This is a genomic window from Alterinioella sp. B-7, assembly GCF_056857775.1.
Map to the genome: position 1 here is coordinate 54,473 of NZ_JBSXNT010000022.1, position 52,149 is coordinate 106,621.

The 52,149-nt window shown below is 66.5% G+C and carries 65 protein-coding genes and 1 pseudogene (2 of these 66 only partly in view); 38 read left to right on the top strand and 28 right to left on the bottom strand.

The features are described from left to right. From pheT to mscL, 3 genes are all read left to right on the top strand, one after another. On the top strand, positions 1-101 hold the end of the coding sequence (pheT, locus tag AC13C7_RS03320) for a phenylalanine--tRNA ligase subunit beta (RefSeq protein ID WP_482866597.1). Its footprint begins 2,320 nt before the window's first position; only the last 101 of its 2,421 coding nucleotides appear in the window; the start codon falls outside the window, past its left edge; its stop codon occupies positions 99-101. Positions 102-206: 105 nt separating this feature from the next. Continuing rightward, positions 207-650 carry a YtoQ family protein gene (locus tag AC13C7_RS03325; RefSeq protein ID WP_482866598.1) on the top strand — a complete coding sequence of 148 codons (444 nt, stop codon included), beginning with the start codon at positions 207-209 and terminating at the stop codon, positions 648-650. Between the two features lie 123 nt (positions 651-773). After that, positions 774-1,220 (top strand): large conductance mechanosensitive channel protein MscL, encoded by a 447-nt coding sequence (gene mscL, locus AC13C7_RS03330; protein ID WP_172320247.1) that lies wholly within the window; start codon positions 774-776, stop codon positions 1,218-1,220. Here mscL and AC13C7_RS03335 read toward each other — a convergent pair. Beyond that, positions 1,217-1,549 (bottom strand): AzlD domain-containing protein, encoded by a 333-nt coding sequence (locus AC13C7_RS03335; RefSeq protein ID WP_172320246.1) that lies wholly within the window; start codon positions 1,547-1,549, stop codon positions 1,217-1,219. The genes mscL and AC13C7_RS03335 overlap by 4 nt on opposite strands. Next, the gene (locus AC13C7_RS03340) at positions 1,546-2,250 is read right to left on the bottom strand and encodes an AzlC family ABC transporter permease (protein WP_482866599.1); all 705 of its coding nucleotides are present in this window, start codon (positions 2,248-2,250) and stop codon (positions 1,546-1,548) included. Before AC13C7_RS03340 ends, AC13C7_RS03335 begins: the two co-directional genes overlap by 4 nt. A 53-nt stretch (positions 2,251-2,303) precedes the next feature. Between AC13C7_RS03340 and AC13C7_RS03345 the strand changes: the two genes are divergently transcribed. The 6 genes from AC13C7_RS03345 (at position 2,304) to AC13C7_RS03370 (ending at position 7,555) form a co-directional block, all read left to right on the top strand. After that, positions 2,304-3,197, top strand: coding sequence for a formate dehydrogenase accessory sulfurtransferase FdhD (locus AC13C7_RS03345; protein WP_482866600.1), 894 nt, complete (start codon positions 2,304-2,306; stop codon positions 3,195-3,197). Positions 3,198-3,270: 73 nt separating this feature from the next. Next, positions 3,271-3,882, top strand: coding sequence for a molybdenum cofactor guanylyltransferase MobA (gene mobA / locus AC13C7_RS03350; RefSeq protein ID WP_482866601.1), 612 nt, complete (start codon positions 3,271-3,273; stop codon positions 3,880-3,882). Continuing rightward, the gene (mobB, locus tag AC13C7_RS03355; RefSeq protein ID WP_482866602.1) at positions 3,879-4,370 is read left to right on the top strand and encodes a molybdopterin-guanine dinucleotide biosynthesis protein B; all 492 of its coding nucleotides are present in this window, start codon (positions 3,879-3,881) and stop codon (positions 4,368-4,370) included. The genes mobA and mobB overlap by 4 nt, the downstream gene beginning before the upstream one ends. Further along, entirely contained in the window at positions 4,367-6,469 is a 2,103-nt protein-coding gene (locus AC13C7_RS03360; protein WP_482866603.1) for a molybdopterin-binding protein, read from the top strand. Before mobB ends, AC13C7_RS03360 begins: the two co-directional genes overlap by 4 nt. A 64-nt stretch (positions 6,470-6,533) precedes the next feature. Next, complete coding sequence (locus tag AC13C7_RS03365; protein WP_482866604.1) at positions 6,534-7,010, top strand: hemerythrin domain-containing protein; 477 nt, start codon at positions 6,534-6,536, stop codon at positions 7,008-7,010. Between the two features lie 65 nt (positions 7,011-7,075). Beyond that, positions 7,076-7,555, top strand: coding sequence for a VOC family protein (locus AC13C7_RS03370; protein WP_482866605.1), 480 nt, complete (start codon positions 7,076-7,078; stop codon positions 7,553-7,555). 74 nt (positions 7,556-7,629) lie between these two features. Here the strand turns inward: AC13C7_RS03370 and AC13C7_RS03375 are convergent, their stop codons facing one another. From AC13C7_RS03375 to argH, 4 genes are all read right to left on the bottom strand, one after another. Then, complete coding sequence (locus AC13C7_RS03375; RefSeq protein ID WP_172320238.1) at positions 7,630-8,652, bottom strand: hypothetical protein; 1,023 nt, start codon at positions 8,650-8,652, stop codon at positions 7,630-7,632. Positions 8,653-8,688: 36 nt separating this feature from the next. Further along, positions 8,689-9,159 (bottom strand): transcription elongation factor GreA, encoded by a 471-nt coding sequence (gene greA / locus AC13C7_RS03380; protein WP_172320237.1) that lies wholly within the window; start codon positions 9,157-9,159, stop codon positions 8,689-8,691. A gap of 168 nt (positions 9,160-9,327) precedes the next feature. Next, positions 9,328-9,474, bottom strand: a complete 147-nt coding sequence (locus AC13C7_RS03385) for an argininosuccinate lyase (RefSeq protein ID WP_482866606.1) — start codon at positions 9,472-9,474, stop codon at positions 9,328-9,330. Further along, a complete protein-coding gene (gene argH / locus AC13C7_RS03390) occupies positions 9,471-10,862 on the bottom strand; it encodes an argininosuccinate lyase (protein ID WP_482866607.1) in 1,392 nt (463 codons plus the stop codon). The genes AC13C7_RS03385 and argH overlap by 4 nt, the downstream gene beginning before the upstream one ends. Before the next feature lie 30 nt (positions 10,863-10,892). On the opposite strand from argH, the gene AC13C7_RS03395 reads away from it, so the two are divergent. After that, positions 10,893-11,468 carry a TlpA disulfide reductase family protein gene (locus tag AC13C7_RS03395; RefSeq protein WP_482866608.1) on the top strand — a complete coding sequence of 192 codons (576 nt, stop codon included), beginning with the start codon at positions 10,893-10,895 and terminating at the stop codon, positions 11,466-11,468. Here AC13C7_RS03395 and AC13C7_RS03400 read toward each other — a convergent pair. Then, on the bottom strand, positions 11,465-12,040 hold the full coding sequence (locus AC13C7_RS03400; RefSeq protein WP_446119432.1) for a DNA-3-methyladenine glycosylase I: 576 nt from the start codon (positions 12,038-12,040) through the stop codon (positions 11,465-11,467). The genes AC13C7_RS03395 and AC13C7_RS03400 overlap by 4 nt on opposite strands. Before the next feature lie 125 nt (positions 12,041-12,165). Here AC13C7_RS03400 and AC13C7_RS03405 point away from each other — a divergent pair, with 125 nt between their 5' ends. The 3 genes from AC13C7_RS03405 to phbB all read left to right on the top strand — a co-directional run bounded on the left by AC13C7_RS03405 (position 12,166) and on the right by phbB (position 15,265). Beyond that, the gene (locus AC13C7_RS03405; RefSeq protein WP_172320232.1) at positions 12,166-13,005 is read left to right on the top strand and encodes an EAL domain-containing protein; all 840 of its coding nucleotides are present in this window, start codon (positions 12,166-12,168) and stop codon (positions 13,003-13,005) included. A gap of 208 nt (positions 13,006-13,213) precedes the next feature. Next, complete coding sequence (locus AC13C7_RS03410) at positions 13,214-14,389, top strand: acetyl-CoA C-acetyltransferase (protein ID WP_446119436.1); 1,176 nt, start codon at positions 13,214-13,216, stop codon at positions 14,387-14,389. 153 nt (positions 14,390-14,542) lie between these two features. After that, positions 14,543-15,265: an acetoacetyl-CoA reductase gene (phbB, locus tag AC13C7_RS03415; protein ID WP_172320230.1), complete on the top strand. Its 723-nt coding sequence runs from the start codon at positions 14,543-14,545 to the stop codon at positions 15,263-15,265. 99 nt (positions 15,266-15,364) lie between these two features. On the opposite strand, the gene AC13C7_RS03420 is transcribed toward phbB, so the two are convergent. From AC13C7_RS03420 to AC13C7_RS03430, 3 genes are all read right to left on the bottom strand, one after another. Next, on the bottom strand, positions 15,365-15,529 hold the full coding sequence (locus tag AC13C7_RS03420; protein ID WP_172320229.1) for a YdcH family protein: 165 nt from the start codon (positions 15,527-15,529) through the stop codon (positions 15,365-15,367). Positions 15,530-15,641: 112 nt separating this feature from the next. Further along, complete coding sequence (locus AC13C7_RS03425; RefSeq protein ID WP_482866609.1) at positions 15,642-16,406, bottom strand: tRNA1(Val) (adenine(37)-N6)-methyltransferase; 765 nt, start codon at positions 16,404-16,406, stop codon at positions 15,642-15,644. Next, the gene (locus tag AC13C7_RS03430) at positions 16,381-16,599 is read right to left on the bottom strand and encodes a putative signal transducing protein (protein WP_482866610.1); all 219 of its coding nucleotides are present in this window, start codon (positions 16,597-16,599) and stop codon (positions 16,381-16,383) included. Before AC13C7_RS03430 ends, AC13C7_RS03425 begins: the two co-directional genes overlap by 26 nt. 54 nt (positions 16,600-16,653) lie before the next feature. Between AC13C7_RS03430 and AC13C7_RS03435 the strand changes: the two genes are divergently transcribed. Then, the gene (locus tag AC13C7_RS03435) at positions 16,654-17,655 is read left to right on the top strand and encodes a polyprenyl synthetase family protein (RefSeq protein ID WP_172320226.1); all 1,002 of its coding nucleotides are present in this window, start codon (positions 16,654-16,656) and stop codon (positions 17,653-17,655) included. Here AC13C7_RS03435 and AC13C7_RS03440 read toward each other — a convergent pair. From AC13C7_RS03440 to AC13C7_RS03455, 4 genes and pseudogenes are all read right to left on the bottom strand, one after another. Next, the gene (locus AC13C7_RS03440; RefSeq protein ID WP_482866611.1) at positions 17,648-18,475 is read right to left on the bottom strand and encodes a 4-(cytidine 5'-diphospho)-2-C-methyl-D-erythritol kinase; all 828 of its coding nucleotides are present in this window, start codon (positions 18,473-18,475) and stop codon (positions 17,648-17,650) included. The genes AC13C7_RS03435 and AC13C7_RS03440 overlap by 8 nt on opposite strands. Then, complete coding sequence (locus AC13C7_RS03445; protein WP_482866648.1) at positions 18,472-18,999, bottom strand: tetratricopeptide repeat protein; 528 nt, start codon at positions 18,997-18,999, stop codon at positions 18,472-18,474. The genes AC13C7_RS03440 and AC13C7_RS03445 overlap by 4 nt, the downstream gene beginning before the upstream one ends. A 3-nt stretch (positions 19,000-19,002) precedes the next feature. Continuing rightward, positions 19,003-20,163: pseudogene (locus AC13C7_RS03450) on the bottom strand (tetratricopeptide repeat protein); the annotation flags it as partial. A 141-nt stretch (positions 20,164-20,304) separates the two neighbouring features. Continuing rightward, entirely contained in the window at positions 20,305-21,942 is a 1,638-nt protein-coding gene (locus AC13C7_RS03455; RefSeq protein ID WP_172320223.1) for an electron transfer flavoprotein-ubiquinone oxidoreductase, read from the bottom strand. Between the two features lie 176 nt (positions 21,943-22,118). On the opposite strand from AC13C7_RS03455, the gene AC13C7_RS03460 reads away from it, so the two are divergent. From AC13C7_RS03460 to AC13C7_RS03470, 3 genes are all read left to right on the top strand, one after another. Continuing rightward, positions 22,119-22,421 carry a DUF2834 domain-containing protein gene (locus AC13C7_RS03460; protein WP_172320222.1) on the top strand — a complete coding sequence of 101 codons (303 nt, stop codon included), beginning with the start codon at positions 22,119-22,121 and terminating at the stop codon, positions 22,419-22,421. A 131-nt stretch (positions 22,422-22,552) separates the two neighbouring features. After that, entirely contained in the window at positions 22,553-23,818 is a 1,266-nt protein-coding gene (lysA, locus tag AC13C7_RS03465; protein ID WP_482866612.1) for a diaminopimelate decarboxylase, read from the top strand. A gap of 40 nt (positions 23,819-23,858) precedes the next feature. Continuing rightward, positions 23,859-26,387, top strand: a complete 2,529-nt coding sequence (locus AC13C7_RS03470) for a DUF4175 domain-containing protein (protein ID WP_482866613.1) — start codon at positions 23,859-23,861, stop codon at positions 26,385-26,387. Between the two features lie 36 nt (positions 26,388-26,423). Here the strand turns inward: AC13C7_RS03470 and AC13C7_RS03475 are convergent, their stop codons facing one another. After that, positions 26,424-27,206, bottom strand: a complete 783-nt coding sequence (locus AC13C7_RS03475) for a zinc-ribbon domain-containing protein (protein ID WP_482866614.1) — start codon at positions 27,204-27,206, stop codon at positions 26,424-26,426. A 166-nt stretch (positions 27,207-27,372) separates the two neighbouring features. Here AC13C7_RS03475 and AC13C7_RS03480 point away from each other — a divergent pair, with 166 nt between their 5' ends. Genes AC13C7_RS03480 through AC13C7_RS03495 form a run of 4 tightly spaced genes read left to right on the top strand, consistent with a single transcriptional unit; the run spans position 27,373 to position 30,271 of the window. Beyond that, the gene (locus AC13C7_RS03480; RefSeq protein ID WP_172320218.1) at positions 27,373-28,050 is read left to right on the top strand and encodes a cell division ATP-binding protein FtsE; all 678 of its coding nucleotides are present in this window, start codon (positions 27,373-27,375) and stop codon (positions 28,048-28,050) included. After that, the gene (locus AC13C7_RS03485) at positions 28,047-28,949 is read left to right on the top strand and encodes a cell division protein FtsX (RefSeq protein ID WP_172320217.1); all 903 of its coding nucleotides are present in this window, start codon (positions 28,047-28,049) and stop codon (positions 28,947-28,949) included. The genes AC13C7_RS03480 and AC13C7_RS03485 overlap by 4 nt, the downstream gene beginning before the upstream one ends. Beyond that, entirely contained in the window at positions 28,949-29,671 is a 723-nt protein-coding gene (locus AC13C7_RS03490; RefSeq protein WP_172320216.1) for a lysophospholipid acyltransferase family protein, read from the top strand. Before AC13C7_RS03485 ends, AC13C7_RS03490 begins: the two co-directional genes overlap by 1 nt. Beyond that, the gene (locus tag AC13C7_RS03495; protein ID WP_482866615.1) at positions 29,672-30,271 is read left to right on the top strand and encodes a pyridoxamine 5'-phosphate oxidase family protein; all 600 of its coding nucleotides are present in this window, start codon (positions 29,672-29,674) and stop codon (positions 30,269-30,271) included. It begins immediately after the preceding gene. Positions 30,272-30,274: 3 nt separating this feature from the next. On the opposite strand, the gene AC13C7_RS03500 is transcribed toward AC13C7_RS03495, so the two are convergent. The 4 genes from AC13C7_RS03500 to AC13C7_RS03515 form a co-directional block, all read right to left on the bottom strand. Further along, positions 30,275-31,237, bottom strand: a complete 963-nt coding sequence (locus AC13C7_RS03500) for an acetyl-CoA carboxylase carboxyltransferase subunit alpha (RefSeq protein WP_172320214.1) — start codon at positions 31,235-31,237, stop codon at positions 30,275-30,277. Between the two features lie 137 nt (positions 31,238-31,374). Next, positions 31,375-32,535, bottom strand: a complete 1,161-nt coding sequence (locus tag AC13C7_RS03505) for a LytS/YhcK type 5TM receptor domain-containing protein (RefSeq protein WP_482866616.1) — start codon at positions 32,533-32,535, stop codon at positions 31,375-31,377. A gap of 79 nt (positions 32,536-32,614) precedes the next feature. After that, positions 32,615-33,580, bottom strand: a complete 966-nt coding sequence (locus tag AC13C7_RS03510) for an L-malyl-CoA/beta-methylmalyl-CoA lyase (RefSeq protein WP_172320212.1) — start codon at positions 33,578-33,580, stop codon at positions 32,615-32,617. 211 nt (positions 33,581-33,791) lie between these two features. Next, on the bottom strand, positions 33,792-34,964 hold the full coding sequence (locus AC13C7_RS03515) for a MalY/PatB family protein (RefSeq protein ID WP_172320211.1): 1,173 nt from the start codon (positions 34,962-34,964) through the stop codon (positions 33,792-33,794). Positions 34,965-35,069: 105 nt separating this feature from the next. Between AC13C7_RS03515 and def (AC13C7_RS03520) the strand changes: the two genes are divergently transcribed. From def (AC13C7_RS03520) to AC13C7_RS03535, 4 genes are read left to right on the top strand one after another with little or no spacing between them, the layout of a single operon-like run. Further along, positions 35,070-35,594, top strand: a complete 525-nt coding sequence (def, locus tag AC13C7_RS03520; protein ID WP_482866617.1) for a peptide deformylase — start codon at positions 35,070-35,072, stop codon at positions 35,592-35,594. Further along, positions 35,591-36,082, top strand: a complete 492-nt coding sequence (locus tag AC13C7_RS03525; RefSeq protein WP_482866618.1) for a peptide deformylase — start codon at positions 35,591-35,593, stop codon at positions 36,080-36,082. The genes def (AC13C7_RS03520) and AC13C7_RS03525 overlap by 4 nt, the downstream gene beginning before the upstream one ends. Then, positions 36,061-36,555 (top strand): peptide deformylase, encoded by a 495-nt coding sequence (gene def, locus AC13C7_RS03530; protein ID WP_172320208.1) that lies wholly within the window; start codon positions 36,061-36,063, stop codon positions 36,553-36,555. The genes AC13C7_RS03525 and def (AC13C7_RS03530) overlap by 22 nt, the downstream gene beginning before the upstream one ends. 46 nt (positions 36,556-36,601) lie before the next feature. Beyond that, on the top strand, positions 36,602-37,153 hold the full coding sequence (locus tag AC13C7_RS03535) for a GFA family protein (RefSeq protein ID WP_482866619.1): 552 nt from the start codon (positions 36,602-36,604) through the stop codon (positions 37,151-37,153). A gap of 3 nt (positions 37,154-37,156) precedes the next feature. Here AC13C7_RS03535 and AC13C7_RS03540 read toward each other — a convergent pair whose 3' ends face one another. Then, positions 37,157-37,627, bottom strand: a complete 471-nt coding sequence (locus AC13C7_RS03540) for an SRPBCC family protein (protein ID WP_482866620.1) — start codon at positions 37,625-37,627, stop codon at positions 37,157-37,159. Next, the gene (locus tag AC13C7_RS03545) at positions 37,605-37,964 is read right to left on the bottom strand and encodes an ArsR/SmtB family transcription factor (RefSeq protein WP_482866621.1); all 360 of its coding nucleotides are present in this window, start codon (positions 37,962-37,964) and stop codon (positions 37,605-37,607) included. Before AC13C7_RS03545 ends, AC13C7_RS03540 begins: the two co-directional genes overlap by 23 nt. Positions 37,965-38,183: 219 nt before the next feature. Between AC13C7_RS03545 and fmt the strand changes: the two genes are divergently transcribed. The 3 genes from fmt to AC13C7_RS03560 are packed head-to-tail and all read left to right on the top strand — an operon-like array spanning position 38,184 to position 39,605. After that, the gene (fmt, locus tag AC13C7_RS03550) at positions 38,184-39,125 is read left to right on the top strand and encodes a methionyl-tRNA formyltransferase (RefSeq protein ID WP_482866622.1); all 942 of its coding nucleotides are present in this window, start codon (positions 38,184-38,186) and stop codon (positions 39,123-39,125) included. After that, positions 39,095-39,361 (top strand): hypothetical protein, encoded by a 267-nt coding sequence (locus tag AC13C7_RS03555; protein WP_172320204.1) that lies wholly within the window; start codon positions 39,095-39,097, stop codon positions 39,359-39,361. The genes fmt and AC13C7_RS03555 overlap by 31 nt, the downstream gene beginning before the upstream one ends. 4 nt (positions 39,362-39,365) lie before the next feature. After that, on the top strand, positions 39,366-39,605 hold the full coding sequence (locus tag AC13C7_RS03560) for a GlsB/YeaQ/YmgE family stress response membrane protein (protein ID WP_172320203.1): 240 nt from the start codon (positions 39,366-39,368) through the stop codon (positions 39,603-39,605). On the opposite strand, the gene AC13C7_RS03565 is transcribed toward AC13C7_RS03560, so the two are convergent. The 6 genes from AC13C7_RS03565 to ispH all read right to left on the bottom strand — a co-directional run bounded on the left by AC13C7_RS03565 (position 39,606) and on the right by ispH (position 43,291). Next, positions 39,606-40,226, bottom strand: a complete 621-nt coding sequence (locus tag AC13C7_RS03565; RefSeq protein ID WP_172320202.1) for a trimeric intracellular cation channel family protein — start codon at positions 40,224-40,226, stop codon at positions 39,606-39,608. It abuts the gene before it with no gap. An 84-nt stretch (positions 40,227-40,310) separates the two neighbouring features. Next, the gene (gene rnhA, locus AC13C7_RS03570) at positions 40,311-40,766 is read right to left on the bottom strand and encodes a ribonuclease HI (RefSeq protein WP_482866623.1); all 456 of its coding nucleotides are present in this window, start codon (positions 40,764-40,766) and stop codon (positions 40,311-40,313) included. Beyond that, positions 40,766-41,209 (bottom strand): DUF3429 domain-containing protein, encoded by a 444-nt coding sequence (locus AC13C7_RS03575; protein WP_474889075.1) that lies wholly within the window; start codon positions 41,207-41,209, stop codon positions 40,766-40,768. The genes rnhA and AC13C7_RS03575 overlap by 1 nt, the downstream gene beginning before the upstream one ends. A 63-nt stretch (positions 41,210-41,272) precedes the next feature. Further along, positions 41,273-41,863, bottom strand: a complete 591-nt coding sequence (locus AC13C7_RS03580) for a class I SAM-dependent DNA methyltransferase (protein WP_482866624.1) — start codon at positions 41,861-41,863, stop codon at positions 41,273-41,275. 1 nt (position 41,864) lies between these two features. Next, positions 41,865-42,038, bottom strand: coding sequence for a hypothetical protein (locus tag AC13C7_RS03585; RefSeq protein ID WP_482866625.1), 174 nt, complete (start codon positions 42,036-42,038; stop codon positions 41,865-41,867). Between the two features lie 305 nt (positions 42,039-42,343). After that, positions 42,344-43,291, bottom strand: coding sequence for a 4-hydroxy-3-methylbut-2-enyl diphosphate reductase (gene ispH / locus AC13C7_RS03590; protein ID WP_482866626.1), 948 nt, complete (start codon positions 43,289-43,291; stop codon positions 42,344-42,346). Between the two features lie 259 nt (positions 43,292-43,550). On the opposite strand from ispH, the gene AC13C7_RS03595 reads away from it, so the two are divergent. Then, positions 43,551-44,198, top strand: a complete 648-nt coding sequence (locus tag AC13C7_RS03595; protein ID WP_482866627.1) for a class I SAM-dependent methyltransferase — start codon at positions 43,551-43,553, stop codon at positions 44,196-44,198. Between the two features lie 7 nt (positions 44,199-44,205). Here the strand turns inward: AC13C7_RS03595 and AC13C7_RS03600 are convergent, their stop codons facing one another. Beyond that, complete coding sequence (locus tag AC13C7_RS03600; protein WP_172320195.1) at positions 44,206-44,781, bottom strand: LabA-like NYN domain-containing protein; 576 nt, start codon at positions 44,779-44,781, stop codon at positions 44,206-44,208. 391 nt (positions 44,782-45,172) lie between these two features. Here AC13C7_RS03600 and rpoZ point away from each other — a divergent pair, with 391 nt between their 5' ends. The 9 genes in view from rpoZ to rnc are tightly spaced (at most 60 nt apart) and all read left to right on the top strand, a layout consistent with a single transcriptional unit that may run on beyond the window. Continuing rightward, complete coding sequence (rpoZ, locus tag AC13C7_RS03605) at positions 45,173-45,526, top strand: DNA-directed RNA polymerase subunit omega (protein WP_482866628.1); 354 nt, start codon at positions 45,173-45,175, stop codon at positions 45,524-45,526. 26 nt (positions 45,527-45,552) lie between these two features. Then, on the top strand, positions 45,553-47,673 hold the full coding sequence (locus AC13C7_RS03610; RefSeq protein WP_482866629.1) for a RelA/SpoT family protein: 2,121 nt from the start codon (positions 45,553-45,555) through the stop codon (positions 47,671-47,673). A gap of 36 nt (positions 47,674-47,709) precedes the next feature. Then, a complete protein-coding gene (locus AC13C7_RS03615) occupies positions 47,710-48,384 on the top strand; it encodes a DUF2062 domain-containing protein (protein WP_482866630.1) in 675 nt (224 codons plus the stop codon). 16 nt (positions 48,385-48,400) lie between these two features. Beyond that, positions 48,401-49,144 carry a pyridoxine 5'-phosphate synthase gene (locus AC13C7_RS03620; protein ID WP_482866631.1) on the top strand — a complete coding sequence of 248 codons (744 nt, stop codon included), beginning with the start codon at positions 48,401-48,403 and terminating at the stop codon, positions 49,142-49,144. Then, the gene (locus tag AC13C7_RS03625) at positions 49,141-49,641 is read left to right on the top strand and encodes a hypothetical protein (protein WP_482866632.1); all 501 of its coding nucleotides are present in this window, start codon (positions 49,141-49,143) and stop codon (positions 49,639-49,641) included. The genes AC13C7_RS03620 and AC13C7_RS03625 overlap by 4 nt, the downstream gene beginning before the upstream one ends. A 38-nt stretch (positions 49,642-49,679) precedes the next feature. Further along, on the top strand, positions 49,680-50,171 hold the full coding sequence (locus tag AC13C7_RS03630) for a hypothetical protein (protein ID WP_482866633.1): 492 nt from the start codon (positions 49,680-49,682) through the stop codon (positions 50,169-50,171). Next, on the top strand, positions 50,168-50,617 hold the full coding sequence (acpS, locus tag AC13C7_RS03635) for a holo-ACP synthase (protein ID WP_172320188.1): 450 nt from the start codon (positions 50,168-50,170) through the stop codon (positions 50,615-50,617). The genes AC13C7_RS03630 and acpS overlap by 4 nt, the downstream gene beginning before the upstream one ends. A 60-nt stretch (positions 50,618-50,677) precedes the next feature. Continuing rightward, a complete protein-coding gene (gene lepB / locus AC13C7_RS03640) occupies positions 50,678-51,466 on the top strand; it encodes a signal peptidase I (RefSeq protein ID WP_172320187.1) in 789 nt (262 codons plus the stop codon). Next, positions 51,463-52,149, top strand: the 5' portion of a protein-coding gene (gene rnc, locus AC13C7_RS03645) for a ribonuclease III (protein WP_172320186.1). It continues 6 nt past the right edge of the window; 687 of the gene's 693 nt are visible here — the first part of the coding sequence; it begins with the start codon at positions 51,463-51,465; its stop codon lies off the right edge, out of view. Before lepB ends, rnc begins: the two co-directional genes overlap by 4 nt.

The following is a 52,149-nucleotide window of genomic DNA, read 5'->3' on the forward strand; positions in this document are numbered from 1 at the left end:
AGCCGCGTGACAAGACTCTGACCGAGGAGGAGATCGAGGCGGTCGGTGCGAAGATCGTCGAGAAGGTGCAGAAAGCGACGGGCGGCGTGCTGCGCGGCTGAGGGTTTCGCCGCCTGACGGCGACGACTCGCCGGGGCTCTGCCCCGGACCCCGAGGTATTTTCGGCAAAATGAAAGAGCGGCGCCAAGGTTTAAAAGGAGAGCGAGATGAAGGTTTACCTGTCGGGCGAGATTCACACCGATTGGCGGGAACAGATCATAGCCGGGGCCGAGGGGCTGGATGTGGAGTTCTCCGCGCCGGTGACCGATCACGATGCCAGCGACGATTGCGGCGTGGCGATCCTGGGGGCCGAGGACAGCAAGTTCTGGCACGACCACAAGGGCGCCAAGCTGAACGCGATCCGCACCCGCAACGAGATCGAAAGCGCCGACCTGGTCGTGGTGCGCTTTGGCGACAAGTACAAGCAATGGAACGCGGCCTTCGATGCGGGCTATGCGGCGGCGCTCGGCACGCCCCTGGTCGTCATGCATGGGCCCGAGCATCAGCACCCGCTGAAAGAGGTCGATGCCGCGGCGCTGGCCGTCACCGAGACGCCGGAGCAGGTGGTGCAGATCCTGCGCTACGTGCTGACCGGGGATTTGCCGGGCTGAAACACCGGTTTTTCGGGTGTGGAGCGCGGGAATGTGCTGACATCGCGCCCGTCTCCGTGTCTAGTTTCCGTTAACCCTCTTTCTGCGGAAATGGGGGCGAACAGGATAACGGAAGCGGAACCCATGCTCAAAGAATTCAAGGATTTCATCGCGCGCGGCAATGTCATGGACATGGCCGTCGGCATCATCATCGGGGCGGCCTTCACCGCCATCGTCAGCAGCCTTGTGGCGGACCTGATCAACCCTTTCATCGGCCTCTTCACCGGCGGGCTGGATTTCACCAACCAATATGTCGTGCTGTCGGGCGAGGTCGCGGCCGGGGCCAGCCTGGAGGCCGCGCGGGAGGCTGGTGCGGCGGTCTTCGCTTATGGTGCCTTCCTGATGGCGGTGCTCAATTTCCTGATCATCGCCTTCGTGGTCTTCATGCTGGTCCGGTCCGTGAACAAGCTCAAGGATGCCGCCGCGCGGGAGCAGGTCGAGGCGGCACAGGCGCCCGCAGAGGATCCGGCGCCGACCGAGCTGGAGATCCTGGTCGAGATCCGCGACAGCCTCAAGGCGCGCCAGGCCTAGAAGCCCGCGAACTGCACCAGGTAGAGCGTGGCCATCCCTCCGACGATGGCCACGATCGCATTGCGGGTCACGTAGCCGCCGATCAGGGCAACGGCGGCGGCGGCCAGGCGGGCGGGGTCGGTCTGGCCTCCGGTGGCCTCGGGCCAGAGCACCGCGGGCGTGATCAGCGCGGGCAGGATGGTGACCGCGGTATAGCGCAGGTGGCGCAGCGCCCATTCCGGGATCGCGCGGCCCCCCAGAAGGCCCAGGAAGGACAGGCGCAGCGTGTAGGTGCCAAGCCCGAGCGCGGCCATGATGCCCCAGATCGCGGGGTCGGACCAGGCGGTCATTGCGCGGTGCCTCTGCGTTCGACCTCGGCCCCGACGATCATGCCGCCGATGCCTGCCGCGAGGATCCAAAGGTTATGCGGGATCCAGCCAAGCGCCAGCGCCAGCATGACCGAAGTGGCCGCCGCCGCGACATGGGCCAGCGTGCGCAGGCCCGGGGCGACCAGCGCGATGAAGGTGATGGGCACCGCGAAATCGAGCGCAAACTCCGGCGGGATGGCGGCGCCCGCGACGGCCCCCACATAGGTGGCCACGACCCACATCGGCAGGATCGGCGTGGCGCAACCGAAGAAGAAGGCGACGCGTGCGGGAAGGGGCATCTGGGGCTCCGCCTCGAATTGCTGATGCGACATGGCATAGGTCTGATCGACATTGAGATAGGCGATGATCGCCCGCTGCCAGAACGGGGCCGGTCCGAGATAGGGGGCCAGTGCCGCCGCATACATCGCCATGCGCAGGTTGACCGCGAGGGCCGAGACGATGACGACGATGGTGGGGGCCTCATCCACCATCAGCTGCACGGCGGTGAACTGCGCCGCGCCCGCGATGACGAGGGTCGAGAACCCCATCACCTGCGCCAGGTTCAACCCGGCCTCGGTTCCGACCACGCCGAAGAGCATCCCGAAGGGAACGACCACCAGCAAAAACGGAAGCGCGCCGGTCGCGCCCTTCAGATAGGCGCTTTTGGGTGTGGAGATTGCCATGCCGGACCCCTAGTTTGGGACATGACCCCTCGCTTATGCGCTTGCGGCAGGAGATGCAAATGGCTGTTCGTGATGACTTTCTGGCGCGCTACCTGATCGCCCCCGACCCCAAGGCGGCGGCCCTGTCGCGGGCGGTCGAGGGGCATGACGAGAGCGGCGCGCAGGTGACGCTGAACGTGGTCGAGGAGCGGCCCCTGACGATCTACCTGAACGCGCGCGAGATCGTGACGGCGATGACCATCGGCGACCACCCCGAATACCTGGCGCTCGGGTTCCTGCGCAACCAGGGGATGTTGTCAAAGGCGGATCGCGTGACAGGTGTGGACCATGACGCGGAGCTCGGGGTCGTCGTCGTGCGCACCGAGGCCGAGACCGATCACGAGACCAAGCTGGCGCGCAAGACCCGGACCAGCGGCTGCGCGGTCGGCACCGTCTTCGGCGACATGATGGAGGGGCTGGAGGGGCTGACCCTGCCGCGCGCCGAGTTGCGGGCATCTTGGCTTTATGCGTTGAGCCACCAGATCAACCGCACGCCGAGCCTCTACCTGGAGGCCGGTGCCATTCACGGCACGGTGCTGTGTCAGGGCGACCGCCCGCTGGTCTATATGGAGGATGTCGGGCGGCATAACGCGGTCGATAAGGTGGCGGGGTGGATGTATGACACCGGGGCGGAGGCGGCGGACAAGATCCTCTACACCACAGGGCGGCTGACCTCGGAGATGGTGATCAAGACGGCGCTGATGGGCATTCCGGTGCTGGTCTCGCGCTCGGGCTTCACCGCCTGGGGGGTGGAGATCGCGCGCCAGGTCGGGTTGACCCTGATCGGGCGGCTGAAGGGGCGGCGCTTTGTCTGTCTGGCGGGGGAGGCGCGGTTGGTGCGCGAGGTCGATCCGGCGGGCGTGGGCGAGGAACCGCGCAAACACGGGCGCAAGGGGGCGCGCGGATGAGGGGCATTTTGTTTCGAAACAAGATCCGGGAATTTTCGAAAATTCCCGAACGCGCGGGCGGGGAGGGTTGGTCATGAAACAGCCTCTCGGCGTGATCCTTGCAGGTGGCCTCGCCAGCCGCATGGGCGGCGGTGACAAGGGCCGGTTGATGCTCGGCGGGCAATCGTTGATTTCCCGCGTGATCGACCGGCTGGAGCCGCAGGTCGCGGGCCTTGCGCTCAACGCCAATGGCGATCCGGCCCGGTTCGCCGATCTGGGGCTGACGGTGCTGCCCGACAGCGTGGGGCGGCATCCGGGGCCTCTGGCCGGGGTGCTGGCGGGGATGGATTGGGCCGCCGGTGATGGCGCGAGCCACATCGTCACCGCCGCCGCCGATACGCCGTTCTTCCCCGCCGACCTGGTGCCGCAATTGTTGCTGGCGGCAGAGGCGCAGGGGAAACCCATTGCGCTGGCCGCAACGCATGACCCGGAGAAAGGCGCGCTCAGGCAACCCACATTCGGCCTCTGGCCCGTCGATCTGCGCGACGATCTGCGGGGCGCGCTGGACGAGGGCATCCGCAAGGTCGTGGCCTGGACCGACCGGCACGGCACGGCCTTGGCGGTCTTTCCCGGCACGCCCTTCGATCCGTTCTTCAACGTCAACACGCCCGAGGATCTGACCCTGGCCGAGGGGCTGCTGGCATGAGGCTTTTCGGTGTCGTGGGCTGGAAGAACTCCGGCAAGACCGGGCTGGTGGAACGGCTGGTGACTGAGTTTGCGGGCCGGGGTCTCACGGTTTCCACCATCAAGCACGCCCATCACGCCGTCGATGTCGATCAGTCCGGCACCGACAGTTTTCGTCACCGCGTGGCAGGGGCGAGCCAGGTGTTGCTGGCCTCGAGCACCAGATGGGCGCTGATGACCGAACTGCGCGGCGCGGAGGAGCCGGGGCTTGAGGCGCTGCTGGCACAGCTCTCCCCCGTCGATCTGGTGCTGGTCGAGGGGTTCAAGCGCGCGGGGCACCCGAAGATCGAGGCGCATCGGGGCGTGACCGGGCAGGGGTTGCTGGCCGATAGCGACCCGACGATCCGGGCCGTTGCTTCGGACAGCGTGCCCGCTACGGATCGGCCCGTTCTGCATCTGGATGACACCCAGGCCATCGCCGATTTCATCGCAACGGAGATCGGGCCATGAGCCGCTTCGACACCATCGTCATGGTCGATTGGTCCGGCGGCAACGATCGCGGCGCGGTGCCCAAGCCGGACGCGATCTGGGCCGGGGTCGTGCGGAATGGCGTCGAGGAGGAGCCGGTCTACCTGCGCAACCGGCAGGTGGCCGAGGCGTGGCTTGCGGGTCTTTTTCGTGAGGAGATCGCCGCCGGACGCCGGGTGCTGGCCGGGTTCGATTTTCCCTTCGGCTATCCGCAAGGCGTGGCGCGCGCGGTGACGGGCAAGGCCGATCCGTTTGCGCTTTGGGACTGGCTGGAGGCGCGGATCGAGGATGGGCCGCAGCGCAACAACCGCTGGCAGGTGGCAGCAGGGATCAACGCGCTTTTCCCCGGTGTCGGGCCGTTCTGGGGCAACGGGACCAGGCGCGACCTGGAGCATCTGCCGCGCAAGGGGCGGGACCGGCGGGGCCATGGCTGCGCGGAGTTGCGGCAGGTGGAGACGCTGGCGAAAGGCACGTTTTCCGTCTGGCAACTGGCGGGCGCCGGCGCGGTCGGGTCGCAGGTTCTGATGGGCCTGCCGGTTCTGGCGCGCCTGCGGCGGCGGTTTGACACGGCGGTCACGGTCTGGCCGTTCGAGGCGGCATCAGGCCAGGTCGTGCTGGCCGAGATCTGGCCCTCGCTGATCCGGGACGCGGTGAAGGCCGAGGGCGACGACATCCGCGACCGGGCGCAGGTGCGGCTGCTTGCGCGGGCCATCGCCGGACTGCCCGAGGCGGAACTGAACGCGATGCTGGCCATCCGCTCGGAGGAGGAGGGCTGGATTTTGGGTCTCGGCCATGAGGATGCCCTGAATGCGGCGCTTGCCCCGACGCTGCACCCGCCCGCGTTGAAGGACGACTGTTTCGCCCTGCCGCCGGGGGTGGACTGGACGCCGGTGCCCGAGGCGCTGGCGCGGTTGCGCGACATCCTGCACCCGGTGGTCGGCACCGAGACCGTGCCGCTCCACGCCGCCTCGGGCCGTGTTCTGGCCGAGGATACCCGCGCCCTGCGCGCCAACCCGCCCAACCCCAACGCGGCAGTGGATGGCTACGGGTTCGCCCATGCCGCAACCGGGGACGGCCCGCAGGTTCTGCCGCTGGTCCGGGGCCGCGCGGCGGCGGGGTTGCGCTACGATGGCACCGTGCCCCCGGGCCACGCGATCCGGATCCTGACGGGGGCCGCGCTGCCCGAGGGTGTGGATACGGTGGTGCTGGAGGAGGATTGCCGCAGCGATGCGCGCCACGTTGCCTTTAACGGCCCGGTCAAGCCCGGCGCGAACACCCGCAAGGCGGGCGAGGATGTGGCCGAAGGCGACGTGATGCTGCCCGCCGGGCACCGTTTGCGCGCGCCCGATCTGGCGCTTCTGGCCGCCACCGGGCATGGCGCGGTGCCGGTCCATCGGCGGCTGAAGGTTGCGGTGATCTCGACCGGGGATGAGTTGCGTGAGGCAGGCGACAGCGCCGATGCAGGCCAGATCTATGACGCCAACCGCCCGATGCTGACCGCGATCCTGCGCGGGTGGGGCCATGAGGTGATCGACCTTGGCCGCCAGACCGATGATGCGGAGGCGATCCGCGAGGCTTTGAACAAGGGGGCGAAGGCCGATGCGATCCTGACCTCGGGCGGCGCGTCGGCGGGGGATGAGGATCACATCTCGCGGCTATTGCGCGAGGAGGGGCGGCTGTCCAACTGGCGCATCGCGCTGAAACCGGGGCGGCCCTTGGCGCTGGCGCAATGGCGGGGCGTGCCGGTCTTCGGCCTGCCGGGCAATCCGGTCGCGGCGCTGGTCTGCACCCTGATCTTCGCGCGCCCCGCCCTCAGCCTGCTGTCGGGCGCAGGCTGGCAGGAGCCGTTGAGGATGCAGGTGCCCGCGGGCTTCGCAAAATCCAAGAAACACGGCCGCGCCGAATACCCGCGCGCCCGGATCGGGGCGGATGGCCGGGTGGAGCTGTTCAAATCCGAAGGCTCGGTCCGGATATCGGGCCTGTCCTGGGCCGGGGGGCTGCTGGAACTGCCCTTTGAGGCGCAGGAGATCGCACCGGGCGACCCCGTGACATTCCTGCCCTATGCGGGGTTCGGCCTCTGACCCGGGAACACTCGCCGCGCCCCGGCGTTGAGGTGTTTTCCCGAACAAGAACCGGAGACCCGACATGCCGACGATCTATGACGCCATCAAGAAGGACCACGACCAGCACCGCGCGTGGCTGGCGACGCTGGCCGACGACGCCAGCGACAAGAGCGCCAGGAAACAGGCGTGGGACAGCTTCTATCGTGACGTGAAGGCCCATGCCGCCGCCGAGGAGGAGACGTTCTATTCCAAGCTCATCTCGAAGACATGGGGCCAGGATGCCGCGCGCCATTCGGTGCATGAACATCAGCAGCTCGATGACCTTCTGGAGGAGCTGAACGGGATGGAGATCGGGGCCGATGGCTGGTCGGACAGGTTCGACAAGCTCAAGCATGATTACGAGCATCACATCGACGAGGAGGAAGACGAGGTCTTTGCCCGCGCGAAGGAAGAGATCGACGCCTCGGAGATCGACGGCTACGGCGACCGGTTCCTCAAGCGCAAGGCGCAGGAGGGCGAGTTGATCGACGACAAGCGCGAGGACAGCCTGGAGGATTGAGGCGGCGCGCGCCGGGTGTGGTAGACTGGGACTGAGTCCAGTTATGCACGAGGAGGGCCCCGATCATGAGCATTCCGAAAAACCGCATCTGCCTCTGGTTCGACAAAGACGCCGAGGCCGCGGCCCGGTTCTACGCCGAAACCTTTCCAGATAGTGCCGTCACCGCCGTCAGCCGCGCCCCGAGCGATTTTCCGGGCGGCAAGGTGGGGGAGGTGCTGACGGTCGAATTTACCGTTCTGGGGCTGCCCTGCCTGGGCCTGAACGGTGGTCCGCACTTTCCGCAAACGCAGGCGTTTTCCTTCCAGGTCGCGACCGCGGATCAGGCCGAGACCGACCGCTACTGGGAGGCGATCATTGGCAATGGCGGGCAGGCCAGCCAATGCGGCTGGTGCAAGGACCGGTGGGGCGTCAACTGGCAGATCACGCCGCGCGTGCTGAGCGAGGGCATGGCGGCGGGCGGCGACGAGGCAGAGCGCGTTTTCGCCGCGATGATGGAGATGGGCAAGATCGACGTGGCCCGGATCGAGGCGGCGCGGCGGGGGTGACCCTCATGGGGTGGGTGATGCGCTCGGTCGACCGAGCGCAGTTGCGGCCCGCCGACGGGCCGCAGCCGTCGCGCTCAGTCAAAGGTTCCCGTCACCCGGCCAAGCAGCATGAAGGCGCGCGAGGTGCGGGTTTCGGCCATCTGGATAATTTCCTCATCCGTGGCGTTCTGCTCGAAATCCACCAGCGTCTTGTCGAACTGGCGCAGGAAGTGGTGCACCGCGTCGCGGAATACGGGATCCTGCTTCATCCGCCCCGAGGACAGCGCCAGCGAAGACCGGTCGCGGATACCGCCAAGCCCCGCGATGGCCTTGCCACGCTCACCCTTGGCGAATTTCCGCCACAGCTCGGGCTTGGCGCGGTCGGGGCGCAGGTCGTCCATGTAGATGCCGTCCTGGCTGAGCAGGGTCAGCACGTCCTGGCTGGCGCGGATCAGGCGCTTGGTAAAGGGATCGCCCAGGGCGCGGCGCAGGGTGCGGAAACCTTCCTTGTCGTTCTCGTTCTCCGGGAAGTTCAGCGCCTTGATGAAATCGGCGACCGAGATCGGCTCCTGCAATGCCTCCGCCGGGGTGCCCAGGCCCAGGGTCGGCTGCGGGGTCTCTGCCGTTGGGGGGGCATGGGCGACGGCGGCGCGGGCATCGGCGCTTTCTGCGGCCTTGCGGATCGAGGTGAAGGTGGCCAGCGCGTTTTCCGCCTGGCGCTGCGCCTCGGCGATCTCTTCCAGTTTCAGCGCCACATCGGATTTCGAGCCCAATCCGCCAGCCTGCTGTTGCACGACATAGGCCGCGCGCATCGCGTCGATGGCGCTTTGCAGGCGGGCCGATTCCTCACGCAATATGCGCGCCGTCTTGGCCGCCGAGGCCGCGACCCAGATCAGCGCCACCGGCACGAAGATGCCGAGCATGATCATCACCGCCTCAAGCGTCGAGGCTTCGCCCAGGCCGGACATGTCGGTGCCATAGAAGAAGTAGATCACGCCGATGAGCCAGACCACCGTCAGCCCGAGCGCCACGACCTCGATCATGGTGATGCGCGAGGTCGCGGGATCAGACGCGAAGGCGCCCAGTTCTATCGTCGAAAAGTGCTTCTCGTCTGCCATGCCCACCAGGTTCCGCGTTGCGGCATGAGTATGATACTAGATATAGGAGACCTTGACGATCTCGTAATCCTTGCTGCCGCCGGGGGTCTTCACCTCGACACTGTCACCTTCCTCCTTGCCGATCAAGGCACGCGCGAGGGGCGAGTTGATGTTGAGCAGACCGGCCTCGATCTTGGCCTCGGCCTCGCCCACGATCTGGTAGGTCTTTTCTTCCTCGGTCTCTTCATCGACCAGTTCGACCGTGGCCCCGAACTTGATCGGGCCGGACAGCTTCTTGGGGTCGATCACCTGCGCCAGGCCGATCAGCCCCTCGATCTCCTTGATGCGGCCCTCGATGAAGGACTGCTTTTCGCGGGCGGAATGGTATTCGGCGTTTTCCGACAGGTCGCCATGCTCACGCGCCTCGGCGATGGCCTTGATGATGGCCGGACGCTCGACCGATTTCAGGGTCTTCAGCTCTGCGTCCAGGGCGTTGTAGCCCGTCGGGGTCATGGGGATCTTGTCCATAGGGGTCACCGTCTCACTGGTTGGGCCATATTGCCGCTCGAAACATGGACGATAGGGGGCCTGAAAGGCTAGTTCAACGCCCTTTTCCGGGTTGCCACGGGAACCGGCGAAAATAGCCGGAACCACAGGCAATCCGCCGCGATCGGGGTGGATCCGCCGCAGTCGGGGTCAGCTTCCGCCGACAATCCCCATCTCGGCGGTGCCGGTGACGCTGATGCCGGTTGTCGGGCGCGGCTCGGGCGGGGTGGGGCGGCCATCGACACCGCAGGCGGAAAGCCCCATCAGCAGCGCCACGATCAGGGTTGCACGGATCATTCCAACCTCTCCTTCCAGCGCGCGACCTGCGCGCGCACCAGCGCAGGCGCGGTCCCGCCATAGGACATGCGCGAGGCGACCGAGTTATGAACGCCGAGCACGTCGAACACGTCCGCGGTGATCGCGCCATGCACGCCCTGCATCTGATCGAGTGTCAGATCGGGCAGGTCGCAGCCCGCATCCTCGGCCAGCTTGACCAGCGCGCCGGTGACATGATGCGCCTCGCGGAACGGCATGTCCAGCGTGCGCACCAGCCAGTCGGCCAGATCGGTGGCGGTGGAAAACCCGCTGGCCGCCGCCGCCTCCAGGCTCTCGCGGTTGGCGGTCATGTCCGACACCATCCCCGTCATCGCGGCGAGCGCCAGCATCAGGTTGTCGGCGGCGTCAAAGACCTGCTCCTTGTCCTCCTGCATGTCCTTGGAATAGGCCAAGGGCAGGCCCTTCATCACCGTCAGCAGCGCCACATTCGCCCCCAGGATGCGCCCGATCTTGGCGCGGATCAGCTCGGCCGCGTCGGGGTTCTTCTTCTGCGGCATGATCGAGGAGCCGGTGGAGAAGCGATCCGACAGCGTGACGAAACGGAACTGCGCCGAGGACCAGATCACAAGCTCTTCCGCGAACCGGCTGAGATGCATGGCGCAGATCGTGGCCGACGACAGGAACTCCAGCGCGAAATCGCGGTCGCTGACGGCATCGAGCGAATTGGCCATGGGCCGGTCAAAGCCGAGCGCGCGGGCCGTCGCCTCGCGGTCGATGGGGAAGGACGTGCCGGCCAGCGCGGCGGCCCCGAGGGGACATTCGTTCATCCGCGCCCGCGCATCGTGCATCCTGGCGCGGTCGCGGGCGAACATCTCGACATAGGCCAGCATGTGATGGCCCCAGGTCACCGGCTGCGCGGTTTGCAGATGGGTGAAACCGGGCATGACCCAGGTCGCCCCCGCCTCGGCCTGCGCCACAAGCGCGCGCATCAGGGCGCTCAAGCCCTCCATGGCCGCATCCGCCTGGTCCCGCACCCAGAGCCTGAAATCCGTCGCCACCTGGTCATTGCGCGAGCGCCCGGTATGAAGCCGCCCTGCCGGGTCGCCGATCACCTCTTTCAGCCGTGCCTCCACGTTCATGTGGATGTCCTCCAGCGCGGTGGAGAACGCGAATGTCCCGCCCTCGATTTCTGACAAGACCGTGAGCAGCCCTTCCTTGATCGCCGCCGCATCGCTATCGGTAATGATACCCGCCTGCGCCAGCATCGCCGCATGGGCCAGCGAGCCGTCGATATCCTGCCGCGCCAGGCGCTTGTCGAAGCCGATCGAGGCGTTGATGGCTTCCATGATCGCATCTGGCCCGGCGGCGAAGCGACCGCCCCACATGGCGTTGGAACTGGAATTGGACATGAGCGTTCTCGACCTCGGAAAGGATAGTGGATGACCCACGGATTGCGTCTTGCCGTGCTCTACCTTGCCTTGGGGATGGGTGCAAATGCCGCCGCCGCCGAGGGGCACGAGGATCTGTTGCAGGGTGACATGCGCGCGATGCTGCTGCACGAGGAGGCGGTCGACCCCGGCGCGGTCCGTTTCACCGATGCGGAGGGCAACGAGATGGGGCTGGACGCCTTCGCGGGCCAATATGTCGTGCTGAATTTCTGGGCCACCTGGTGCGCGCCCTGCCGGGTGGAAATGCCATCGCTGAACAGGTTGCAGCAGACGCTTGGCGGCGAGGGGTTCCGCGTCGTCACAATCGCCACAGGCCGCAATCCGATCCCCGCGATCAACCGGTTTTTCGAGGCGGGGGGGATTACCGATCTGCCGATCTATCTCGATCCGCGCCAGACCATGTCGCGCCAGATGGGGGTGCTGAGCTTGCCTGTCACGGTGTTGCTGGACCCCGAGGGGCAGGAGGTCGGGCGCCTGCGCGGCGATGCCGATTGGGCGAGCGACGAGACGCTGGCCTTCCTGCGCGCCTGGTCAGGGCAGTCAGGGCAGTCAGGGCAGGACGATTAGGCCAGCGCCGCGCATTCCGCATGGCGCGGGCAGGTGGTGATATGGTCGTTCACCATGCCCACGGCCTGCATGAAGGCATAGACGATGGTGGGGCCGCAAAACCTGAATCCGGCCTTCTTCAGATCCTTCGAGATTCGCGTCGAGAGCGGCGTGAAGGCGGGCACATCGGCCATGGTGGCCCAGGCATTCTGGATCGGCGTGCCGCCGACATAATCCCACAGGAAGCGGTCAAAGCCCTGATCTGCCTCGATCTTCTGCCAGGCGCGGGCATTGCCGATCGTGGCCTCGATCTTGCCGCGATGGCGGATGATGCCGGGGTTCTGCAAAAGCTGCGTTACCTCGGCCTCGCCCCAGGTGGCGATGATATCGGGGTCGAACCCGGCAAAGGCCGCGCGGAAATTCTCGCGCTTGCGCAGGATGGTGATCCAGCTGAGGCCCGCCTGGAACCCGTCGAGAATCAGCTTCTCAAAGAGGGCGCGGCTGTCGCGCTCGGGAACGCCCCATTCCTCGTCGTGATAGGCGCGGTAGAACGGGTCATCGCCCGGCCATGTGCAGCCTGCATCGCTCACCATATTGATTTCCTTCCACAATCCCGATTCCCGACCAGTTGAGGCAAAATAGAACAAAATGCGCACATTCACCATGCCTTAACGCGCGGCGGGGCAGGGTGGCCTGCGATGCGATCAAGGAGGCAGGCATGCGGGGGCGCAAACACGAGGAACTGGTCGATGCGGGTGTGGAAAGCCCCTTGGCCGTGGCCGTGGACCACCGCGACCGGGGCACGCTGGCCATGGTGCGCGCAGCATTGGAACGCGGCGACACGGCGCTGGCCTATCAACCGGTGGTGCAGGCGGGAAACGGCAAATCCGTCGCCTTCTATGAGGGGCTGATCCGTATTCTGGATGAAACCGGGCGGGTGATCCCGGCGCGCGACTTCATGGGCGCGGTGGAAAACCAGGATCTCGGGCGGCTGATCGATTGCGCCGCGCTGCGGGCGGGGCTGCGCGCCCTGAAGCAGGTGCCGGGGCTGCGGCTGTCGATCAACATGTCGGCCCGTTCCATCGGCTATCCGCAATGGAAACAGATCCTGACCCGCACCATTGCCCACGATCCGCAAGTGGCCGAACGGCTGATCCTGGAGATCACCGAAAGCTCGGCCATGCAGATGCCGGAGCTTGTGACCGCCTTCATGGGCGAATTGCAGGACAAGGGGATCACCTTCGCGCTGGACGATTTCGGGGCCGGGCACACCGCCTTCCGCTATCTCAAGGATTTCTATTTCGACATCGTCAAGATCGACGGGCAGTTCATTCGCGCCGTGCAGGAAGACCCGAACAACCAGGTTCTGATGCAGGCGCTGATCTCGATCGCCGGGCATTTCGACATGTTCACGGTCGCCGAATCGGTTGAACGGCCCGAGGAAGCCGCCTGGCTTGCCGCCAATGGCATCGACTGCCTGCAAGGATACCTCTTCGGCGCACCGAGCCTGTCGCCGCCCTGGCTGGCCCCCAAACACCTGAAATCCGCCCGGCGATAGCCCCCCGCATCCCGCTCGGACAGGCCGGTATCCGCCGCCCGTCAGTGACCCCATCCCCATTATCGGTTGAGACCGCCCCGCTTCTGAGACACCGTGTCAGTTGAGAAGCCTTCCCCGACGTCCTATGACGGTCGGGACAACTTGTTTACGCTGATCCGACAGGCCCCGCGCCGCATGGACAGCACCGACCAACCGAAAAGGATCTGACATGACGAATGTCGTTATCGCCTCTGCCGCCCGCACCGCCGTGGGGAGCTTCCTTGGCTCCTTCGCCAACACCCCCGCCCATGATCTGGGCACCACCGTCCTCAACGCGCTGGTGGAGCGTGCGGGCGTCGATAAGTCCGAGGTCTCCGAGACCATCCTGGGCCAGGTCCTGACCGCCGCGCAGGGCCAGAACCCCGCCCGCCAGGCCCATATCAACGCCGGTTTCCCCAAGGAATCCGCCGCTTGGGGCATCAACCAGGTCTGCGGGTCCGGCCTGCGGGCCGTGGCGCTTGGTGCGCAGCACATCATGTTGGGCGATGCCTCGATCATCGCCGCGGGCGGGCAGGAGAACATGTCGATGTCGCCCCATGCGGCCCCGCTGCGCCAGGGTCAGAAGATGGGCGACATGAAATATATCGACACCATGATCAAGGACGGCCTGTGGGACGCGTTCAACGGCTATCACATGGGTCAAACCGCCGAGAACGTCGCCGAGAAGTGGCAGATTTCCCGCGACCAGCAGGACGAATTCGCCGTCGCCTCCCAGAACAAGGCCGAAGCCGCGCAGAAGGCAGGCAGGTTCCAGGATGAGATCGTCCCCTTCACCATCAAGGGCCGCAAGGGCGATGTCACCGTCGATAGCGACGAATACATCCGCCACGGTGCCACGATGGAGGCGATGCAGAAACTGCGCCCCGCCTTCACCAAGGACGGCTCGGTCACCGCCGCCAACGCCTCGGGCCTGAACGACGGCGCCGCTGGCGTCCTGTTGATGAGCGCCGATGAGGCCGAGAAGCGGGGGATCAACCCGCTGGCGCGCATCGCCTCCTATGCCACCGCCGGTCTGGACCCGTCGATCATGGGTGTCGGCCCGATCTATGCCAGCCGCAAGGCGCTGGAAAAGGCCGGTTGGTCGGTCGACGATCTGGACCTCGTCGAGGCCAACGAGGCCTTCGCCGCGCAGGCCTGCGCCGTGAACAAGGACATGGGATGGGATCCGTCCATCGTGAACGTCAATGGCGGCGCGATTGCCATCGGGCACCCGATCGGGGCATCGGGCGCGCGCGTCCTCAACACGCTGCTTTTCGAAATGCAGCGCCGCGACGCAAAGAAGGGCCTCGCCACGCTGTGCATCGGCGGCGGCATGGGTGTCGCGCTCTGTGTCGAACGCCCGTAACATATCGGCAAGTTCCGCGCCGGGGTGCAGATACGCCCCCCGGCACCGGGCTTCACCGAGATTTTGGCATTGCGGCGCGGTAACTTTGTTGCGCTCGGATTGCCCGTCGCGTAACAGAGTTACTGGACCAACAGGGATGAATGGAGAAATTTCATGGCAAGAGTAGCACTCGTCACAGGCGGCAGCCGCGGTATCGGCGAAGCCATTTCCAAGAAACTTCAGGCCGAGGGCTATACCGTCGCCGCGACCTATGCCGGCAATGACGAGGCCGCCAGGAAGTTCACCGATGAAACCGGTATCAAGACCTACAAGTGGAATGTCGCCGATTACGACAGTTCAAAGGCGGGCATCGAACAGGTCGAGGCCGATCTCGGCCCGATCGAGATCGTCGTCGCCAATGCGGGCATCACCCGCGATGCGCCGTTTCACAAGATGTCGCCGGAGCAGTGGAAAGAGGTGATCGACACCAACCTGACCGGTGTCTTCAACACCATCCATCCGGTCTGGCCCGGAATGCGCGAACGCAAGTTCGGGCGCGTGGTCGTGATCTCCTCGGTCAACGGCCAGAAGGGGCAGTTCGCGCAGGTCAACTATGCCGCGACCAAGGCCGGCGATATCGGCATCGTGCGCAGTCTGGCGCAGGAAGGCGCGCGCGCGGGCATCACGGCCAACGTGGTGGCCCCCGGCTATATCGCGACCGAAATGGTGATGGCGGTGCCGGAAAAGGTGCGCGAATCCATCATCGGCCAGATCCCGGCGGGTCGGCTTGGCGAACCTGAAGAGATCGCGCGCTGCGTGGCCTTCCTGGTCTCGGACGAGGCCGGGTTCGTCAATGGCTCGACCATCTCGGCCAACGGGGCGCAGTTCTTCAGCTGAGCGGCCATAGGCGATCAAGAAAATTCGGCCGGGCGATCACATCGCTCGGCCGTTTTTGCGTTTCAGTGTCTATGGTTATCGGCCATTCAAGGCATGTCCTCAGCTGTCGAGGCGCGTGATTTCTTCCTTCAGCCGGAGCTTCTGTTTCTTGAGGTTCTGGATCTTGATGTCGTCCGTTCCCGGACTGCGTTGCGCTTCCTCGACCTGTTTCGAGAGGGTCTCATGTTTCTTCTTCAGTTCCTGAAGATGAGCACCTACGGACATTCAATTCTCCTCTCTGTTTGTGAAACCTGGGCCCCACCAGCGAAGCACAGCTTGGCGCTTCTGTCACGCATTAGCTTCATAGAACTGTCACAAACCGGCAATCCTGTGCCGGTCAGGACCAGGTCAGGGGGGCGGCGTCGCGCAGGATCGCGCGGGCGATGGCGCTGTGATCGTCCCCGTCCGAGACATGCACCGCGCCCTCATGCAGGACCAGCGGGGCCAGCAGCGTGGCGGGGGTGCGGGCGTCCTTGCGGGCCCGGATCAGGACGCGGTTCGCGGGCCGGTTCCGGCGCGGCGCAAGGGGGCGGATGGCGATGGCCCCGAAGCCGTGAGCAAGTGCCGCCAGGGTCTCCGGCAGCCGGTCCGCCGCATGGATCAGCGTCAGCCAGCCCCTGGGCCGCAACCTGCGCCGCGCAACCGCGATCCAGTCGGCCAGCGCGGTCTCCTCGCGCAGCGCGGCCTCGCGCCCCGGATCGCGTGCCCCGGTGCCGCCACCGGATGCGTAATAGGGCGGGTTGGCGATGACGTGGTCGAATGTCAGCTGGCGCAGATCGGCGGGCAGGTCGGTCAGGTCGGCGGTCACCACCTGCATCGCATCGCCCGCATTGCGCCGGGCCAGGTCGGCATAGTCTGCCTGCCGCTCCACCCCCGTCAGCCTCAGCCCCGGCACCCGCGCGGCAAGGCAGAGCGAGGCGACCCCGACGCCACAGCCAAGCTCCAGCACGCTGTCCCCGGCCCGCGCCTCGATGCTGGCCGCCAGCAGCACCGGGTCCATCGCGGCGCGATACCCGTGCCTGGGTTGCCACGCCAAGACCCGCCCGCCCAGGAAGGCGTCCCGCGTCAGGTCGGCTTCAGCCACGGCCAAGGGGGATGTCATTGTCCAGAAGCACGCGCTCGGCGGCGGCGTGATCCTCGGCCCGCACCATCATCCGGCGCGGCAAAATGCCGATGGAGCCTTCCAGCACGCTCATATGGACGTCCAACACGAAGACCTCTATATCCTCGCCCGACAGGAGCGCCGTGGCAAAGGCAATCAAGGTCGGGTCCGTGCTGCGCATAAGCTCTTTCATGGAAAGGCAGATAGGCGGAACGGCCCCGCTTGTCGAGAGAAGGATGAACGGGACATGAGCTTGGCGGATGCTGCAACCCGGCCCCATGACCGGCTGAGGGACTACCTGGCCGAGGATATGGAGGCGGTGAATGCGCTGATCCGCACGCGCATGGCCTCGGAGCACGCGCCGCGCATTCCCGAAGTGACCGCCCATCTGGTCGAGGCGGGCGGCAAGCGCATCCGCCCGATGATGACGCTGGCCGCCGCGCGCATCTGCGGCTACACAGGCGAGGATCACCGCAAGCTGGCCGCGACGGTCGAGTTCATCCACACGGCAACGCTTCTGCATGACGACGTGGTCGATGAAAGCGGCCAGCGGCGCGGGCGGCCGACGGCGAACCTGCTATGGGACAACAAGTCCAGCGTGCTGGTCGGCGACTACCTGTTTGCGCGCTCGTTCCAGTTGATGGTCGAAACCGGGTCGCTGCGGGTGCTGGATATCCTCGCCAATGCCTCGGCCACGATTGCCGAGGGCGAGGTGCTGCAATTGACGGCGGCGCAGAACCTCGGCACCACCGAGGCGGTCTATGCCCAGGTGATCCGGGGCAAGACGGCGGCGCTGTTCGAGGCGGCAACGCAAGTGGGCGGCGTCATCGCGGGCGCGCCCGAGGCGCAGGTCACGGCGCTGGCGCGCTATGGCGATGCGCTTGGCATGAGCTTTCAGATTGTCGATGACCTGCTGGATTACGGTGGCGCATCGGGGGCTATGGGCAAGAATACCGGCGACGATTTCCGCGAACGCAAGCTGACCCTGCCGGTGATCAAGGCGGTGGCGAAGGCGGGCGCGGAGGAACGTGCCTTCTGGTCCCGCGTGATCGAGAAGGGCGACCAGCGCGCGGGCGATCTGGAACAGGCCCTGCGGTTGATGCAGTCCCATGGCACGTTGGAAGAAACCCGCGATGAGGCGCTGCGCCATGCCAATGATGCCAAGGCCGCGCTGGCGCAGGTGCCGGAACATCCCTTGTGCGACATGCTGTCGGAACTGGCGGATTTCGTGGTGGCGCGGGTCAGCTGAGGATCGGCGCGGAGCGAACCCACCAACCAGGGTTTTGCGCCGCGATACGACCGGCGGTGGCATCGGCCTGTGCCTGTGTTTCGCACAGCCCGAAACAGGTGGCGCCCGAGCCGCTCATCCGCGCCAGGGGCACGTCTTCGCCTGTCAGCGCGTCCAGCGCCTGACCGATCGCGGGCGCAAATGCGCGGGCGGGCGACTCCAGATCGTTGCGTTGCCGGGCCAGCCACGTGACAAACCCGGTGAAACCCTGCCAATCCGGTGCTTCCAATGGCGCGTTCTCCTTGCGCGCCAATCCGGCAAAGACCGGCCCCGTGGGCACCGCAACGCGCGGGTTGACCAGGACCGCGTGACATGCGGGCAGGGCGGGGGCGGGGGTCAGGCGTTCACCGATGCCGGACATGATCTGCGGCGCCGGGGACAGGCAGACCGGCACATCGGCGCCGAGAGAGAGGAGCGCCTCCGGCGCAGGCAATGGCAGGCCCCAGAGTCGCGACAGGCCGCGCAGGGCCGCCGCGGCGTCCGCCGACCCGCCGCCCATCCCCGCCGCATGGGGCAGGTGTTTCTCCAGGGTGATCCGCGCGCCCTTGTCCGTTCCGAACAAGGCCGCCGCCCGCAAGATCAGGTTCGCCGCCCCCGTCGGCACGCCCTTGGCCATCGGGCCGGTCACCTCCAGCGTCAGCCTCTGCGCCGGTTCAAACCGCAACACATCCCCGCAATCGGCAAACACCACCAGCGATGAGAGCAGGTGATACCCGTCCGTCCGCAGGCCGGTCACATGCAGCGCCAGGTTGATCTTGGCGGGCGCCCTTTCGACGATCACTGGCCGCCGCTCTCCTCTTCCTCGGCCAGCACGGCGTCGAGCCCCACATCCAGCTTGCGGCGGATGCGGGCGGCCTCGGCGGGTTCCGGACCGAACGAGAGGGCGCGGCTCCACTGGAACCGTGCTTCGCGCTCGCGCCCGACCATCCAGTAGACATCGCCGAGATGGTCGTTGACGATGGAATCGTTGGGCAGAAGCTCCACCGCGCGTTCCATCGGGTCCACGGCCTCCTCGTAACGGCCAAGCCGGTAGAATACCCAGCCGAGCGAATCGACGATATAGCCGCTGGTCGGCCGGGCCGTTACGGCGCGTTCGATCATGTCCAGCGCCTCGTCAAGGTTGCGGCGCTGTTCCACAAGGGAATAGCCGAGGTAATTCAGCACGTTGGGTTGACCGGGCGACAGCTCAAGCGCGGCGCGGAAATCGGCCTCGGCCTCTTCCCATTGCTCCAGGTTGTCATAGCTGATGCCGCGCGCGTAGTAGAGGAACCAGGTCCGTTCGCGGCTGCGATCGACAAGGTCCAGCGCGTCGGAATAGGCGGTGACGGCCCCTGCGTAGCGTTCGAGACGCCGCAGCACATCGCCAAGCGCGGTGTGGACCGAGGCAATCGCGGGGTAGTCGCGCACCAGCGCGCTCAAGACCTCGACGGCGGCATCGGTGCGGTCCATCTGGAACAGCGCCTCGGAGCGGCCCAGTTCGGCATCGACGAAAAGCGGGTTCTCGCGCGGGACCTGGGCGTAGGTCTCCTCGGCCAGCACGTATTGCCCGGTCTCGGCCAGGATATCGGCGGCCAGCAGCAGGGAATGGACATGCTCGGGGTCGATGACATGGGCCGCGCGGGCGTAGATCAGGGGCAGGGTCGTGCCCGCCTCGGTGCCGAGCGCGCGGGAGAGGTTGAACAGAACCTCGGCCATCCCCTCCTGCGGGGTGGTGATGAAATCATAGGGCCGGGTCGGGTTCTCGGCGATGGATGCGCGCAGCACGACAAGGCTCTGGTCGCCATTGCGTTCAAGCGCGGTGTCCAGAAGCTCCAGCGCGTCCTCGTGCCGGTCCAGTTGCACCAGAACCTGCGCATGGGCGCGCAGGCCCCGGCTGCTGACCTGAAGCGGCCCGTATTCCTCGCCCGAGAAGATCCGATCCGCGCCCTCGAAATCGCCGACCGAGGCGCGCGCCAGGGCCAGTTGGTAGGGCACGAGGCCCGCAATCGGGCTGTTGCTTTCGATGATGCTTACGAAGGTTTCGGTGGCGCGGCTCATGTCGCCCTCGCCCAGGAACAGCCACCCGGCCAGCATCGGATCGACCAGCGGACCGGCGCCGCGCTGTTCGGCGATGGCCTCGGAGGCCCCGGCCAGGTCGCCATCGCGGATGCGGGCGATCTGCAAGATCAGGTCGGCAAACTCGCGCCCCTCCATCTCGGCGGGCAGTTCTGCCGCCAAAGCGCTGGCGCGGTCCCAGTCGCCCACGGCGGCCAGCGCCAGCATCGCATCGCCGCGCAGCACGTGATTCTCGGGATCGCCTGACAGCACCTCGAGGAAATATTCCGCCGCGACGCGGTGATCGCCCTGCAGGGCGGCATGGCGCGCGGCCAGGTAGGGACCGGCGAAGTCCAGTTGCACGGTCACCTGACCGATGGCCGGGGTGCTCAGGCCGATACCGGCGATCAAGGCCAGACGGGTGAAGATGCGCATCAAACTCTCCTGCTCAGACACAGCCGCGAGTCTAGGGGGCCGCGCGGGGCGAGGCAATGCGGGCGACGCCCCGGCAGGCCCGATTTCCGCGCTGCTGATGGGGAAGTGATGACAGGCGCCCCCGACCGGGCCGCGCGCGGGTCACATATTGGGATAGTTCGGCCCGTCGCCCCCCTGCGGCGTGACCCAGTTGATGTTCTGGCTCGGATCCTTGATGTCGCAGGTCTTGCAATGCACGCAGTTCTGGAAGTTGATGACGAAATTGCCGTCCACGACCTCATAGACCCCCGCCGGGCAGTAACGCTGCGCCGGTTCGGCGTATTTCGGCAGGTTGACCTCGATCGGCACCGACGGATCCTTGAGGGTCAGGTGGCAGGGCTGGCTCTCCTCGTGATTGGTCATCGAGAACGAGACATTGGTCAGCCGGTCAAAGCTGATCTTGCCATCGGGGCGCGGGTAGTCGATGGGCTGGTGCTTGTCGGCCAGTTCGGTGGCCTCGGCATCCGTCTTGCCGTGTTTCATGGTGCCGAAGATCGACAGGCCAAGCAGGTTGTTGGTCCACATGTCGAAGCCGCCAAGGATCAGCGACGGCGTCAGCCCCCATTTCGACCACATCGGCTTGACGTTGCGCACCTTTTTCAGGTCCTTGCCGATGGCGCCCTGGCGCACCTCGGTCTCGTAGCTGGTCAGCTCATCCGACGACCGGCCCGCGCTGATCGCCTCAAAGGCCGCTTCCGCCGCCGCCTTGCCCGACAGCATCGCGTTGTGGTTGCCCTTGATGCGCGGCACGTTGACCATGCCGACGGAACAGCCAAGCAGCGCGCCGCCCGGGAACACCATTTTCGGCATTGACTGATAGCCGCCCTCGGTGATCGCCCGCGCGCCGTAAGCCACGCGTTTGCCGCCCTCCAGCAGCTCCGCCACCATCGGGTGATGCTTGAAGCGCTGGAATTCCATGTAGGGGTAGAGATGCGGGTTCCGGTAGTTCAGGTGAACGACGAATCCGACATAGACCTGGTTGTTGTCGAGATGGTAGATGAACGACCCGCCGCCCGCGTTCTTGCCAAGCGGCCAGCCCATCGTGTGGGTGACGCGCCCCTCGCGGTGCTTGTCGGGGTCGATCTCCCAGATTTCCTTCATGCCGAGGCCGAATTTCTGCGGCTCATGGCCCGAGGACAGGTCGTATCTGGCGATCAGCTCCTTGGCCAGCGATCCGCGCACGCCCTCGGAGATGAAGACGTATTTGCCATGCAGTTCCATCCCCGGCTCATAGGCGTCCGACGGTGTGCCATCGGGGTTCTTGCCGAACTCGCCCGCGACAACGCCCTTCACTTCGCCATTGTCCCCATAGATCAGCTCGGAACAGGCCATGCCGGGGAAGACCTCGACGCCCAGTTCCTCGGCCTGTTCGGCCATCCAGCGGCAAACATTGCCCATCGAGACGATGTAATTGCCGTGGTTCGACATCAGCGGCGGCATCGGCCAGTTCGGCACCCGGATCCTGCCCGCCTCGCCCAGGACATAGAACTGATCCTCGCGCACCGGCACGGTGATCGGGGCGCCACGCTCGCGCCAGTCGGGGATCAGCGCGTCCAATCCGCAAGGGTCCAGCACCGCGCCCGACAGGATATGTGCGCCGACCTCCGAGCCCTTTTCCAGCACCACGACCTGCAAATCGGCATCGAGCTGCTTCAACCGGATCGCGGCAGACAGGCCCGCAGGCCCCGCGCCGACGATCACAACGTCATATTCCATCGATTCGCGTGTCGTCTCGGACATCCTGCGTTCCCCCTGGCTCGACGTGGCCCTGCCCGCCGGTATCGCTGAAAAAAGGTTCGGGAAGGCGTAGCGCGCCGTGCGGGACAGGTCAATCACGGGCGCAGCGTCACATTGCCGGATCGGCGGTCCGGGCTAGGTTGTTTCGCAACGTCATGTCCCCTGCGGAGGTCTGCCCGATGCGCCTGATCTACCTGGCCCTTGCCCTTATCGGCACGATCTGGCCGATGTATTACTTCGTCAGTTGGTTTCGCGAAAACGGCTGGTCACTGTCCGGCATGGTCGAGGCCTGGCACGCCAATGCCGCCACCAGCGGGCTGGTCTGGGATCTGACCATCGCCGCCGCGGCGCTGACGATCTGGGTGCTGGTCGAGGCCCTGCGGCAGCGCCACTACTGGTCGCTTGTCGCCATTCCCGCCACCTTCTTCATCGGGGTCAGTTGCGGCTTGCCGCTCTACCTGGCCATTCGGCGCCCGGGGTGATCGGGGCGGGGTTTGCGCGGCGTCGACGCCGCGCGTGCGCGACCGGTCGACCGGCTGCATCCCCCTCTCTATGATTCCGCCTCGCCAGATGCTACCTGCGCGACGCGCATCCCCGAAAGAGCCCAAGCCCCATGGACCATTTCCTCTACCGCAACGGCCACCTGCACGCCGAAGACGTCGCCATCGCCGAGATCGCCGAGGCCGTCGGCACGCCCTTCTACGTCTATTCCACCGCCACGCTGGAACGGCATTACCGCCTCTTCAAGGACGCGCTGGAGGGGATCGACAACACCGTCTGCTACGCGATGAAGGCCAATTCCAACCAGGCCGTGCTCACGCTGCTGGCCGGGCTTGGCGCGGGCATGGATGTGGTTTCGGGCGGCGAATATGCCCGCGCGATCGCCGCCGGATGCCCGCCGGAAAAGATCGTCTTTTCGGGGGTCGGCAAGACCCGCGCGGAAATGGAAATGGCGCTGAGGGGCGGTGTGCGGCAGTTCAATATCGAGAGCGAGCCGGAGATGCGGGCCCTTTCACAGGTGGCCAGCGACTTGGGGCTGACCGCGCCCATCACCATCCGCGTGAATCCCGATGTGGACGCCCGCACGCATGAAAAGATCGCCACCGGCAAATCCGAGAACAAGTTTGGCATCCCCATCGCCCGCGCGGTCGAGGTCTATGCCGAGGCCGCCCGCCTGCCGGGGCTGGAGGTGGTCGGCATCGACGTGCATATCGGCAGCCAGTTGGTAGAGCTGGAGCCGTTCGAGCAGGCTTACCGCAAGGTCGCGGACCTCACCCGCACGCTGCGTGCCGAAGGCCATGATATTCGCCGTCTTGACCTTGGCGGCGGGCTTGGCATTCCCTATGCGCGGTCGAACTCGGCCCCGCCCCTGCCCACCGAATACGGCGCGCTGATCAAGGCTTGCGTCGGTGATCTTGACGTTGAGGTCGAGATCGAGCCGGGACGCCTTATCGCGGGCAATGCGGGGCTCCTGGTGACGCAGGTGATCTATGTGAAGGAGGGCGAGGGGCGCGATTTCCTGATCCTGGACGCGGCGATGAACGACCTCATCCGCCCCGCCATGTATGGCGCCTATCACGATATCGACCCTGTGGTCGAACCTAGCCCCGGCACCGATCAGCGGCCCTATGACATCGTCGGCCCGGTCTGCGAAAGCGGCGACACTTTCGCCAGGGCGAGGGATATGCCGCCCCTTGCGGCGGGCGACCTCGTGGCCTTCCGCTCGGCGGGGGCTTACGGCGCCGTGATGGCCTCGGAATACAACACGAGGCCGCTGATCCCCGAGATTTTGGTCAAAGACGATCAATTCGCCGTCATTCGGGCCCGCCCGACATTTGACGAGATGATAAACCGCGATATTCTGCCAGAGTGGCTATGAACCCACCCCGCCTCTCGCAGGGCGCAACCCGAAAGGTCGCATGACCGACACACATCCCACCAAGCGCGCCGCGTTGGATCGGCTGGTCTGGCCGCTGCGCCTGACCCGCACCGGCATGATCGCCGAGCGATTCGTGCGCGCCTATTGGCCGATCTGGACGATCCTGATCGCCGGTTTGGCGGGGGTTGCCTTCGGTCTGGCCGAGGCTCTCGCGCAGCAGGTTCTGTGGGCTCTGCTGGCGGTCATCGTCCTGGCGCTCCTCTGGGCCTGTGTCTCGGGCTACCGCCGCTTTCGGATGCCGACGCGGGCCGAAGCGCTGGAAAGGCTGGACGCGACCCTGCCGGGACGGCCCATTTCGGCGCTGATCGACCATCCCGCGATCGGCGCGGGCGACCCCCAGGCGATGACCGTGTGGGAGGTTCATATCGCCCGCATGGCCGCACGCACGAGTTCGGCCCGCGCGCCGCTGCCGGACCTGCGTGTCAATGACCGTGACCCCTACGGCCTGCGCTTCCTTGCCATTACCGCCTTCGCCATGGCGCTCTTGTTCGGCACGATCTGGAAGGTGGCCGAAGTGGGCGAGGCCATCGCGGGTGTCGAGACCCAGCCGACAGACGGCCCCAGCTGGGAAGGTTGGGTCGAACCGCCGCTTTATACCGGGCTGCCGTCGCTCTACCTCAACAATATCGAAGCTGCCGCGTTCGAGGCCCCCGCAGGCTCGCGCATCACGTTGCGGCTCTATGGCGATCCCGGCCAGATCGACGTGTCGCAATCCCTGCATCCCGGCGTGGTGCCCCCCGGCGAGGACGTGCTGTCGCGCCAGTTCACCCTGCAACAAAGCGGTGATCTCAGCATCGCGGGCGTCAATCCGCGCAGTTGGCAGATCACCATGATCGAGGACCAGCCGCCAAGCGTCACCATGGCCGAGCCGCTGTCGGGCGTGCCGCCGGGATCGGTGCAGATGACCTATGACGCGCGGGACGATTACGGCATCGCGGGTGGCCATGTCCTGATCGCGCTGGCCCCGGACCGCGCCGACCGGCGCTATGGGCTCAGCGTCGATCCCGAACCGCGCGAACCGCTGTCGCTGGAGCTGCCGCTGCCGTTTTCCGGCGACCGCGCCGAGTTTACCGAAATCCTGGTCGAGGACCTGTCGGAACATCCCTTCGCCAACCTGCCCGTGCGCCTGACCCTGACCGTCGAGGATGACGCAGGCCAGTTGGGCCAGGAGGAGATCACCGTCGACCGCCTTCCGGGCCGCCGTTTCTTTGATCCGCTGGCCAATGCGCTGGTGGAAATGCGCCGCGATCTGCTTTGGTCGCGCGAAAACGCGCCGCGCGTGGCGCAGCTTTTGCGCGCGATCACGTATCGGGGCGAAGATTTGTTCGATGACGAGAACGCCTATCGCATGGTGCGCGTGGCGATCCGGCGGCTTGAGGCGGGCGATTCCGTCTCGCTGGAGACCCGCGACCAGGTGGCCGAGATGCTCTGGGAAGTGGCGCTGGTGATCGAGGAGGGCGACCTGGCCGATGCGCTGGAACGCCTGCGCCGCGCCCAGGACCGGCTGGAGGAGGCGATGCGGCAAGGGGCGAGCGACGAGGAAATCGCCCAACTCATGCAGGAACTGCGTGAGGCGATGGACGACTACATGCAGGAACTGGCCGACAACATGGAGCCCGGAGACGGCACCGATGAGCCGGATCGCGAAGGCGAAAGCATGGAGATCAGCCGCGCCGACCTCGAAGAGATGATGGAACGCATCGAGGAGTTGATGCAGCAAGGCCGCATGGCCGAGGCGCAGGAGCTTCTGGATGCGCTGCGCGAGATGATGGAAAACATGCAGATGTCGCAAAACGGCAGCGATCCGAACGGGCCGCAATCGCCGGGGCAGGAGGCGATGGAAGGTTTGCAGAACTCGCTCCGCGATCAGCAGGGGCTGGCCGACGAGACCTTCCGCGATCTGCAGGAACGCTTCAACCCGAACGCCCCCGCACCCGATGGTCAGACGCCAGAAGGCGGCCAGCAGGGCAATGCCGAGGGCGGCGAGGCCGATCAGGGCACGTTGGCCGAACGTCAGCGCCAGTTGCGTGAGCAACTGCGCGAGCAGGCGCAGAACCTACCCGGACGCGGCACACCGGGCGGCGAAGAGGCTTTGCGCCGTCTGGAGGAAGCCAACCGCGCCATGCGCGACGCCATCGAGGAACTGGAGCGCGGCGACCTCGCCGAGGCGCTGGACAGCCAGTCCGAGGCGATGGAGGGCCTGCGCGAGGGCATGGAAGAACTGGGCCGGGCGCTGGCCGAGATCGAGGAAGGCGAAGACCCCGGACAGGGCCAGGCCGAGGGCAACATGCAGGGCGAACGCCCGCTGGAGGATCCGCTCGGGCGGCAGGCGGGCAACAATGGCTCGATGGGCACCGATCAGAGCTACGAGGAACGCGAGGAAGCCTTCCGCCGGGCGCGCGACCTGCTGGATGAAATCCGCCGCCGCTCGGCCGATCAGACCCGGCCCGATGTGGAGCTGGAATATCTGCGCCGCCTGCTGGACCGCTTCGCCACCGGCCCGCGATAAGCGAGGAGAGCGCGTCAGCGGTCGAGGAGCAGCCGGTCAGCCTTCCCCGGCGGTGCTGCTCAGCCGCTCGGCCAGCCCCTGCATCACGTCATCCAGCCATAAGCGCGCCGCGTCCACCTGCGCGACATAGGCCGTCATCATCGGTTCGGCCTGCGGCACGGCCTCTGCGATATCGGGCGCATAGGCATAGGCGGCAACCGCCGCCGCCCCGATCAGCAGCATCAACAGCAGACCGATCCGGAACCCCCGCCTGCGGCGCGGCAATTCCTCCATCGTCTCGATATCCGAGGCGTCCTGATCCTGGGCGTTGCGATCCGTGGTCGCACGCAGGGTCGAGTTGATTTCCTCGATATCGGGCAGCAGATCGCGCCCGGACGGGGCCGCGCTGGCCGTTCCGACCGCCGTTGCCGCCCTGAGGGCTGCCAGCGTTTCGGTGTCCTCGTCCTCGTCCTCGGGGGCTGCGGGTTCCGAGGCGGGCTCGGGCGCGTCCGGGTCTTCCAGCGCCATCTCCTCTTGCGATTCCATCGCCGACGCGCCCCGGCGCAGCTGTTCCTCGCGCTCGCGCTCCTCGTTCAGGACGTCACGGATCGCGGGGTCCAACTCGCGGCGCGTCGGGCCGTCACGCACCGGGCGGGCAGGCTCGGACGCGACAATCTCCGTCTCGCCGCTGTCCGCCTCAACCTCCTCCATCCGGGACCGGTTGCCGGGCTGGAACCACGTCGTGGCGCAGTTGGAGCATTGCACGTCGCGCCCTTCGGGCGGGACCAGGCTGTCGTCGACCTCGTAGCGGGCGCTGCAATTGGGACATGTCAGGCGCATCAAAAAAACCCCGTCTTGACCGCCACATGCACGGTCGCTCTACCTCTGGTTGGCGCGAACAGTAGCAACCGGTCCCGCCTATTCCAAGTCATTGCTTGGCAGGGCGATTGCAAGACCGTCCCGACTGAGGCATGACGGTCCCAGAAATGCGGATCGGGGGCGACGCGTGATTGACTTGGCCGAAGTTGCCTATGGCTATGGCAACACAACCTTACTGAGCGAACTGACCTTGCGGCTGGCGCCGGGGTCGTTCCACTTTCTGACCGGCCCGTCGGGGTCGGGCAAGACCACGCTTCTGAAGCTGTGCTATGCCGACCTGACCGCAAGCGCGGGCAAGGTCAGCCTCTTTGGCCAGGACACCGCGACAATGACCCGCGACCAGATCGCGCGCGCCCGCCAGCGTATGGGTGTCGTGCATCAGGATTGCGAGTTTCTGGACCATCTGCCGCTCTACGAAAACGTCGCCCTGCCGCTGACCGTCGCGGGCCGCAGCGGTGATGACGAGGCCGGCAACCTTGAGGAATTGATGGGATGGGTCGGTCTCGCCGCCCGCCGCGAGGCGCTGCCGCCGGAATTGTCGGGGGGCGAACGGCAACGCGCCGCCCTGGCCCGCGCCGTCATCACCGACCCCGAGGTTGTTCTGGCCGATGAACCCACAGGCAATGTCGATTGGGAGATGTCGCTGCGCCTGCTGCAACTGCTGGTGGAGTTGAACCGCATGGGCAAGACCATCCTCGTCGCCACGCATGACCTGGCCCTGATCCGCGCCGCCAAGACCCATGTTTCCGCGCGTGTGCTGCGCATCGCCAAGGGGCGGCTGCAACTGGCGGGGTCCGATCTATGACCCGGCTGCGGCAGATCCTGGCCCTGATCCAGGGCGACGCGCAGGCCGACCGGGTGGTGCCGCGGCGCGGCCATTCGGTGCGGCTGACCCTGTTCACCTCTGGGGCGATGGCGTTCCTCGCGGTCTTCGCGCTGGCCCTGTCGCTGGCCGCGGGCCGCTTGGCCGACCGCTGGTCCGAGGCGCTGGCGCGTTCCTCGACCATCCGCATATCGGCCCCCATGGCGGAACTCGAGCCGCAGACATGGGCGGTGCTGGAGGTGCTGGAGCAGACCCCCGGCGTCGAATCCGCCCGTGCCCTGACCGACGAGGAACAGCGCGCCCTGCTGGAGCCCTGGTTCGGCCCCGACCTGCCGCTGGAGGATCTGCCGATCCCGCGCCTCGTCGAGGTGATCGAAACGCCCGAGGGCTATGACAGCGAGGGCTTGCGCCAGCGTCTGGCCGCCGAGGCCCCCGGGGCGGTGCTGGACGATCACACCCGCTGGCGCAGGCCGCTGGTGCGCGCGGCGGGGCGGTTACGGATGCTTGGCTGGGTCTCGCTCGGGCTGATCCTGGCCTCGACCGGGGCGATGATCACGCTGGCGGCGCAATCGGCGCTGGCCTCGAACACGCGGGTGATCCGGGTGTTGCGGCTGGTCGGCGCGCGCGATGTCTATATCGCCCGCGCCTTCGTGCGGCGCTTTACCATCAGGGCCCTGTCGGGCGCGGCGCTTGGGGCGGGGCTTGGCATGATCGCCATCGCCTTCCTGCCGCGCGCCTCGGAACAGGGCGCGTTCCTCACCGGGCTCGGATTTGCGGGCTGGCACTGGCTCTGGCCTCTTGTCGTGCCGCCGCTGGCCGCCTTCACTGCCTTCTGGGCCACCCGAGCCGCCGCGTTCCGGACCCTCAGGAGGATGCCGTGATGCAATGGCTCCGCTCGCTGGTCTTCATCATCCAGATGTATCTGATGATGGCGCTGATGGCCGTGTTTTTCACGCCCTGGGCGCTGATCGACCGGCGCGGGGCCTTTGCCGCGGTCCACACCTATTGCCGGTGGGTGCGCTGGACGGCCTCCTGGATGGTGGGCCTGCGCTCCGAGATACGCGGCGAGGTGCCGACGGGCGAGGTCCTGATCGCCGCCAAGCACCAGAGTTTCTTCGACATCATCATGATCGTCTCGGTCGTGCCGCGCCCGCGCTTCATCATGAAGGCATCGCTGAAATGGGCCCCGATCCTGGGCTGGTACGCGACGCGCATCGGCTGTGTCCCCGTTGATCGCGGCAAGCGCGCCAAGGCGATCACGCAGATGGTCGAGGGCGTCAACAACAGCGCCCATGGCGGCGGGCAGCTGATCATCTACCCGCAGGGCACGCGCGTGGCACCGGGGGTCAGGACGGCCTACAAGATCGGCACCGGCATCCTCTACGAGAAGACCGGCCAGGCCTGCGTGCCTGCCGCCACCAATGTCGGCGTCTTCTGGCCGCGCCACGGCATCCTGCGCAAGCCGGGGCTGGCGGTGGTCGAGTTCCTGCCCGTGATCGAGCCGGGGCGGCGGACCGCGCAATTCATGATCGACCTTGAGGAGATGGTCGAGACGGCGTCCAATCGGCTCATGGCCGAGGCGGGGTTCGAGGGGGAGGACTAGATGGAGTATATTGACGATATCGCGACGCTGGAGGCGCTGTTCGACGATCCAGTGCCCGCCTCGCTGACCAAGGTGACGCCGGTGATCACGCCGCTCTACCGGTCCTGGATCGCGGCCTCGCGCTTCTGCATTCTCAGCACGGTCGGCCCCGAAGGCACCGATGGCAGCCCGCGCGGCGATAACGGCCCGGTGGTCCATATCGCGGATGAGCGCACGCTGTGGCTGCCCGACTGGCGCGGCAATAACCGCATCGACACGCTGCGAAACATCGTGCGCGACGGGCGGGTGTCGGTGATGTTCCTGGTGCCGGGCAGCAACAACGTGATCCGGGTCAATGGCCGGGCGCGGCTGACCACGGATGCGGGCGTCACGGGGCAGTTCGAGCAGGGCGGCAAGCATCCCAAGCTGGTGATCGTGATCACCGCGCAGGAGCTTTATTACCAATGCGCCAAGGCGGTGATCCGCTCGGGGCTCTGGTCACGTGACGATGCGGAAGGTTTGCCGACAGCGGGGCAGTTCGCCAAGGAGATGGTGCCGGAATTCGACGCCGAGGGCTATGATTCCGGATACGCGGAATATGCCAGGGGGCGGCTCTGGTAGCGTCTACGCGGCCAGCCCTCTGGAGCCCATGTCAAGATATTTCTTGCGCCGCGCGGCGATCAGGTCCGTGCCGCTTTGCCCGTCCATCTTCGACAGCAGCTTTTCCACCGCTTCGCCCACGGCGGCGATGGCGGCAGTCCTGTCGCGCTGTGCACCGCCGAGCGGTTCCTTGATGATGTGATCGACGACGCCCAGTTTTTCCAGGTCCTGCGCAGTGAGGCGGAGCGCCTCGGCGGCTTCGCGCATCTTGGCCCCGTCCTTCCAAAGGATCGAGGCGCAGCCCTCGGGGCTGATCACCGAATAGATCGAGTGCTCCAGCATCGCGAGGCGATCGGCGGTGGCAAAGGCCACGGCCCCGCCCGATCCGCCTTCGCCGATGATGACCGAGACCAGCGGCACACCGATCTGCAGGCATTTTTCGGTCGAGCGGGCGATGGCCTCGGATTGGCCGCGTTCCTCGGCGCCCTTGCCGGGATAGGCGCCGGGCGTGTCGACGAGCGTGATGACGGGCAGGCCGAAGCGGTCGGCAAGCTCCATCAGGCGGACGGCCTTGCGGTAGCCCTCGGGCCGGGCCATGCCGAAATTCCGTTCGATCCGGGTCTTGGTGTCATGGCCCTTCTCATGGCCGATCACCACCACGGGGCGGTCGTTGAAGCGACCGATGCCGCCCATCACGGCGTGATCGTCGGCGAAGTTCCGGTCGCCCGCCAGCGGCGTGTATTCGGTGAAGAGTGCGTTGATGTAGTCGCGGCAATGGGGCCGGTCGGGATGGCGCGCGACCTGGCATTTCCGCCACGGAGTCAGGGTGTTATAAAGCTCCTTGAGGAGGTCCGCGGCCTTCTTGTCCAGCGCCTTGGCCTCTTCCTCGACATTCATCTCGGCATTGCCGCGCGCCATGGCGCGAAGCTCCTCGGCCTTGCCTTCGATCTCGGCAAGCGGCTTTTCAAAGTCGAGGTAATTGGTCATCGCGGACGGCTCCGAAGGACGTGTCAGGGCCGGTTCTATATGGCTTTCTCCACCGCCAATTGCAATGCGATAGGTCGCATGTCGCACGACCGTGCGAACGGGGGCCTTTGGCGGCGCAGTCTCGACCGGTCCCGGCCTCAGCCGTGGATCGCGCGGGCCAGCCTTTCGGACTTGGCAAAGAGGGCGTGATGTATGCCGGACGCGCCGCGATTGGGTCGGGCCGGGGCCTGCGCGCGCGCGCTTGCGGGTCGTGGCCGGGGCAGCTTTGCCAACTGTTTCCGGATGTCGCGGCTGCCATAGCCTTCGGACAGCGTGTGAAGCTGGACCGACGCGGTCGGGCGGGCGGACTCGCCGCCCGGTAACGCGATGGCACAATTGGTAAGGCCCCGGCGCAGGGCGGTTTCGATCTCGGCCCGGTCAGTCATTTCATCGGCCAAGAGCGGGACCAGGATGTCCCCGTTGTCGGACTGGCCGAGCAATTCGCAATGCGTGATCATGGATTTCAGGCGGTGGCGCAACGCGCCCGAGACCTGTGCCAGTCCCTCAGATCCATGGAGCTGCGCCAGATCCTTGCGATTGCCGATGCCGACGATCAGGATGCCGGCAACCGGGCTGGTCCGGCCCGCCGAGGACGCAAGCGAGACTTCGCGCGCGAAGGCGGCCTGCGTCAGCAACCCGGTATCGGGATCCGTGCTGGCCGAGGCTTTCAGCCGCGTTTCACCCGCCATCAATTGCCGCTCGCGTTCCAGCAACGCGCCGACCAGCGGCACCGAGACGAGGTTGAGGGCGACGATGGGCGGAGCCGCGACGGTGAGGAACCAGATCGCGATATCGACAGGCAGCAGGACGGCGGCGACCAGGTGGCTGCACATCACGACGCCAAGGGCCATCAGGGGGCGCGCGCCCCGCACGCTGCGCTGCCGCGTCAGCCGATCCCAGGCCAGCCCGGCCCCGCCCGCGACGATCATGCCCGCAACGCCCGATATCCAGCCGACGCCGCCAATGCCGTAGCGCGTGGCCATCGCCATGATCAGACACACCGCCAGTCCGCGCAGGCCCAGGAACGCGCCCGCCAGCGCGATCGGCACGTTGCGCATGTCGATGATCAACCCCTCCATCGGGGTGAGCGGCGTGTGCATCTGGATGATGGTCACGGTGCCGAACAGGAACCCCAGGAGGACCGGGGCCATCGTCGGCCCGGAAAACCGCCGCCGCAGCGTGCCATAGGCCAGCGCCAGGATCGCGACCAGGGCCAGCGAACTGACGAAATCCAGCAAGATATCTATATCGTATGTCATTCCCGTCCCCTCGCTAACCCGGAGAGGACATTACCGCGCGAACCCTAACCCGGGCTTAACATCTCGGATTTTAGGCAGTTCACCCGGCGGAGGCCGCGATCAGGTCGGATTGGGCGACGATCACCTCGGCCTGCTTGATCGAGGCGATATCGACCAGCCGGCCCTTGTAAACCGTTGCACCTTCGCCGTTTTTCTTGGCGTCTTCCATCGCGGCGAGGATCTCGCGCGCCTCGGTCACGGCCTCGTCCGAGGGGGTGAAGACCTCGTTGGCCAGGGCGATCTGTTTCGGGTGAATCGCCCATTTTCCGACCATGCCGAGCGTGGCCGAACGCCGCGCCTGCGCGCGGTAGCCCTCGTCATCCGAGAAATCCCCGAAAGGGCCGTCCACGGGCAATAAACCATGGGTGCGGCAGGCGGCGACGATGGCGGTCTGGGCCCAGTGCCAGGGGTCGGCGTAATGCCGGTTTTGCCCGTGCAGCATGTAATAGTTTTCCTGCGTGCCGCCGATCCCCGTCGTCTGCATCCCCATCGAGGCGGCGAAATCGGCCGCACCAAGGCTCATGGCCTGGAGGCGGGGCGAGGCGGCCGCGATGGCCTCGACATGGGCCAGACCGGCGGCGGATTCGATGATCACTTCCAGGCTCACGGGCCTGGTCCGCGACTTGGCGCTCTCGACCGCCGTGATCAGCGCATCGACGGCATAGACATCCTCGGCGCAGCCCACCTTCGGGATCATGATCTGATCCAGCCGGTCCGAGGATCGTTCCAGCAAATCAACCACATCGCGATACCAATAGGGGGTATCGAGGCTGTTGATCCGCACCGCCAGCGTCTTGGCGCCCCAGTCGAAATCATGCGTCGCCCGGATGATGTTCTCGCGCGCCTGATCCTTGTCGGACGGCGCGACGCTGTCCTCCAGATCGAGGTTGATCACATCCGCCGCCGAGGCCGCCATCTTGGGGAAGAGCCTGGGGTTCGAGCCGGGGCCGAAAAGCTGGCAGCGGTTCGGACGGGCGGGGGGCGTGGGTTGCAGGCGGAAGGACATGAATGCGCGACCTTTGGGTAAGGATATGTCGTATCGGTTCCGTAACTGGTTAGGATATTGCGTGTCGGGGTGCAAGTGCTGCGCTGCGGCAAGGCAGGTTTCGCGGAAAATCGGCGTACACCCCCCGATGCGCCCCCCGATGCGCCCCCTGTGCAGACGCGGCGGCGTCTCGGGGCGCCGGGGGCGCGCGCGTGGCGGGGTGAAGCCCGCCCTACTGGAGGTCGGCGAAGGCGCGCTGCAGGCGTTCCACCGCCTCCTGGACGCGGGCGGTCTGGGTGGCGAAGTTGATGCGCTGGAAGCCGTCGCCGCCCGCGCCGAAACCGGGCCCCGGACTGACCGCGATCTTCGCATCATCGCGGATGCGGGCGATCACCTCGTCATGGGTCATGCCGGTGCCGGTGAAATCGACCCAGGCGAGGTAGGTGGATTGCAGCGGCATGGAACGGACGCCGGGGATCGCGTTCAACCCGTCATCCATAAGCCGCCGGTTCTTGTCCAGATGCGCCATCTGCGCATCGACCCAGGCCGCGCCTTCCGGGCCGTAGGCGGCACGGATCATCTCGACCCCCAGCATCGAGGGCGTGTAATCCAGCGTGTAGAGGCGGCGGGTCATGGCGTTGCGCAGGTCGGGGTCGGGGATGATCATGTTGCCGGTGCGCTGGCCCGCGATGTTGAAGGTCTTGGAGGGGGCGGTCAGCGTCACCGTGCGGCTCCGGAAACCGGGCGCGGCGACATCCATCGGCACGAAGGTTTCGCCCTTGTAGACGAGATCGTGATGGATTTCGTCCGAGATCAGGACCAGGTCGTTGCGCTCGGCAAATTCGGCCACGGCGCGCAGGTCTTCTGGCGTCCAGATCCGGCCCGAGGGGTTCTGCGGCGAACACCAGATCAGTATCTTTTCCTTGCCCGTCAGCCGGGCCTGGGCGTCGTCGAGGTCCAGCTCATAGCGGCCGTCCCTGAGGCGCAGCGGACATTCGGTCACGCGGCGGCTGAGCTTTTCGATCTTGTGGGCAAATTCATGATAGACGGGCGGGAAGATCGCGACGTGATCGCCGGGATCGCTCCAGACATGGATCGACAGGGCGACGGCATTGCCGAGCCCCTGGCTGGTCAGGATCCAGTCGGGATCGACCTCCCAGCCGTGGCGGGTCTTCATCCACCAGGCGATGGCGGCAAGGTAGTCGGGATGTTCCCACGAATAGCCGAACACGCCGAAATCGGCGGCCTTGCGCAGGGCGTCGCGCACACAGGGCGCGGTCGGGTAATCGGAATCGGCGGTCCACATCGACAGGCCGTCCTCGGGCGAGACGCCGAAGAGCTTTTCCATCTTGTCCCATTTGGAGGAGTTGGTGCCGCGGCGATCTATGAGCGTGTTGAAATCCATGGGGCCTTCCTGGGGCGTTACCGTTACGGGGCGGCAAGCTAGCGGATCGCGGCGCGGGTGCAAGAGGCGTTGCGGGAGCGCGCCCGATCGCTTATCTCAACGGCCATGTTACGCCCGATCCTGATCCATCCCGACCCGCGCCTGAAGAAACCGGCCTCGCCCGTCGTCGATCTGTCCGACGAATTGCGGGTGCTGGCCTCGGACATGCTGGAAACCATGTATGACGCGCCGGGCATCGGTCTGGCCGCGCCGCAGGTGGGCGTGCTGGACCGGCTGATCGTGCTGGATTGCGAGAAGGAGGAGGGGGCCACGCCGCGCCCCCTGGCGATGTTCAACCCCGAGGTGATCGCCACCTCGGACGAGACCAGCGTTTACGAGGAAGGGTGCCTGTCGATTCCCGATATCTACGCCGAGGTGACGCGCCCCGCCGAGGTCGAGGTGGCCTGGATGGACGCGGACGGCCGCGCGCAGCGGGAGGTCTTCACCGGCCTCTGGGCGACCTGCGTGCAGCATGAGATCGACCACCTGGCGGGCAAGCTCTTCATCGACTACCTCAAGCCGCTCAAGCGCCAGATGATCACCCGCAAGATGGTCAAGCTGAAGCGTGAGCGCGCGCGGGAGAAGGCATGAGCGTGCTGGAGATCCTGCGCTGGCCCGATCCGCGCCTGAGCCAGGACTGCGCACCGGTCGAGGGCGAGGTGGGCGAGTTGGCGCAGGACATGCTGGACACGATGTATGACGCCAGGGGCCGTGGGCTGGCGGCGCCGCAGGTGGGCCGGATGATCCGCATGTTCGTGATGGATGTGACCTGGAAAGAGGCCGCGCCAAACCCGATGGTGGCGATCAACCCGCGCATCTCGGTGGAGTATAACCGCTTTGTCCTGGGCGAGGAGGCCTGCCTGTCGATCCCCGGTGTCAGCGCCGAGATCGCCCGACCGCCGCGCGCGACGATGCAATGGACCGATCTGGATGGCGCGCGCCAGTCCGAGGTTCTGACCGGCGCCGCCGCGCGGGTGGCGCTGCACGAGATGGACCACCTGAACGGAATCGTCATCTTCGACCGGCTGGATGCCGACCGCCGCGCTGGAGGCGGAATATGCCGGTTAGGCCCTTCGTGATGTGGCCGGACAGGCGATTGCGCATGCCCGCCGCGAAGGTGGAGGAGATCACCGACGAGACCCGCGCGATCTGGGCCGACATGGTCGAGACGATGGACGCGATGCCGGGTGTGGGGCTTGCCGCGCCGCAGATCGGCGTGATGCAGGCGCTGGCCGTGGTCGATGCCTCGGACGCGCGCGGCAAGGCGGTGAAACTGGCCAATCCGCGCGTGCTGCACGCCTCGGTCGAGTTCCGACCGCATGAGGAGGCGAGCCCGAACCTGCCCGGATTGTCCGCGCTCATTGCCCGCCCCCGCGCGGTGACGGTGGCCTATCTGGACGAGGAGGGGGCAGAGGTGGAGAAGGATTTCGTCGGGCTTTGGGCCACGTCGGTGCAGCACCAGATCGACCATCTGGCGGGGCGGATGTATTTCGACCGCCTCAGCAAGACCCGCCGCGACATGCTGCTGAAGAAGGCGCGGAAGCGGGGCTGATTACCGCCGTTGAAATCCGCGCGGAGTCTGGCAAGCTGGCCTGTGAATGACGGAGGGTGGCCAGGTGTCGGAAACACAGCTTCAATGCGCCTGCGGGGCGATGCGGGCCGAGGTGACGGGCCGCCCGATCGCGGTCACGGAATGTCTGTGCGACAGTTGCCGCGAGGCGGCCGAGCGGATGGCGCGGTTGCCCGGCGCGCGCTCGATCCTGACGGAGATCGGTGGCACGATCTGCGTCGAATACCGCAAGGACAGGGTGGAGTTCCTGTCGGGGCATGAGAACCTCAAGGCGTTCCGGCTGACGCCCAAATCCGGCACGCGCCGGGTGATTGCCACCTGCTGCAACACGCCCGTCTTCATCGAGGCGAAAGGCGGTCATTGGCTGAGCCTCTATGGCGGTCTGTGGCCGGAGGGCGCGCACCCGCCGGTTCAGTTGCGCACCATGGTCGGCGACCTGCCGAAGGGGACGGAACTGCCCGATGACGTGCCGAACCGGAAACGGCATTCGGCGGGGTTCATGGGCCGGCTGTTCCTCGCCTGGGCCGCGATGGGGTTCCGCAATCCGAAGCTGACCGTGAACGAGGGGCTGGATGTCTGAGGGTCAGCGATTGAGGCCCTGCGCATAGGCCTCCAACTGATCCGCGACCGTGCCCCATCCGTCGTGAAACCCCATATCCTCATGGCTCCGGCGGGCGTCAGCGGAGCGGTGGCGCGCGATGGCGGTGTAGGAGGTGGCCCCGTCGCCCGCATCCTCCAGCAGCAGGATCGCGGTCATGAACGGGTCGGGGGCGGGTTTCCAGCCTTCCGAATAGGCATCGGTGAAGACCAGCTTTTGCTGCGGCACGATCTCGAGGTAGACGCCCGTGTTGTCCATCACGTTGCCATCGACATCGAAGGTGGTGTTGAACCGTCCGCCGACGCGCAGGTCGATCTCGCAGCCCGTGACCTTGTGCGGGCGGGGGACGAAGAAATGCGGGATATGGTCGGGGCTGGTCCAGCACTCCCAGATCAGGGCGCGGGGGGCCTTGAGGGTGCGGGTCAGTTTCAGGTCAGTCTTGGGATCGAGGTCCATCTGTTCGCTCCTGCATCAGGTTGGTGACGTAATCGTCGAACTGGTCCAGCCGGGTCTCCCACAGGGCGCGCTGTTCGCTGAGCCAGTCCTGCGCGGGGCGCAGGGCATCTGGCGTCAGGCTGTAGCTGCGCACGCGACCCTGTTTGTCGCTGCTGACCAGCCCCGCGGCCTCCAGCTTGCGCAGATGCGCGAGGAAGGAGGGCAGCGCCATGTCATGCGGTGCCGCCAATTCGCTGGTGCTGGCCGGGCCTCGGGCCAGCCGCGACAGGATAGCGCGTCTCGTCGGGTCACCGAGGGCGGTGAAATACCGGTCCAGTTGCTCGTCATACTTAGCCATATGGCTAGGTAACATGAGCGATATGGGCTGTGCAAGAGAAAACCTAGCCATGTGGCTAAATATTGCCGAGAGGACCGCGCGGTGCGAGGGACGCCGCGTCGACGCGGCGTTTGCGACGCGCCGTCGACGGCGCGTGTTCGCGTCCGGCCCGAAATCCGATGGTCCCGGCGCACGCGCTGCGGTAGATCGGGGCAGGCACAGCGACAAGGACAGGTTTCGATGCGGATCACATTCATGGGCAGCCCCGATTTCTCGGTCCCCGTGCTGGATGCGCTGGTCGGGGCGGGGCACGAGATCGCCGCCGTCTATTGCCAGCCGCCGCGCCCCGCAGGACGGGGCAAGCAGGAAAGGCCCACCCCGGTGCAGGCGCGGGCCGAGGCGCTTGGGCTTGCGGTGCGCCACCCCGCCAGCCTGAAAACGGCCGAGGCGCAGGCGGCCTTCGCCGCGCTGGAGGCCGATGTCGCGGTGGTGGTGGCCTATGGCCTGATCCTGCCGCAAGCCGTGCTGGACGCGCCTGCGCGGGGCTGCCTCAATATCCACGCCAGCCTGCTTCCCCGCTGGCGCGGAGCCGCGCCCATTCATCGCGCGATCATGGCGGGGGACGAAAAAACCGGGGTGTGCATCATGGCGATGGAGGCGGGGCTGGATACCGGGCCGGTGCTGCTGTGCCGGGAAACCGATATCGGGCCGGAGGAGACCACCGCGCGCCTGCATGACCGGTTGAGCGCGATGGGGGCCGAGGCGATTGTCGCAGCGCTGGCGCGGCTGGATGAATTGGTGCCGGTGCCGCAACCGGAAAAGGGCGTCACCTATGCCGCCAAGATCGACAAGGCCGAGGCGCGGATCGACTGGACGCGGCCCGCGCTGGAGGTCGACCGCCAGATCCGGGGGCTCTCGCCCTTTCCGGGGGCCTGGACGACATTGAACGGCAAGCGCCTCAAGCTGCTGGCCAGCCGCGTCGTGGCGGGCGAAGGGCGCCCTGGCGAGGTTCTGCACGGGCTGACCCTTGCCTGCGGCGGCGGCGCGGTGCAGGTTGACGAGGTGCAGGTCGAGGGGCGCGGGCGGCAGGATGCGCAGAGCTTCCTGCGCGGGACGACCCTGCCGCGGGGCACCATATTGGGAGAGACCAGATGGGATTTTTCGCCTTTTTCGGATCGCTGATGATCGGCGGTATCATCGGCGTTCTGTTCGAGAGGTGGGGGATTACCCGCAACGGCATCCTCCCCTCGGTGATCATCGCGCTCGGGGCGGTGATCCTCCTCTTCATGATCCGGGTGATGTTCCGCCTGTCCTTCGGCTCGCCGGGGCTGGATGCGATCATCGGGGCCTCGGCGGCGCTGGTGCTGATCCCGGTGGGCAACCTGCGCCTGGGGCGGCGGCGCGGGCGGCGGCGCTGATCCGATGGTGGTGCTCTATCTCATCATCGTGGGCGCGGCGGCGGGCTACCTGGCAACGCGCGTGATGCGGCTGGAGGCGAATGTGCTGACCACGGTGGCCATCGGCATCCTCGGCGCGATCATCGGCGGGCTGGTCCTGCGATTCCTGCTGTCCGTCTTCGGCATGTTCGCGGGCTTCCTTGGCGCCTTCCTGGGCGCGGTGTTCCTGATCTGGGCCTGGCGAACCTATATCCAGCGGCGCTGATCACTGACGTGGCGGGCGCGCGCGGTAGACCGGCAGGCACCAGCCGAAATGGATCGAGCCTGCGCGCAAGGTGAAACAGGCCGCGATACTGGCCAGCGCCGGGGCCAGCGGATAGGTTGTGACGCTTGCCGCGATGAGCGCCGCACCCGCCCCCGCGAAGGCGGCGGTGACGTAGAGCTCGCCCTGTTTCAGGACCAGCGGCACCTCGTTGCAGACCACGTCGCGCATGAGACCGCCAAACGTGCCGGTCGCGACCCCCATGACCAGGACGACAGGCGCGGAATGATCGAGCGCCATGGCCGCGCTGGCCCCGGCGGCGACCGCGACCGAAAGCGCGGCTGCGTCGAGCCACAGCAGCACCCGGTAGCGGCTTTCGAAGCGATGCGCGGTGAAAAACACCACCAGCGCCGCGCCGCAGGCGATGGCCAGGTGGGTCGGATCGGCGATCCAGAAGACCGGGTTGCGGTCCAGCAGCACGTCGCGGATGGTGCCGCCGCCCACGGCGGTCAGGCAGGCGATGAAGAAGAACCCGACGATATCGAGCTGCGCGCGGCTTGCCACCAGCGCGCCGGAGAGGGCGAAGATCAGGACGGAGGCATAGTCGAGGATCGGTGGGGTCATATTTGTCCTGTGCCAGGTTCGAAACCGCGTGGACGCGCCGTCGACGGCGCGGATCTGCGCTGCGTCGCCGCAGCGCTGCCCCGGTCACCCCGGTTTGAACGGGGCCATGCCGGCGCGGGCCAGTTCGTCGGCGCGTTCGTTCTCGGGGTGTCCGGCATGACCCTTGACCCATTCCCAGGTCACGTCATGGCGGGCCTGCGCCGCTTCCAGCCGCTGCCACAGGTCGACATTCTTGACCGGCTTCTTCGCCGAGGTCTTCCAGCCGTTGCGCTTCCAGCCGTGGATCCATTGCGTCACGCCGTTCTTCACATAGGCGCTGTCGGTGACGATGGTGATGGCGGAGGGCCGGGTCAGGCTTTCGAGCGCCGAGATCGCCGCCAGCAGCTCCATCCGGTTGTTGGTGGTCTCGGCCTCGCCGCCCTTGAGGTCGCGCTCTTTCACCACACGGTCGCCCTCGCGCGCGATCAGCAGCGCGCCCCACCCGCCGGGGCCGGGATTTCCGGAACAGGCCCCGTCCGTATAGGCGAAAAGCTCGGCCATCAGAGCACCAGATCGACCGAGAGCGCGAGGCCGACGATCACCGTCAGAGCCACCCGCAGATGCATCCACCAAGGCGGCGCCAGCCCCTTGCGCCAGAACTGCCAGTCGAGCGCCAGCAGCCCAAGGAAACCCACGATTAGCGCCGCGCCCGCGCGTTCGGCGCCGCCGCCGGTGGTGAAGAAGGCCCAGAGGGCAGGCAGAACCGAGAGGGCGTAGCCGCTCCAGCCGGTTCCCCGCGTTGCAAAGCCCCAGAGGACGCCGGACATGAAGGCCAGGATGATCGCGCCGTAGAAGACCTGGATATAGGGTCCGATGAAGCGGGGCCCGAACGTATTCCAGCCCCAGGCGGCCAGATCGGGCAAGGCCACTGTCAGCGCGCCCCAGAGGAAGGGGATCAGCCCGGCAAGGCCGAGCAGGAGGGCGGGGCGGGGAATGGTCTGCATCGGGGACCTCATATGGCGGGGTCCGGCCCTTTTGGCGTCCGCGCGCGCGAAGGGCAACCCGGCTTACGACCTGCGCGCGGTGATCAGGACAAAAGCATCGACGGTTCCGGCCAGCCCCGCGCCTTCACCGGTGACAGCCTCGGTCACGCTGAAGCCCGCATCGGCGAGGGCGGCGCGCAGCTCGGCCTCGGAATAGAGGCTGTAGAAGCGGCCCAGGTCGTCGCGGATCTCGCCCTGTCCCAGTTTCATGCCGAGGAAGAAGATGCCGCCGGGACGCAACGCGCGGTGGCAGGCAGCCAGGTGCCGGGGGAAATCGGCTTTCGCGGCGTGGAGCAGGCTGAAGCTGGCCCAGATGGCATCAAACGCGGCGGCGGCGTCGAGATCGTCGAACCGGGCGAGATGCGCATCGACGCCGCGCGCCCGTGCGGCCTCGACAAAGGCGGGCGTGGCGTCATGGGCGGTGACGGTGAAGCCCTCGGCCATCATCTGGCCTGCGTGCAGCCCCGGCCCGCAGCCGAGATCGAGGATATGGGCACCGGGGGCAAGTCGGGCGAGAAAGCCCGCCAGCGCCGCGTCCTGCGTATTCGAGGGCGGGATCTTGTCATATTCCGCCGCGCGGGCGGCATAGACGTCGAGCGTTTCGCGATCGGACATGTCAGGCGCGCTCCATCGCGGAGCGGGTTGCGATGCGGGGGCCGGGATCACGGGTCTTGCGCAGGGTGACGGCGGTCGCGCCGCCCGGGCGCAAGGCTCCGGTGGCCGACCCGGGCAGGTGGGCCATGCCGGTCCGTTTCGCCAGGTCGCGCGCCGGGATCAGGGCGGAGATCATGGGGCAGGGGCCTTTGCCGCGTGTGACAGGCAAAGCATCGTGGACTTTGCCGCCCGAGGCAAGCGCCAGCGTCCCCGACGCAACATGGCGGCGGTCCGGCTCGGGCCCCCTGCCGGGAGCCGTCGTCGGGCCGCATTGCCATGGGCTGGACGCAGGCGGCGGTGCCACGATGAGGGCTACCCTGCGCCGTCGCGGCGGAGACAGGTACTTGGACGAAAAAGAGGGGGGGGTGATCTGTCAGGTGATCCGGCGGATCGGCTGGAAGGCAGGCCGCGGCGGTTGGGTCGCGGTGTGCGGCCCCGCGCTCAGGCCGGTTCGCGCAGCACGCGGGGCACCTTGAATTCCACGTTCTCGACCGCCGTTTCGACATATTCAAGGGTCACATCGAACCGGGCGCGGCAGGCCTCGATGACTTCATTGACCAACACTTCGGGGGCTGAGGCTCCGGCGGTGACACCAAGCGCCGTGATCCCCTCAAGCGCGCGCCAGTCGATGTTTTCGGCCCGCTGCACCAGTTGGGAATAACCGCAGCCTGCCTTGGCCCCGACCTCGACTAGGCGGCGCGAATTGGACGAGTTGGGCGCGCCCACGACCAGGATCGCATCGGCCTTGGGGGCAATGGCCTTCACTGCCGCCTGCCGGTTGGTGGTGGCGTAGCAGATGTCTTCCTTGTGCGGGCCGATGATGGTGGGGAATTTCGCCTGCAGGGCGGCCACGATTTCCGCCGTGTCATCGACGCTGAGGGTGGTCTGGGTGATGAAGGCCAGTTTCCCGGGGTCGCGCGGGGTGAGGCGGGCCACATCCTCGGCGGTTTCGACCAGCAGCACCTCGCCTTCGGGCAATTGGCCCATGGTCCCGACGGTCTCGGGGTGGCCGGCATGGCCGATCATCACCATTTGCAGGCCGTTCGCGTGGTGGCGTTCGGCCTCGATATGGACCTTGGAGACCAGCGGGCAGGTGGCATCGACATAGACCATGTTGCGCGCCTCGGCCGCGGCCGGGACCGATTTGGCCACGCCATGCGCCGAGAAGATGACGGGCCGGTCATCGGGGCAATCGGCGAGCCGTTCGACAAAGACGGCACCCTTGCCGCGCAGGTCGTCGACGACGAACTTGTTATGCACGATCTCGTGGCGCACATAGACCGGCGCGCCCCATTTCGCGAGCGCCATTTCGACGATCTTGATGGCGCGGTCGACACCGGCGCAGAAGCCGCGCGGGGCGGCGAGGTAGAGGGTGAGGGGCGGTTTCATGGGGTCTCTCCTGTCTGCCCCCGAGTTATGCGAGCGATGGCCCCACGTCCAGAGGCGGCGATCACGAAGCTGTCAGGTGAGCCACCCGTGCCCGGGGGGCCGGGACGGGACAGGAATTGCAAGAGGAGCCCGAGATGCGAATTTGGGATTGGGCGCGTTCCATCCTATATCGAGAGCATCTGGCCCGAGGAGGTGATCGAGGTTCTCGGTCAGACCGACGCGGACGATCTGGCCTGATGGGAAGAGAAGGAAGAGTTGCATGGCGGGACATGGCAAGACTGGCGGGCAGACGCATTGGGAGGACCGCTATGACGGCACCCGCCCCGAGGAGTTGAGCTGGTTCGAGGCCCGCCCCGACCTGTCGCTTGACCTGATCACGGACCGGGTCGGCCCGGAGGCGGGTGTGATCGACATCGGCGGCGGGGCGTCCCGGCTGGCCGATTGCCTGCTGGCGCGAGGCTATGTCGATGTCAGCGTGCTTGATATATCGACAACGGCACTGGCCAAGGCACAGGAGCGGATGGGCGGGCAGGCGGCGCAGGTCGCGTGGATTGCCGCCGATATCACCGCCTGGACCCCACCGCGCCGCTTTGACCTGTGGCACGACCGGGCGGTGTTTCATTTCCTGACCGACGCGGGCGGGCAACGGGCCTACCTGGCGGCGATGGCCGAGGCGTTGCGCCCCGGCGGCCATGCGATCGTGATGAGTTTTGCCGAGGACGGGCCGGAAAGCTGTTCCGGCCTGCCGGTGCGCCGCTATGCGCCCGAGGAGATGGCCGAGACCGTGGCGGACCTCGTGCCGGGGGCGTTCCGGCCCGACGGGGCGGGCCGGTTCACCCATGTCACTCCGACCGGGGCCGAGCAACGGTTTCAATACAGCCTGTTCCGCCGTGAGCCGTCGGGCTGAGCGAGGCTCAGTTGTCCTCGGTCTCGTAATCGGCGCGGTCGGTGACGCGCGGTTCGCGGGGGGGCCTGCCCACCACGTCCTTCAACTCGTCCAGCTCGATGAAATTGTCGGCCTGGCGGCGCAGGTCGTCGGCGATCATCGGCGGCTGGCTGCGGATGGTTGAGACCACCGAGACGCGCACGCCCTTGCGTTGCAGCGCCTCGACCAGCGGCCGGAAATCGCCGTCGCCCGAGAACAGCACGATATGGTCGACATGCGGCGCGATCTCCATCGCGTCGACGGCCAGCTCGATATCCATGTTGCCCTTGACCTTGCGGCGGCCCTGGCTGTCGATGAATTCCTTGGCCGGTTTGGTGACCATGGTGAAGCCGTTATAGTGCAGCCAGTCGACCAGCGGGCGAATCGGCGAATAGTCGTCATTCTCCAGCAGGGCCGTGTAGTAGAAGGCGCGCAGCAGCTTGCCGCGCTGCATGAACTCCTTGCGCAGAAGCTTGTAGTCGATGTCGAAGGCCAGCGCCTTGGCGGCCGCGTAGAGGTTGGAGCCGTCGATGAACAACGCCAGCCTTTCGTCGCGATAAAACATGATGTCCGTCCCGTGAGTGTAATGGCGTCAGCCGCAATTCCCGTGAATCTGAAATCAAATGGCAAAATAACCACGACCGACAATGCCCATGATAATAAGGTCTCGAAGTCAGTTTGCAACGCCCCGCCCCGGAGAAATCTGATCAAAATCCGCTGATTGCCGTGGGGTCAAATTCGGCTGCGATGGCAAGATTTCCGGAAAACCCCGCCACAGGCATGACTTAAGCGACGACAAGGCCGGGCGACGGCGCCGGTGCACGCCCCGCAATCGCGGCGGATTTTCGCGGATCGCCGCGCCGCTTGCGGGGCAGGAAGGGCCTTGTCAATCCCCTTTGCGGTGGATAGATACAGGGCTTGCGTTTCTGGAAGCATCCAAACCTCGGAGATATCATATGGCCCGCGTGACGGTTGAAGATTGCGTTGACAAGGTTCCGAACCGGTTCGAACTGGTGATGCTCGCCGCCCATCGCGCGCGCGAGATCTCGGCAGGTTCGCCCCTGACCGTGGACCGCGACAACGACAAGAATCCCGTCGTGTCCCTGCGCGAGATCGCCGAGGAAACGCAGCAGGCCGATGACCTGCGCGAACGCCTGATCGAATCGAACCAGACCCAGATCGAGGTCGATGAGCCGGAAGAGGACGCGATGGCGCTTTTGCAGGGCGTCGAGGCCGACCGTCCGGGCAAGGACGACATGTCCGAAGAGCAGATGCTGCGCCAGCTGATGGAAGCGCAAGGCCAGCGTTGAGCCTCTGAACCGGGGGCAGGCCCGTCATGATTGATGTCGACGACCTGCTGAGCCTGGTGCGCAACTACAACCCGAAATGCAACGAGTCCCTGCTGCGCGGGGCCTATGCCTATGCCGACAGGATGCATGAGGGCCAGACCCGCGCCTCGGGCGAGCCCTATTTCACGCATCCCGTCGCGGTGGCCGCGATCCTGACCGAACAGCGGCTGGATGACGCGACCATTGCCACGGCCCTGCTGCATGACACGATCGAGGATACCAAGGGCACCTATTCCGAGGTGGAAAAGCTCTTTGGCCATGACGTGGCGGAACTGGTCGATGGCGTCACCAAGCTGACCAACCTGGAACTCAGCAGCCGCGAGACCAAGCAGGCCGAGAATTTCCGCAAGCTCTTCATGGCGATGTCTAAGGATCTGCGGGTGATCCTGGTCAAGCTGGCCGACCGGCTGCACAACATGCGCACCATCCGGCACATGCGCCAGGACAAGCAGGCCCAGAAGGCGCATGAGACGATGGATATCTATGCGCCGCTGGCGGGCCGCATGGGGATGCAGTGGATGCGGGACGAGCTGGAGGACCTGGCGTTTTCCGTGCTCAACCCCGATGCGCGCAAGTCGATCATGCGCCGGTTCGTGGTGCTGCAGAAGGAATCGGGCGATGTGATCCCCAAGATCACCGACGATATCGAGGCGGTGATGGAGAAACACGGCGTCACCGGCCAGGTCTTTGGCCGCGCGAAAAAGCCGTTCTCGATCTGGCGCAAGATGCAGCAGAAGGAGATGGCGTTCTCGCGCCTTTCGGACATCTACGGCTTCCGCGTCATCACCGATACCGAGGATGATTGCTACCGCGTGCTTGGCGCGATCCACCAGCGCTGGCGCTCGGTGCCGGGGCGGTTCAAGGACTATATCAGCCAGCCCAAGACCAACGGCTACCGCTCGATCCACACCACGGTGTCGGGGCGCGACGGCAAGCGGGTCGAGGTGCAGATCCGGACCCGCCAGATGCACGAGGTCGCCGAAAGCGGCGTCGCGGCGCATTGGTCCTACAAGGATGGCGTGCGGGCGGTGAACCCGTTTGCGGTCGATCCGGCGAAATGGCTGGCCAGCCTCAGCGAACGCTTCGAGATGGCCGAGGATCACGACGAGTTCCTCGAACACGTCAAGATGGAGATGTATGCCGACCAGGTGTTCTGCTTCACCCCCAAGGGCGATGTGGTCAAGCTGCCCAAGGGCGCGACGCCGCTGGATTTCGCCTATGCGATCCACACCCGCATCGGCCATAGCTGCGTGGGTGCCAAGGTCGATGGCATCCGCGTGCCGCTCTGGACCCGGCTGAAGAACGGCCAGTCGGTCGAGATCATCACCGCCGAGGGGCAGAGCCCACAGGCCACCTGGATCGACATTGTCGCCACAGGCCGAGCCAAGGCCGCGATCCGGCGCCTGCTGCGCGAAGAGGACCGGGGGCGCTATATTCGCCTGGGGCAGGAACTGGCGCGCGTGGCGTTCGAGCATGTCGGCAAGAAGGCCACCGAAAAGGCGCTGAAGACCGCGGCCCGGACGATGAGCCTGCCCGATGGCGACGAGCTTCTGGCCCGGATCGGGGCCACCGAGATTTCCGCGCGCGAGGTTGTCGCCACGCTCTACCCCGAACTGGTGCGCGCCCGCGACGAGGAGGAGGGCGTGAAACGCGCCGTCATCGGCCTGCCGGGCGGGGCCGAAGTCAACCGTGCGCAATGCTGCCAGCCGGTGCCCGGCGAACGCATCGTCGGCGTTCCCTACAAGGGGCGCGGGCCGATCCTGCATGCCATCGACTGCCCCGCGCTGGCCGATCTGGACGCGATGGCCGATGACTGGATCGACGTGCACTGGACCGAAGGCCGCCATGCCGCAGTGCATAATGTCACGATCAATATCACCATGAGCAATGACAAGGGTGTGCTGGGACGTATCTGCACATTGATCGGCGAGCAGAACGCCAATATCTCGGACCTGCACTTCATTGACAGAAAACCGGACTTTTTCCGCCTGCTTGTCGATATAGAGGTGCGGGACGCCGAACACCTGTTCGCCGTGATGATGGCCGTCGAGGCCGATAGTGATGTTGCCACGCTGGAGCGGTTCCGGGATCTGGACCGGCGCCCCTGACAGGCGGGCCAAGAGGATTTGGAGGGCGGACACCCCATGGTGTTCAAACGCCGAGACGCACGCCCCTTGCCGGAGGTGCTCAAGCATTGGGTCTACCCGCGCGGCGGGTGGGGACGGGCGATCCGCTATATCCGCCACCGGCTGCACCGCCTGCCGGGCACGCCCGAAAGCATCGCGCGCGGGGTCTTTGCCGGGGCCTTCGTCGTGTTCACGCCCTTCTACGGCCTGCATTTCGTCCTGGCCGCGATCCTGGCCCGCCTGATGCGCGGCAATATCCTGGCGGCCCTCCTGTCCACCTTCATCGGCAACCCGCTGACCTATGTGCCGATCGCGCTGATCTCGCTCGAAACGGGGCATTTCCTGCTGGGGGGGCCGGGCACCGGGGGGCGGATCGGGCAGGGTTTGGGCCAGGCCTTTGCGGGCGCGTGGAGCGATCTGCAACGCAACGTCCTGACGATCTTTGTCGGCGGCGAGGCGAATTGGGACGAATTATACGCCTTCTACGACGCAGTGTTCTTCCCCTTCATGATCGGCTCGATCATCCCCGGCATCATCAGCGGGCTGATCTGCTACTACCTGTCGGTGCCGGTGATCCGGGCCTATCAGCAGCGCCGTATTGCCAAGCTGCGCGCGAAGGTAGAGAAACTCAAGGCGCAGGCGCAGGCGCAGGCGCAGGCGGAACGGGCGGGCGACGCGCGCCCCCCGTCATGAAAAGGGAGCGTGCTTCATGACCCATCTTCCCCGGCTCGGGGTGAATATCGACCATGTCGCCACGGTGCGCAACGCGCGTGGCGGGGACACGCCCGACCCGGTGCGCGCCGCGCTGCTGGCCGAGGAGGCCGGGGCCGACGGCATCACCGCGCATCTGCGCGAGGACCGGCGCCATATCTCGGACGAGGATATCGACCGGCTGATCTCGGCGCTGCGGGTGCCGCTGAATTTCGAGATGGCCGCCACCGACGAGATGCAGGCGATTGCCCTGCGCCACAGGCCGCACGCCGTCTGCATCGTGCCGGAAAAGCGCGAGGAGCGGACGACCGAGGGGGGGTTGGAGGTCGCGCGCGAGGAAAACAGGCTGGCGCATTTCATCGCGCCCCTGCGCGAGGCCGGTTGCCGGGTGTCCATCTTCATCGCCGCCGCGCGCGCCCAGATCGAGGCCGCCCACCGGATCGGCGCGGAGGTGATCGAACTGCATACTGGCGCCTATTGCGACGCCCATCACGAGGGGCGGCTGGACGACCGGGACCGCGAATTGCAGGCCCTGCGCGAGATGTCCGCGTTTGCGCATTCCCTGGGGCTCGAGGTCCATGCCGGTCACGGGCTGACCTATGACACGGTCGCGCCGGTCGCGGCGTTTCCCGAGGTGCGGGAGCTCAATATCGGGCATTTCCTGATCGGCGAGGCGATCTTCCGGGGGCTTGCCCCCGCGATGACGGAAATGCAGCGCATCATCGCAGAGGCGCGGGCGTGAAGGCGGCGCTGCTCCTCGCGGTGCTCCTCGCCGCCGGTCCGGCGGCGGCGCAGGTGGTGGGCGATTGCGATGGCCCTGCGGCGGGGGCGCAGCATGTCTATTCGCCGTTCGAGGCGACGATCCGCGATTTTGCAGGCGGCGCGATCCGTGTCACGGCGCTGGACGAAGGGCCGGACGCGCGCGGCTCGGGCATGATGAACCGGGGCGCCTATCACCTGATGGTCACGATCCGGCGCGAGGATGGCGCGGTGACGGACTGCGCCCTGGTCTCGGCGCGCGAGGGCGAGGGGTTCTTCGGGATGCGGACGGGCGAGATCGCGGCGTCGGAAGATGCAGGGATCACGGTGATCAACCTGCCGGTCGACGAGGTTCTTGGCGGCGATATGCTGGTCGCACGCACGCTTTACCTGGGCGTCGATCCGGGCGCGGGCACGGTTCAGGCCGCCTATGAGGCCCCTGTGGATCCGGCAGCGCCGGACAGGGAAGAGACGAAATAGGCCGCGCCGGGACGCGTGGCACGATGGAAGGTGGTCGAATGAAAAACCTTGCCCTGGTTCTTGGCCTTTGCACGGCCCTCACGGCAGCGCCCGCCAGCGCGCAATCCACCCGTGATTGCGACACCTTCGAGGCCAATGCCCGCAACATCTACCCGCCCTATGAGGAAACCATCCGCCATTTTGCCAACGGCGATATCCGGCTGATCGCGCTGGATGTGGGGGAACCGGCGGCGGCGGCGTTTCACCTGATGGTGACGCATCCGGCAGGCGATGAGCCTTTCCCCGCCTGCACGCTGATCTCGTCGCGGGGCAGTCTCGGCTATGCGGGGCTGTGGATGGACCGGGTCACGGCGGAGTATGATGCCTCGGTCGGGTTGGTCGTTACGCTTCCGGCACAGGTGCTCGACGGGACGGATTTTCGTCTGGTGGAGCTGAGCCTGACCGTCAATCAGGCGGCGGGCACTGTCACGGCAAGCGCGGTCGTGACCGATACGCTCGAACCGCTTCTTGCTCCGGCGGGAACGAAATGATCCTGGGCATCGGCACCGACCTGGCCAATATCGAGCGCATCGAGGGCACTCTGGCGCGTTTCGGCGACCGCTTTCGCAACCGCGTCTTTACCGACCGCGAACAGGCCCGCGCCGCGCGCACGCAGGCCCCCGCCGCCAGCTACGCCAAGCGATGGGCGGCGAAGGAGGCGTGCTCCAAGGCGCTTGGCACCGGGCTGCGGATGGGAATCGCTTGGAAGGACATGGCCGTGACCAATCTGCGCACCGGCCAGCCGGTCATGAATGTGACGGGGTGGGCGCGCGAGAGGCTGGCCGAGATGACGCCCGAGGGGATGGAGGCCGTGATCCATGTCAGCCTGACCGATGACCACCCCTGGGCGCAGGCCTTCGTGGTGATCTACGCCATGCCCGAGGGGACGGGGTGGCAGCCGCTGCCGCCGACGCCTCCGGGCCGGTCGCTCGCTTGACTCCGCGCGCGGCAGGTAGCATGTCGAACCCCTCAAGGCGCATGATAAAGGCAGGATGACATGGCAGCAGCAGCCAAGAAGAAGGACGGCATCTGGGAAACCGTGAAAACGGTGGTCTATGCGCTTCTGATCGCGGGGGTGTTCCGCACGCTTTTCTTTCAACCCTTCTGGATCCCGTCGGGCTCGATGAAGGACACGCTGCTGATTGGCGATTTCCTCTTCGTCAACAAGATGGCCTATGGCTATTCGCGCTATTCCTGCCCCTTCGCGATGTGCCCCTTCTCGGGCCGCATCTGGGGCGCCGAGCCCGAACGCGGCGACGTGATCGTGTTCCGCCACCCCACCCAGAACACCGACTTCATCAAGCGCGTCGTGGGCCTGCCGGGCGATTCCATCCAGATGCGCAACGGCGTGCTCTACGTCAATGGCCAGGCGGCGACGCTGGAGCCTGAGGAACCCTTCGTCGAGGTCTACGATTACCAGGGTCCGCAGCGCAATCTGCCGCTTTGTTCCAACCGGCCCGTGGGGCTTGGCGGCGAATGTGAGCATGAGCGCTTTACCGAGACCCTGCCCGGCGGAGTGGAGCATTCGGTGCTGAATGCGGGCGATGGCCTGCAGAACGACAACACCGCCGTCTTTGTCGTGCCCGAGGGCCAGTATTTCGTGATGGGCGACAATCGCGACAATTCCTCCGACAGCCGGGTGCCGCGCACGCGGGGCGGGGTGGGTTTCGTGCCTTACGAGAACATCATCGGGCGCGCCGACCGGATTATGTTCTCCTCGGCGGGCGAACGCATGGTCTATTTCTGGACCTGGCGCGGCGATCGGTTCTTCCGGGCGGTGGAGTGAAGCTTTCCGCCGATATCCGCGCCTTTTGCGACCGGTTGGGATACGGGTTCAAAGACCCTGAATTGCTGATCCGGGCGCTGACGCATGGCTCGCTGTCGTCCGAGACGCGGCCCGACAATCAGCGGCTGGAGTTCCTGGGCGACCGGGTGTTGGGCCTGGTGATGGCCGAGGCCGTGCTGGCGCATGACCCCACCGCGCCCGAGGGGCGGCTGGCGCCGCGCTTCAACGCGCTGGTGCGCAAGGAGACCTGCGCCGATGTCGCCCGCCAGATCGACCTGGGCGCGGTGCTGAAGCTGGGCAAATCCGAGATGAAGACAGGCGGGCGGCGCAAGGAGGCACTGCTTGGCGACGCGATGGAGGCGGTGATTGCCGCCGTCTATCGCGATGGGGGATATGAGGACGCGCGCGGGGTGATCCTGCGCCTCTGGGGCGAGCGCATCGCCAAGGTCGAGGACGACGCGCGCGACGCCAAGACAGCCTTGCAGGAATGGGCGCAGGCGCGCGGCGAGAGCCCGCCGGTCTATGCCGAGCTGGGCCGCTCGGGCCCCGATCACGCGCCGGTCTTCACGGTCGAGGCACGGATGCAATCGGGCGCGGCGGCACGGTCCGAGGCGCGGTCCAAGCGGCAGGCGGAACAGGCGGCGGCGCGGGCGCTGCTGGACCGGCTCGCGGCCGAAAAATCT

Coding starts and splice junctions, on each gene's coding strand:
- AC13C7_RS03325 (WP_482866598.1), top strand. CDS start 207: ATGAAGGTTTACCTGTCGGGCGAGATTCACACCGATTGGCGGGAACAG.
- mscL (WP_172320247.1), top strand. CDS start 774: ATGCTCAAAGAATTCAAGGATTTCATCGCGCGCGGCAATGTCATGGAC.
- AC13C7_RS03335 (WP_172320246.1), bottom strand. CDS start 1,549: ATGACCGCCTGGTCCGACCCCGCGATCTGGGGCATCATGGCCGCGCTC.
- AC13C7_RS03340 (WP_482866599.1), bottom strand. CDS start 2,250: ATGGCAATCTCCACACCCAAAAGCGCCTATCTGAAGGGCGCGACCGGC.
- AC13C7_RS03345 (WP_482866600.1), top strand. CDS start 2,304: ATGCAAATGGCTGTTCGTGATGACTTTCTGGCGCGCTACCTGATCGCC.
- mobA (WP_482866601.1), top strand. CDS start 3,271: ATGAAACAGCCTCTCGGCGTGATCCTTGCAGGTGGCCTCGCCAGCCGC.
- mobB (WP_482866602.1), top strand. CDS start 3,879: ATGAGGCTTTTCGGTGTCGTGGGCTGGAAGAACTCCGGCAAGACCGGG.
- AC13C7_RS03360 (WP_482866603.1), top strand. CDS start 4,367: ATGAGCCGCTTCGACACCATCGTCATGGTCGATTGGTCCGGCGGCAAC.
- AC13C7_RS03365 (WP_482866604.1), top strand. CDS start 6,534: ATGCCGACGATCTATGACGCCATCAAGAAGGACCACGACCAGCACCGC.
- AC13C7_RS03370 (WP_482866605.1), top strand. CDS start 7,076: ATGAGCATTCCGAAAAACCGCATCTGCCTCTGGTTCGACAAAGACGCC.
- AC13C7_RS03375 (WP_172320238.1), bottom strand. CDS start 8,652: ATGGCAGACGAGAAGCACTTTTCGACGATAGAACTGGGCGCCTTCGCG.
- greA (WP_172320237.1), bottom strand. CDS start 9,159: ATGGACAAGATCCCCATGACCCCGACGGGCTACAACGCCCTGGACGCA.
- AC13C7_RS03385 (WP_482866606.1), bottom strand. CDS start 9,474: ATGATCCGTGCAACCCTGATCGTGGCGCTGCTGATGGGGCTTTCCGCC.
- argH (WP_482866607.1), bottom strand. CDS start 10,862: ATGTCCAATTCCAGTTCCAACGCCATGTGGGGCGGTCGCTTCGCCGCC.
- AC13C7_RS03395 (WP_482866608.1), top strand. CDS start 10,893: ATGACCCACGGATTGCGTCTTGCCGTGCTCTACCTTGCCTTGGGGATG.
- AC13C7_RS03400 (WP_446119432.1), bottom strand. CDS start 12,040: ATGGTGAGCGATGCAGGCTGCACATGGCCGGGCGATGACCCGTTCTAC.
- AC13C7_RS03405 (WP_172320232.1), top strand. CDS start 12,166: ATGCGGGGGCGCAAACACGAGGAACTGGTCGATGCGGGTGTGGAAAGC.
- AC13C7_RS03410 (WP_446119436.1), top strand. CDS start 13,214: ATGACGAATGTCGTTATCGCCTCTGCCGCCCGCACCGCCGTGGGGAGC.
- phbB (WP_172320230.1), top strand. CDS start 14,543: ATGGCAAGAGTAGCACTCGTCACAGGCGGCAGCCGCGGTATCGGCGAA.
- AC13C7_RS03420 (WP_172320229.1), bottom strand. CDS start 15,529: ATGTCCGTAGGTGCTCATCTTCAGGAACTGAAGAAGAAACATGAGACC.
- AC13C7_RS03425 (WP_482866609.1), bottom strand. CDS start 16,406: ATGACATCCCCCTTGGCCGTGGCTGAAGCCGACCTGACGCGGGACGCC.
- AC13C7_RS03430 (WP_482866610.1), bottom strand. CDS start 16,599: ATGAAAGAGCTTATGCGCAGCACGGACCCGACCTTGATTGCCTTTGCC.
- AC13C7_RS03435 (WP_172320226.1), top strand. CDS start 16,654: ATGAGCTTGGCGGATGCTGCAACCCGGCCCCATGACCGGCTGAGGGAC.
- AC13C7_RS03455 (WP_172320223.1), bottom strand. CDS start 21,942: ATGTCCGAGACGACACGCGAATCGATGGAATATGACGTTGTGATCGTC.
- AC13C7_RS03460 (WP_172320222.1), top strand. CDS start 22,119: ATGCGCCTGATCTACCTGGCCCTTGCCCTTATCGGCACGATCTGGCCG.
- lysA (WP_482866612.1), top strand. CDS start 22,553: ATGGACCATTTCCTCTACCGCAACGGCCACCTGCACGCCGAAGACGTC.
- AC13C7_RS03470 (WP_482866613.1), top strand. CDS start 23,859: ATGACCGACACACATCCCACCAAGCGCGCCGCGTTGGATCGGCTGGTC.
- AC13C7_RS03475 (WP_482866614.1), bottom strand. CDS start 27,206: ATGCGCCTGACATGTCCCAATTGCAGCGCCCGCTACGAGGTCGACGAC.
- AC13C7_RS03485 (WP_172320217.1), top strand. CDS start 28,047: ATGACCCGGCTGCGGCAGATCCTGGCCCTGATCCAGGGCGACGCGCAG.
- AC13C7_RS03490 (WP_172320216.1), top strand. CDS start 28,949: ATGCAATGGCTCCGCTCGCTGGTCTTCATCATCCAGATGTATCTGATG.
- AC13C7_RS03495 (WP_482866615.1), top strand. CDS start 29,672: ATGGAGTATATTGACGATATCGCGACGCTGGAGGCGCTGTTCGACGAT.
- AC13C7_RS03500 (WP_172320214.1), bottom strand. CDS start 31,237: ATGACCAATTACCTCGACTTTGAAAAGCCGCTTGCCGAGATCGAAGGC.
- AC13C7_RS03505 (WP_482866616.1), bottom strand. CDS start 32,535: ATGACATACGATATAGATATCTTGCTGGATTTCGTCAGTTCGCTGGCC.
- AC13C7_RS03510 (WP_172320212.1), bottom strand. CDS start 33,580: ATGTCCTTCCGCCTGCAACCCACGCCCCCCGCCCGTCCGAACCGCTGC.
- AC13C7_RS03515 (WP_172320211.1), bottom strand. CDS start 34,964: ATGGATTTCAACACGCTCATAGATCGCCGCGGCACCAACTCCTCCAAA.
- def (WP_482866617.1), top strand. CDS start 35,070: ATGTTACGCCCGATCCTGATCCATCCCGACCCGCGCCTGAAGAAACCG.
- AC13C7_RS03525 (WP_482866618.1), top strand. CDS start 35,591: ATGAGCGTGCTGGAGATCCTGCGCTGGCCCGATCCGCGCCTGAGCCAG.
- def (WP_172320208.1), top strand. CDS start 36,061: ATGCCGGTTAGGCCCTTCGTGATGTGGCCGGACAGGCGATTGCGCATG.
- AC13C7_RS03535 (WP_482866619.1), top strand. CDS start 36,602: ATGACGGAGGGTGGCCAGGTGTCGGAAACACAGCTTCAATGCGCCTGC.
- AC13C7_RS03540 (WP_482866620.1), bottom strand. CDS start 37,627: ATGGACCTCGATCCCAAGACTGACCTGAAACTGACCCGCACCCTCAAG.
- AC13C7_RS03545 (WP_482866621.1), bottom strand. CDS start 37,964: ATGGCTAAGTATGACGAGCAACTGGACCGGTATTTCACCGCCCTCGGT.
- fmt (WP_482866622.1), top strand. CDS start 38,184: ATGCGGATCACATTCATGGGCAGCCCCGATTTCTCGGTCCCCGTGCTG.
- AC13C7_RS03555 (WP_172320204.1), top strand. CDS start 39,095: ATGGGATTTTTCGCCTTTTTCGGATCGCTGATGATCGGCGGTATCATC.
- AC13C7_RS03560 (WP_172320203.1), top strand. CDS start 39,366: ATGGTGGTGCTCTATCTCATCATCGTGGGCGCGGCGGCGGGCTACCTG.
- AC13C7_RS03565 (WP_172320202.1), bottom strand. CDS start 40,226: ATGACCCCACCGATCCTCGACTATGCCTCCGTCCTGATCTTCGCCCTC.
- rnhA (WP_482866623.1), bottom strand. CDS start 40,766: ATGGCCGAGCTTTTCGCCTATACGGACGGGGCCTGTTCCGGAAATCCC.
- AC13C7_RS03575 (WP_474889075.1), bottom strand. CDS start 41,209: ATGCAGACCATTCCCCGCCCCGCCCTCCTGCTCGGCCTTGCCGGGCTG.
- AC13C7_RS03580 (WP_482866624.1), bottom strand. CDS start 41,863: ATGTCCGATCGCGAAACGCTCGACGTCTATGCCGCCCGCGCGGCGGAA.
- AC13C7_RS03585 (WP_482866625.1), bottom strand. CDS start 42,038: ATGATCTCCGCCCTGATCCCGGCGCGCGACCTGGCGAAACGGACCGGC.
- ispH (WP_482866626.1), bottom strand. CDS start 43,291: ATGAAACCGCCCCTCACCCTCTACCTCGCCGCCCCGCGCGGCTTCTGC.
- AC13C7_RS03595 (WP_482866627.1), top strand. CDS start 43,551: ATGGCGGGACATGGCAAGACTGGCGGGCAGACGCATTGGGAGGACCGC.
- AC13C7_RS03600 (WP_172320195.1), bottom strand. CDS start 44,781: ATGTTTTATCGCGACGAAAGGCTGGCGTTGTTCATCGACGGCTCCAAC.
- rpoZ (WP_482866628.1), top strand. CDS start 45,173: ATGGCCCGCGTGACGGTTGAAGATTGCGTTGACAAGGTTCCGAACCGG.
- AC13C7_RS03610 (WP_482866629.1), top strand. CDS start 45,553: ATGATTGATGTCGACGACCTGCTGAGCCTGGTGCGCAACTACAACCCG.
- AC13C7_RS03615 (WP_482866630.1), top strand. CDS start 47,710: ATGGTGTTCAAACGCCGAGACGCACGCCCCTTGCCGGAGGTGCTCAAG.
- AC13C7_RS03620 (WP_482866631.1), top strand. CDS start 48,401: ATGACCCATCTTCCCCGGCTCGGGGTGAATATCGACCATGTCGCCACG.
- AC13C7_RS03630 (WP_482866633.1), top strand. CDS start 49,680: ATGAAAAACCTTGCCCTGGTTCTTGGCCTTTGCACGGCCCTCACGGCA.
- acpS (WP_172320188.1), top strand. CDS start 50,168: ATGATCCTGGGCATCGGCACCGACCTGGCCAATATCGAGCGCATCGAG.
- lepB (WP_172320187.1), top strand. CDS start 50,678: ATGGCAGCAGCAGCCAAGAAGAAGGACGGCATCTGGGAAACCGTGAAA.